Source organism: uncultured Shimia sp., assembly GCF_947498095.1.
Classification (GTDB): Bacteria; Pseudomonadota; Alphaproteobacteria; order Rhodobacterales; family Rhodobacteraceae; genus Shimia.
Genome location: NZ_CANMJE010000002.1, coordinates 1 through 54,250, shown reverse-complemented (window position 1 = coordinate 54,250; position 54,250 = coordinate 1). Strand labels below are relative to the sequence as shown.

Here is a 54,250-nt window from a genome sequence, read left to right as displayed (position 1 = left end):
GAAGAAACCGGTGGTCACATTGGCGACACCTTGCGCGATACATTCCTGGCTTGCGCCGCCACGTTTGCCGGTCATCTCACCGACAAGGTTCAGCGTTAGCAGGCTTTCAATCAAACCAATCGCTGCGAGGATCACCGCATAGGGCAGGATGATCCAGAACGTCTCAAGATTAAACGGCGCCAGAGGCGTGCCATAGATGCCAAGCCCTTCGCCAAAAGGCACGTGGAAACTTGGGAACCCACCCTGGATCGAGGCCATATCGCCGACGCGCGGCACGTCCAGACCAAAGCCGATCACCACAAAAGCCGTGATCGCGATGCCCGCGAGTGGTGCGGGAATGATCTTGGTCACTTTGGGCAGACCCCAAACGATGACCATCGTCAGCACCACAAGGCCCAGCATGGTCGCCAGCTGCATGCCCGTTAGCCATTCGCCACCGGTCATGCCATGACCATCAGAGACCATGCTGCCCGGCACTTTGAACTGACTCATCTGCGCGAGGAAAATAACGATAGCAAGGCCGTTCACAAAACCCAGCATCACCGGGTGCGGCACCAATCGGATGAACTTGCCCCAATGCATTGCACCGGCGATGACCTGCAAGACGCCCATCAACACCACGGTCGCGAACAGGTATTCGACACCGTGCTGCGCGACCAGCGCTACCATGACCACGGCCAGCGCGCCGGTTGCACCCGAGATCATACCCGGACGGCCGCCGATGATCGCTGTGATCAGACCAACGAGGAACGCCGCATATAGCCCCACCAGCGGGTGCACCCCGGCAACAAAGGCAAAGGCCACGGCCTCGGGCACCAGTGCCAGCGCCACGGTCAGGCCCGACAGAACCTCGGTCCGCAACCGCCCGATCGAGAACCCCTCGTCCTGCATGACAGAGAGGTTGGGCGGGGAAATGTTCTTGGCCAAGAGGGCCAGCGCGGCGCGTCTCATACGGAATACCTGTAAAATTAGGGAGTGTTCGCTGTCGCGTCCCTAACGGATATGCTGCAATCGCACAACAGTTGATATGCAAAGCATTGTGGGCCGGGTCTGGATTGGGGCTAAATCAGCTCTTTCAGCGCGATCAGCTTGGGCGTTGCGGCAACTTCTGCCCGATCTTTGAACAGTCGGCATTCAAATGGACCACCCGGTGCACGAGCGATCAAAGGCGCGCCCACGTCCAGTTGCCCCGATGCCGTGACATGAGCTGCAACGGCAACCGCCCCGGTGCCCCCTGCCGAATTCGCCACAAGCCCCGAGCCCGACACCCACGCGACATTGACCTCGGCAGAGGGGCCTTGCCGCTCCATCTCGCCCACGATCATGACCAGATAGGCCTCACCCACTTCGGCCAGGCCATGCTCGGCCACCGGGAAAGCCTCAAGCGCGGCAGCACTGACGGTGCACCCCGCCTGTGACAAAGCCGTATGATCCTGCATGGAAAGGCCGAGATCGCTTGCCGACACCACCACATAAACCAATCCGGAGTGTACAAGGCTGACTGGGACGCTGCGCCCATCCAGCGCCAGATCGCCATGGGCCACACAGAGGGTTGGAGCGGGCGTATGCCAAATCGTTTGTGGTGACTCGGCATCCCTATTGACGATCGACACGTGTTGCGGGCCCGCGGCGGTGTCAAACCGCACTTGTCCGGGGTTATCTGGCGTCAGCGCACCGGTTTCGATCAACGCCGTACTCGCGGCCATCAACATGGTTCCAGCCACCGGCGCATAGCCAAACTGGGCCGCGACAACCAAAGTGCTCAGAGCCACTTCGGACACAGGTGGCAAAAGCAAACAGGCATTCACGTCCCTATGCCCACGCGGCGGATCCAAGAGAAAGTGGCGAAAGTCTTCATGCTTGGCGCGCAGCTCAGCCAGCACGTTCTGCGGCGTGACAGCCTGCAACTGCGGGGCCCCTTCCAGCACGACGCGAAAGGTATCTCCGCATATCTCGATATCCGCAACTTTTGCCCGCACCCTGCCCTTTCCAGTTCTGGCACATCTATCCGTGCGACCCTTTGGTGTTTTTGTCATAGCTGGCTTGGCACTGGCCTGTCATCTCTGCAGCGCGACACTCAGCGGTCACGACACGACAAAGCGCCCACCAGAACTGGGGTCCAACAAAATTGTCGCGGCAACGTGATTTCCTTGTGTGCCAGTCTTTCGCCCACAACAGGGGAAACCGGAGGGCCACATGTCTAAGATTATTCTCATTCTCACACTTTTGGCCACGCCCCTTCTGGCGCAAGACCTTGAGGGCAATGACACGCCCGGGAACTGGCGTGTCACACATCACGAGATCCACGACATCTGGAACGTGCTGTGCGACGAACGCGAGGAACAGGGCGCGCTGAAGCAGCGTTGCTACATCCGCTACGTCGATGTCTTTTCTCCGCGCCCGAAATTCGCGGCGCAGTTTTTGTTCGTGACACCGTCGGCGGACAAAGCCAGCGCCGAAGTTGATTTTGGCATGGAAGCCGGGACGCTGTTTCTTCCGGGTGCGTTTCGGATCGAGCGCGATGGGACAAACGTCTGGCAGAGCAACTGGCCGGGGTGTTTAACCGGGCTTGACTGTACCTTTACGGGCGACAGCGGCGCGGCGTTGTTGCGGGAAATGCGCGCGGGCGGCGCGTTTCGGTTTACCTTTCGCGATCGCCACGGTCAACCGCAGGACCTGATCTGGCCGCTGGATGCGTTCGGGGCCGCATGGGACGACTTCGCAACCGTGGCAGAGGCACGTGATCTTATGAACTGACCGGCAAAGGAACTTTACAAGCCTGCCAACGCGGTGCCGATGTGGGTTTTCATGTGGTTTCGCGCATTGCAAAGCCCGGCGTCAATCGCCAAGAATAGCGCAAGCATTTCAACAGGAGCACCCCATGACCGAGACCATGATTGCCGTAATCGGCGGCTCAGGTATTTATGAGATTGACGGGCTGAAAGACGCCACTTGGGACGCGGTGGAAACCCCTTGGGGCGCACCATCAGACCAGATTCTGACGGGCACTCTGGATGGTGTGAAAATGGCCTTTCTGCCGCGTCATGGGCGCGGACATGTGCACACGCCGTCTTCGGTACCCTATCAGGCCAATATCGCGGCACTAAAGCAGATCGGGGTGACCGACGTGATCTCGGTTTCTGCTGTGGGCTCGTTTCGCGAACGCATGGCGCCGGGTGATTTTGTTGTTGTGGATCAATTCATTGACCGAACCTTTGCACGGGAAAAGTCATTCTTTGGTCCAGGCCTTGTGGCGCATGTCAGCGTGGCGCACCCAACCTGCGAACGTCTGTCGGATGCTTGTGAGACGGCGGCCAAAGATACCGGGATCACGGTGCATCGTGGCGGCACATACCTAGCGATGGAAGGGCCACAGTTCTCATCGCTTGCCGAGTCGAAAATGTACCGCGAAAGCTGGAGCTGTGACGTGATCGGCATGACCAACATGCCCGAGGCAAAGCTCGCCCGGGAAGCCGAGCTTTGTTATGCGTCGGTTGCTATGGTTACCGACTATGACAGTTGGCATCCTAAGCATGGTGAGGTTGATGTCTCTGAGATTATCAAGACCCTGATGGGCAATGCACAAAAGGGCCGAGACCTTGTTGGGCGTTTGCCGGCCCTGCTGGGCGCCGACCGTGCCCCCTGCCCGCATGGCTGTGATCGTGCGCTTGAGTTTGCCATTCTCACGGCGCCAGACGCGCGTGACCCGGACATGGTCGCGAAGCTTTCGGATGTTGCCGGTCGGGTTCTGGCATGAGCTTTGACATCTGGTTGACCTTTGCCGCTGCCTCAATGGCGCTGTTGCTGTTACCCGGTCCGACGATCCTGTTGGTGCTGTCTTATGCTCTGACCCAAGGCCGTCGAGTGGCCTTGGCTACGGTCGCAGGCGTTGCTGTCGGCGATACGATTGCGATGACTGCCACGCTGGTCGGCCTTGGAGCCTTGGTGATGGCCTCGGCCACGGCCTTTTTGATCGTAAAGTGGATCGGGGCCGCTTACCTGATCTGGATGGGATGGCGCATGTTGCGCGGTGCGAGATACGCGCAAACCGATACCTTGATCGAGACACCGGCTGAAAGCCCACGCGCCGTGTTCACCCACGCCGCCATGGTCACCGCGTTCAATCCCAAAAGCATCGGTTTTTTCATCGCCTTCGTGCCACAGTTCATCGACCCGAATGGAGCCATTGCACTTCAGATGTCGATCTTGACGGTCACATTTGTCGGTCTCGCAGCCATCAACGCGCTGGCCTATGCACTGCTGGCAGATCGGCTGCGCAGCCGCATGTCACGCCCGGCAGTGATGCGCGGATTGACCCGGCTTGGCGGTGTAACCTTGATGGGCATGGGGTTTATGACAGCGATGTTGCGGCGCGCGACCTAGTCGTCTCGGTCCGCATTCTTTTTCATGAAACGGCGAATGAAGTGACGGATTTCGCGGGCTGCGCTGGTGTCCATCTCTTGGCAGAGATCGACAAAGGCGTCGCGCTCATCCTTATCAAGGCGCAACACAAGCTGGCTGTTCTTCTTGCCAGATTTTTTGCCATCTTTCTTGGCCATTGCCGGGCGCACCTTTCATGAAAGCTGTCTTGGGAATGCATATACTTGGGCTGCATATTCGCTATACATTATAACCCGCTATATGCGGAAATTGGAATGACCTACATCAATCCGATTAAGCCGATGCGCGCATCCGCCACTTGCACCAGGCAGCTTGATCGGCGAAACCGGGCACAACACAATTTCAAAGGATCTGGCAATGCGCAAAAGCAACGACGTCAAAGACTATATCCGCACCATCGTAGACTTTCCGCATGAGGGCATTCTGTTCCGCGATGTGACCACGCTATTTGCAGATCCACGCGGGTTTCGGATGGCCATTGACCAGATGCTGCACCCCTATGCAGGCGAGCGTATCGACAAGGTTGTCGGGCTTGAGGCGCGCGGGTTTATCATCGGCGGCGCCATTGCGCACCAATTGTCCGTTGGGTTCGTGCCGATCCGCAAAAAGGGCAAGCTGCCCGGCGCCACTATCTCAGAAGAATACACGCTGGAATATGGCGAAGCGGTCATGGAAGTCCATGATGACGCCATTCAGCCTGGAGAAACCGTTCTGGTCGTGGATGACCTCTTGGCCACCGGCGGCACCGCCGAAGCGGGTATCAAACTGATTGAACGGCTGGGTGGCGAAATCCTGGCGTGCTCGTTCATTATCGACTTGCCGGAACTGGGTGGGCGGAAACGTCTGGAAGACATGGGGATGAATGTCGCGGTCCTGTGCGAGTTCGAGGGCCTGTAAAGGAATTCTCAACGATTTCACCGGTATGATCCGACATCGGTTGGGTTCCGACATTGCTTGCACGATCCCGCTTGGGATCAATCACGCCCCGTGCCTTCCCCAAAGGTGCGGGGTGTTTACGTCTCTGGCGCGTTTAGGATCACACCGGGATTCATGATGCCATTGGGATCCAGCGCCTGTTTGATCGCCCGCATCGCTGTCAGCCGCACAGGATCAGCATAGCGCTCAAGATCTGCCGTTTTCATGCGACCAACCCCATGTTCCGCGCTGAAAGACCCCTCCATCTCGTGCAACAGGTCATGCACGATCCTTTTGACCTCATCCCGCAAGTGAACCAATGAGTCGCGATGGGTTCCCTTGGGCGGGAAGACATTAAAATGCAAGTTGCCATCGCCGAGGTGACCGAAGCAATTGATCCGGAACTTGCCGAGATCCATGATTTTTTGAGAGGCAACGTCAATGAACTCGGTCAGCGCCCCAAGTGGTACCGAGATGTCATGACTGGACACCGACCCAATGCGTTTGTTGGCCACTGGGATATGTTCTCGCAAAGACCAGAACTCCTGACGTTGGCCTGCGTTCTGGGCGATCAGACCATCTTGGACCAATCCGGCCTCCAGTGCCTCGGCAAACAGAGTTTCAAGCGCGATATCCGCGTCCTGCGAAAGACCCAGTTCGACAAGCACCATCCACTGTGGCGGCGCCTCATAGGGTTGACGAATGTCCGGCAAGGTCTCGGCGACAAACTCAAGGCCCTGCCGGTGTATAAGTTCGAAGGCACTGACCGCCTCGCCCACATGACTGCGGGCCAAAGCCAAGAGTTTCAGTGCCGCGGCGGGACCTTCGACCACCATGAACGCCGTCCCGAGGGACGCCGGGCGCGGAGAGAGTTTAAGCGCAGCGGCGGTGATGACCCCCAGCGTACCTTCGGCGCCAACCATAAGGTTGCGCAGGTCATAGCCTGTGTTGTCTTTGCGCAGCCGTGTCAGACCGTGCCAAATCTCGCCCGAAGGCATGACCGCCTCGATGCCCAGACAGAGATCCCGGGTATTGCCATAACGCAGGACATTCACGCCGCCTGCGTTGGTCGACAGGTTGCCACCAATGGTGCAGGATCCCTTGGCGGCCAACGACAATGGAAACAATCGATCCGCGTCATCGGCAGCGGTTTGGACATCTGCCAAAATCGCACCTGCTTCGGCCACGATGACATTTTCCAACGGATAGACCGCGCGGATGGCTTTCATACGCTCCAGCGACAGGACTAACGGCACGGCGCCGTCAGGTTTGACCTGACCACCGACCAACCCGGTGCCGCCACCATAGGGCACAACCGGAACCCCAGCCGCATTACAGGCGGCCACGATGGTCGCCACCTCGTCAACGGTGCGTGGCAAGGCAATGGCGGTTGAGGCCAAGCCGACAAACCGGCCGCGCGGCTCTTCGAGATAGCGGGGTTCCGCCTCGCGCAGGGTTCCCTCGGGCAGGGATTGGGCAAGCGCGTCGAGAAACGGCGTCGAAACAGAAGTAAGGGTCATGTCCCTGTCCTAGCATGCTTCGCGACCACGTCTAGGAGTCTTTGAGGTAGCGCGGCGCGAGAACCCGGATGACAGGGCGGCGCGGCAGATCCCGCAGCGATAGTTCTATCTCGCTGGATCCGTCTATGACGATCTCATACTCATCCGACATGCCCGCCAGAAACGCCTCGAGCGTCCAACCTTCGAACCAATGCATCGGAATGACCACACGCGCCTTAATGTTGCGCAACACACGCATCATCGTTTCGGTGTCCAGTGACATGCCCCCATCAACAGCGGCCATCACAACATCCATCCGCCCCAGAGCAGCATATTGCGCGGGGCTGGGTTCGTGATGCAGGTGACCCAAATGTGCAATGCATAACCCCCCGACTTCAAAAACGAAAATCGAATTTCCGTTCTCTTCGACACCGTCAAAACGACGAATATCCGTGGGGACATTACGCACCAGCATTGAGCCAAGATCGAGGTGATGCACGGCGATCTCGCCAAAGTCATCCCACCCCAGCAGAACATGGGGAATGGCCGGGTCGGGGTATTCGGTCCAATGGGTGTCATGGGCGTGGTTCATGGTGACCACGGTCGGCAGGAAATCGACATTGCCGATAAAGCCGGTGAAATCGGTCACAACCGAGACACCATCATGTGCTTGGATCAGGAAGGAGGCATGCGAGATATAACTGATCCGCACATGATTGTTTTCCAGCGGGTCGCGAAATGACGCCTTTTGCAGGTACTCAGCGCCCGGGGCCTGAGCCAAGGCAATGCAATGGCTGGGCCGCCGCTCTTGCGCGTGGGCCATGCCCGTGAGGGTTAGGAAAATCAGCAAAAGTCGCAGCATTCACTCGCCTCCCTGACCAAGATCATAGCGCATCACACCGGAAAGTCGCGTCAAAGACTGTTAAAGGTGATCCATTCGGCGACGGCGCGGCCAATTTCGGGGCCACTGTCCTCTTGAATAAAGTGGCTGCCCGCGACTGTCACTTCGCTTTGGTGTGGCCAGGTTCGGCAAAATTCACGCGGGCCGCCGATCAGGATTGCGCCCGGCTCGGCGTTGACGAACAACTTGGGCAAGTCACTGTTGGACAGCCATTCCGCATAGGCTCGCACGATCTCGGTCACGTCTGCGGGATCGCCGCCAACCGGGATCTGCCGGGGCCATGTCAACGTGGGCCAACGATCTTCACGCTTCAGGTACGGGCGGCGATATTCGGCCATCTCTTCGTCACTGAGATCGCGCAGGATTGAGCCGGTCAATATCCGCTCAATGAACAGGTTCTTATCGAGGATCATCTCTTCCCCGGCGTCCGTGCGCAGGGCCTGAAACACCGGTGCAGCCTGCGGGTTGAATTGCTCCCAGCCCTCTAAGGGCTGCACAATGCCTTCCATATAAGCGATGCCTGCAACTGATCCGCGATGGCGGTTGGCCCAGTCAAACCCAAGGGCGGACCCCCAGTCATGAATCACAAGGATCACGTCCTCGCGCAAGTCCAGCGCCTCAAAGAAACCATCAAGATAGGTGCGATGGGTCTGGAAGGTATAAGTGTCGGCGCCAACATCAGGCAGCTTGGCACTGTCGCCCATGCCAATCAGATCCGGCGCGATACAGCGACCCAGGCCCGCAAGTTCCGGCATCACGTTGCGCCACAGGTAGGACGAGGTCGGATTGCCGTGCAAAAAAACAATCGGGCGCCCCTGCCCCATCTCGACATAGGCCATGTCCTGACCGTTTACGGTGACAGTGTTCTTGGTCATGGCCAAAGTATCCTTGTGTTCAATAGAGAACGTTGCTGCCGCAGAACCCGCGTGCGTGGCTTACGGATAGATTGTAGCCCACTTTTTTGATCGAAACAGAATAGTTGCCACCGTCACCGGGCCGCGAGGAAATGTCGAGCATCTCTTGTGTCGGATTGATGGTAAAGCCGGTGCCAAAAGAATTGGCCTGAGATTTGGCACGGCCATTAGGGTGCAACAGATACATGCGCGTGTTACCGCGCGCGCGCAGGGGGCCAGCAGCAAACTTCGCCGCTTCACACCAGATGCGTTGGTTACCCCCTCTAGGACCGTCGATCACCTCAAAATTTCCGTTTCCCGGCAACATGTTGACGCGCCACGCAAAATAGGCCGAGGCCGACATCGCGGAGCCGACCAAAAGGGCTGCGGACAGGGCAAGAGTCATCGGGCGCATGGGCAAAAACCTTTCGTTTGATCCTGAGACTGAGCTTAGTCTTGGCGTGCTGGCTTGTCCAACACAGCCCAATCACGAATGGTTTTGGGGGATAGGTCGCAGGTCAGGCGTTGGAGCCTTCAAACAGCTTGTCACCGCGTTCATCAATGACCTGTTTGGCCTTGTTCACCGACATGTCGTTGGCCGCTTCAACGCTGTTCACCGTGTCAGCTCGGATAAGTTTCTGGGTCTTAATCTCGCCGTCGATGTCTTTTTCGATCCGTGCGGAAATGCGGAACACAGACCCTTCGTTGATTGGTTCGGGGAAAATCGAATAGCCGTTGTAATCAACCGGCTCGATGTCCGGAGCATCTTGGGTGCTGTTGCCACCGCCTCCGAAGAGTTTCTTGAGAAAGGACATCGCGCACTCCTCGTTGCGATTAGATTTTGTCGCGTGTCGGCCTGTCGACCGAGTTCTAGCCACCAGAAATGAAAACGGCGCCCGAAGGCGCCGTTCTAATCACTGATCCAGGAAGCTGCGCAGTTTGCGCGAGCGGCTGGGGTGTTTTAGTTTGCGCAGCGCCTTCGCTTCGATCTGACGGATCCGTTCGCGGGTCACGCTGAACTGTTGACCAACCTCTTCCAGCGTGTGGTCGGTGTTCATTCCGATGCCAAAACGCATGCGCAGCACACGTTCTTCACGTGGTGTGAGCGAGGCGAGAACACGGGTTGTGGTCTCTTTCAGGTTTTCCTGAATGGCCGAGTCCAGTGGCAGAACCGCGTTCTTGTCTTCGATGAAATCGCCGAGCTGCGAGTCTTCTTCGTCGCCAATCGGGGTTTCGAGCGAAATCGGTTCCTTGGCGATCTTCATCACCTTGCGGACCTTTTCCAGCGGCATCTGAAGCTTGTCGGCCAGTTCTTCCGGGGTCGGCTCGCGTCCAATCTCGTGCAGCATCTGACGACCGGTCCGCACCAATTTGTTGATGGTCTCGATCATGTGCACAGGAATACGGATGGTGCGGGCCTGATCCGCAATCGAGCGGGTGATCGCCTGACGGATCCACCATGTCGCATAGGTCGAGAATTTGTAACCACGGCGATATTCGAACTTATCGACCGCTTTCATCAGGCCGATGTTACCTTCTTGAATCAAATCAAGGAATTGCAGGCCGCGGTTGGTGTACTTTTTGGCGATCGAGATAACCAGACGAAGGTTGGCCTCGACCATTTCTTTCTTGGCCTGACGAGCCTCTTTCTCACCTTTTTGCACCTGTTGCACGATGCGGCGGAATTCGGGGATGTCCAGACCGACATAGGTGCCGACCTGCGCCATATCCGAACGCAGTTCTTCGACCTTATCGACCGAGCGCTCCATGAACATTTGCCAGCCGCGACCGGGTTTTTGTGACATGTCTTCGAGCCAGGTCGGGTCCAGTTCGCGACCACGGTAGGCTTCGATAAACTCACGACGGTTGATACGGGCCTGATCGGCCAGTTTCACCATGGCCGAGTCGATCTGCATGATCCGGCGGTTGATGCCATAAAGCTGATCAATCAGCGCTTCGATACGGTTGTTGTGCAGGTGCAGTTCGTTGACAAGGTCGACGATTTCCTGACGCAGCTTCTGATAGGTGGTTTCCTGCTTTTTCGAGAAGGAGTCATCTTCGTTCAGCGTGGCCGAGATCCGGGCATCCTGCATATCGCTCAGGAGAGCAAAATCGCGGGCGATGATGTCGAGGGTTTCCAGCACGCGCGGTTTCAGCGCGGCTTCCATTGCGGCAAGCGACATGTTGGCCTGCTCGTCCTCGTCGTCATCGTCGTCCTTGGCAATCGGGTTGCCATCGGCGTCCAACTCAGGGCCGGTGTCTTCTTTCTTGGGGGCGGCGTTGACGTTCGAAGTGTCAACGACGGGTTCTTCTTCCTCGTCGTCATCGCCCATCTGGTTGCCAAAGGTGGTTTCCAGATCGATTACGTCGCGCAGCAGGATTTCTTCAGACAAAAGTTCGTCGCGCCAGATGGTGATCGCCTGAAAGGTCAGAGGGCTTTCACACAGGCCCGCGATCATCGTGTTGCGGCCCGCCTCAATACGCTTGGCAATCGCAATCTCGCCTTCGCGGCTCAAGAGTTCGACGCTGCCCATCTCGCGCAGATACATGCGCACAGGGTCGTCGGTGCGATCCAGCTTTTCGGTGGTGCCCGATCCCAGAGCCACTTCGCGGTTAGCCGACGAAGTGTCGACAACGGCGGTGGATTTCTGTTCTTCTTCCTCGGCCTCTTCATCTTCGATGATGTTGATGCCCATCTCCGACAGCATCGACATGACGTCTTCGATCTGTTCAGAGCTCACCTGATCGGGGGGCAGCACCTGATTCAGCTGATCATAGGTGATGTAGCCCTTTTCCCGCGCCTCTCCGATCATCTTCTTGACGGCGGTCTGGCTCATGTCGAGCGAAATTTCTGCTTCTTGATCGGTGGACTTGCGGTCGTCGGTGTCTTTGGCGGCCATGCGGTGCTCCTGCAAAAAGGGCTGGTTAGTTGATTCGCATTAAAACGAATCAATATTGCGCGTGAGTGATTCGCAACCCGTTTAACCCGATTCCTTTACCTTCTGTTTCCCGGAAAGCCCAGTCACGCTTTAGCGGCTGGTTCCCTTGGAAGAGTTAATTCTTTCCATCAGCGCATCCAGTTCTGCGCGCTCTTGTTTGTCGATTGGTGCCCCGTTGGGCCCGACATCAAACTCTCCGCTGTCTTCCTGCTTGCTGCGCAAGGCGCGGTTTCGTGCTTCCGCTGCCTGACTGAGCCTCCAAGTAACAGCTTCGTCGGCCACTCCTGCGATGTCTTCCTCGGCCTCAGCAATCTCGGCGCTCAATCCGCGCTCGGTCTTTAGTTTGGCCAGTTCTTCGCTCAAAGTGAGACGCGCCAGGTCGACATCGCCGGGGCGACGCACGGCTGGCGCGATGCTGACATGGGGGTGACGCATCAGTTTTTCAACGGCATCCGGCCCGAGGGCAGCATCAAGTTCGGCGCGGGGGTCAGGACTGTTGGCAAAGCGCAACAGCTGGTCGCGCAAACGGGCATTTTCAGGGTCCTGACACTCGAGCCGCTCAATCTCGTGCTCAAAATCGTCAAGCACTTCAGGCGTCGCAATGGCTACAGCCAGAATGACCGCCTCGCGTAGGCGGTGTTCGACCGCGCCTTGCGATGCCGCAAGCATTGAGGCGCGGGTATCTGTTTGCACCAGAGGTGTCGGCGCCCATTTGCCTTTGCCTTGAAAGCCGCCACTGCCCCGTTGCGGGCGAAACAACTGCCAGCGCATGTCTTTGATCGCATCGCCATAGTGGCGGCGGATCGAGGGGTCGCGGATCAGCAGGATCTTTTCGCGCAGTGTCTTGTCAAGCGCGGCCTTGCGTTCGGGGCTGTCGAACACTTTGCCTTCGATTTCACGCTGCCACAGCAGGTCAACCATCGGCATGGCGGCATCCAATACCTTTTGCACGCCACTGGCCCCTTTGGCGCGGATCAGGTCGTCGGGGTCTTGCCCCTCGGGCATCAAGGCAAAGCGCAGGGATTTTCCGGCTTCTAGCATTGGCAGCGCCAGATCAATCAGCCGCATGGCAGCCCGCAAGCCTGCCTTGTCGCCATCCAGCGCAATGATCGGCTCAGCAGCAACGCGCCAAAGCATCTGCAACTGGCCTTCGGTGATGGCAGTGCCGAGCGGGGCCACCGAGGCGCCAAAGCCACCTTCGGCCAGTGCAATCACGTCCATGTAGCCTTCGGCCACGATCAGGGGATGGCCCTTGCCTGCCGCTTCACGGGCCGGGCCGTGGTTAAAGAGGCTGCGGCTTTTGTCGAACAGCTCGGTCTCGGGCGAGTTCAGGTATTTGGCGTTGTCATTGGGGTCCATCGCACGACCGCCAAAGGCGATGCAGCGCCCACGCGCATCGCGAATGGGAAAGATAATGCGATTGCGGAAGGTGTCATAGGGGTTGCCGCCGCGGGTCGACGGGCGTGACAGACCGCAGGCGAGGATCATCTCAGGCGGCACGTTCTTGGCCTTGAGGTGCTCTGTCAGTGCTTCCCAACTGTCCGGTGCAAACCCGATTTCCCAGCGGTCTCGCGCGGCGTCATTCAAGCCGCGTCCATCGAGATAATCGCGGGCAGCGGCCCCTGCCCCGGTCTTAAGTTGCAGCCGGAAGAACTGTACCGCCTGATCCATGACGTCGGTAAGCTGGGTACGCTTTTCGGCCTTTTCCTGCGCGCGCGGATCCCGTTCGGGCATCTGCATACCCGCTTCATCTGCGAGAATTCGGATCGCCTCCATGAAGCCGACATTCTCGGTTTCCTGCACAAATGAAATCGCGTCCCCTTTGGCGTGACAGCCAAAACAGTAATAGTAGCCTTTACGGTCATCCACGTGAAAAGACGCGGTTTTTTCCTGATGGAAAGGGCAAGGCGCCCACATATCGCCTTTGCCCTGATTGGACTTGCGCGAGTCCCACATGACCTTGCGCCCCACCACCTGAGTCAGGCTGGTGCGGGTGCGCAATTCATCCAGAAATCCGGGTGGCAGGCTCATGTTGCGAATATCGTCTGCACCGCCCCAAGAGTCGAGAGCATTATCATCATAAGATCAGATCGGTCAGGCGTTGGCCCAAAGGTCTCAGGATCCGGATTTTTTCATTTCCTGGATCTGTTCCCAATTGTCCAAACACTGCTGTTCGGACACAGGACCAAGATCAACCTGCTTAAGATCGCGTCGTTTCTGATCGTACATAAATTCGGCGATTGCCGGGATCGCGCTGTGCAGTGTTTCCGGCCAATGCGGATTGTCCTCGGTCACCTTGTCGACAACTTGCGACTCGGGCACGCGGTCAAGTCGGGCCTGTTGCACGGCAGACATCAGTTCCGCTTGCAGTTTGCAGGTCTCTTCTTTCTCTCCGGCGGACGCAGGCGCGGTCCCCATCGTGACCACTGCGAACAGGGCGCTTGCGGTCAAACCGCGGATAAAATCAGAAACTGGCATGGTGACCCTTTCGAGTTGCGCTGGACATCCCGTGAAAATGTCAGCCCGCGGCCCGTGCTGCAACCCCCTGCATGGCGGTTTCCAGATCATGAACCAGTGTTTTGGCCATAGATCGGAACGCAAGGATCAAAAATGCGTTATCTCCGACGCGGGTGATCGACACCATTATGTGCATCAGCTGGGAACGCGCCGTGTGGCCACGTTTGAAGTTGGATTTGCGCAGATCAACCGGCACCAAACGAGCCAGCACGTCCTCGGCGCCTGCACCCTCCAGACGCACGGCGGCCCAGCCATCGGACTGATCAGTGATCGCGGCATGTTCCGCCAGCGCGGCAACTGGTTCTGGGCCGATCAGCAACGCCTGACCCTGACCGAACCAAACCGCCCGAGACCCTTCCTTGCCGGTTGCGCGATTGGCGGCAGGCAATGCCATCCCATGCGCGTCCTTCAAGGTTGCTGACACCGCTTTGTCCTGACCCTTGAAGGGCGCAATCGAGGTCATGCGGGTCATGTCCATTTCGCTTAGCGTCACATCGCCATGCGTCACCGGCAACAAGCCTGCGCAGGGAGATTTTGCAATCAGATCAGCCACGGACACGCCCTCCTTCGGGGTCAAAAAACACAGGGTCACTGACCACGCAGCGCGTGGTGATGCCACGCAGATGGTCTACCATCATGACCTCTTCACCGTGCCGCGCCCGGCCGTTTTTCAGGAACCCGAGCCCGAGATAACTCTCGAGCGTCGGTGAAAAGCCAACTGAGGTGGTATAGCCCTGTTCGTTTTCACGCTTGGGGTCTGCATCCAGCTCAAACAGATGCGCGCCGGCAGACAATTGTTTGACCACGCCAACGGGTTTCAACCCCACCAGTTGCTCGCGATCGTCTCCGGACAGGCCCGGTCTCTCGCTCTGGGTTTTGCCGATACAGTCTTTTTTGGCGCTGACCATTTTGCCAAAGCCGATGTCGAATGCATTGGTGCGCCCGTGGATTTCCGAGTGGGTGATATGCCCCTTTTCAATCCGCAGAACGTTCAGCGCCTCCATACCGTAGGCACCGCCGCCCATGGCTTCGGCGCGCGAGACCAACATGCGGTACAGGCTATCACCATAGCGCGATGGCACGGCGACCTCGTAGGCGTGCTCGCCAGAGAAGGAAATGCGGAACAAACGGCCTTTGGTGCCCTGAACCGACACCTCACCGCAGGCCATGAAGGGCCAGCTGTCATCGTCAATCTGCTCATCCAGCAAGCCATTTAGCAGCTCGCGAGACTTTGGACCGGCCACAGCGAATTGCGCCCATTGTTCCGTGACAGAAATCATCTGGACATCCAGATCGGGTCGCAGGCATTGGCGGACAAATTCCAGATGTCCCATCACCGCGCCTGCCGCTGCCGTCGTCGTGGTCATGACAAAGTGGCTTTCACCCAAGCGGGCGGTGGTGCCATCGTCCATCACGGTGCCATCTTCGCGCAGCATCAAGCCATAGCGCGTTTTGCCGACCTTCAGCGTTGAGAACATGTTGGTGTAGACGAAATCAAGGAACTCGCCGACGCCCGAACCCTGCAGGTCAATCTTGCCCAAGGTCGAGACATCACAGATCCCAACGGCGTTGCGCACCATATTGACCTCGCGGTCACAGGATTGCCGCCAAGTCGTCTCTCCGGGGGCCGGGTAATAGCTGGGTCGGTACCAGAGCCCGGCTTCGATCATCGGTGCGCCTGCGTCTACGCTGGCTTTGTGGCTGGTGACAAAGCGCTGCGGGGCAAAACCCGTGCCTTGCGCCCCGGCGCCCATCGCGGCAATCGAAACCGGCACATATGGTGGACGGAAGGTTGTGGTTCCGGTTTCGGGAATGCCCCGTCCGGTTGCATCAGCAAGCACGGCCAAGGCCGCCACGTTCGAGTTCTTGCCCTGATCCGGCGCCATGCCTTGTGTGGTGTAGCGCTTCATATGCTCAACCGAGCGGAAGTTCTCGGCGGCCGCAAGTTTCACGTCCTTGACCGTCACATCGTTCTGGAAGTCCAGCCAGGCTCGGCCTTTGCCCTCAACGGCCCAGAGCGCCTTGAGGCGATAGGGCGCGTCTTCGGCCTCGGGCAGGTCTGACTTGGTCGATTTGACGCCCAGATCGCCCAGCGCACTCTCAGCCGCGGCCATGCCTTGGGCCAGTGCCGCGTGAGTGGAGAACACGCCATTGCAGGCGCCGGCCGTGATCATGCCCGGAATGGTGCCTTCGGTTGGGACGAAGGACAGGATATCCTGATCCCACGTCGGGCGGCCATTCATGTGACAGGTCATGTGGACGCTTGGGTTCCAACCGCCCGACATCGCCAGACAGTCAGTGTGCAGCTTGTCCTCGCGGCCATCGGCAAAGCGGAAGGTCACGGCCTCGAGCGCCTTTCGGCCCTCGGTGTTGCACACTTCGGCCCCCTTGTGGACCTCGTAATCGTCACTGTCAGGCGCATCCTGACGGGTGTCGATCACCCCGGCCACATGCACGCCTGCCGCGACCAGATCACGTGCGGTGCGATGGGCATCGTCATTGTTGGCAAAAATCGTCACCTTTTGACCGGACGCTACGCCATAGCGGTTCAGATAGGTGCGCACCGCACTTGCGGTCATGATGCCGGGACGGTCGTTGTTGCGGAAGGCCACCGGGCGTTCGATGGCGCCTGCTGCCAATATCGAGCGCTTGGCGACAATGCGCCAAAAGCATTCCACCGGCTGACCACCGGGGGTGCTCAGATGTTGCGACACCCGCTCCAAAGCGCCAAATGTGCCCTGGTCATAGGCGCCGGTGACAGTGGTCCGTGTCATCAGGCGTACGTTGTCCATTGCCGCAAGTTCAGCGACGGTTGCAGCGGCCCAGCCCTGCCCGTCCACGCCGCCGATCTCATAGGTTTCGCCGTTCAGACGACCGCCCAAGATGCTGTCTTCGTCGCAGAGGATCACGTCGACCCCGGCGCGTCCCGCCGTCAGAGCTGCCATCAGGCCCGCAGGTCCGGCCCCGATCACCAGAAGATCGCAAAACGCATAGGCTTTCTCATAGGTGTCCGGGTTATGCTCACCGCTCAGCCCGCCAATGCCGGCAGCGCGTCGGATCACCGGCTCATAAAGCTTTTCCCAAAACGCCTTGGGCCACATAAACGTCTTGTAATAGAACCCGGCACTCAGGAACGGTGACGCCAGATCGTTGAGGCTGAGGATATCAAAGTTGAGCGAGGGCCAGCAATTCTGGGACCGGGTTTCCAACCCGCCATAGACCTCTTGCACGGTGGCGCGCACGTTTGGATCACTTTTTGCGCCGGAGCCAACCGTAATCAAGGCACCGGGATCTTCGCTGCCCGCGCCGATCACACCACGCGGGCGGTGATATTTGAACGAGCGCGCGACCAGCTTGACCTCTGCCGCCAATAGGGCCGAGGCCACCGTATCACCCTGAAACGCGTCTACCGCCTGACCGTCAAAGGTAAAACTCAACGGGGTTGATCGGTCGACCAGACCTTTGCCGTTTACCCTCATGACTGGGCCTCCTTCACAGCCGTCGCCAATTCCGTTTTCAACACCTCGTGGGTCACCGTGTTGCGTGTCACGACAAGCCAAGCGGAACAGCCACCGTCATGTTGCCAAAGGTCGCGGGTTACCCCGGCTGGGTTTTCGCGCAAGTAGACATAGGATTCCCACGCATCATCCCCGGCATCCGGGTCTGGTCGGTCGAGGGCCAAAGCATGGCCCTTGTAGACAAACTCGCGTCGATCCCGCTCACCGCAAATTGGACAGGTCAGTCTCATATCCGCTTCCTATTCCCCAAGCTTCCGGCAGGCACCGGGCTCCGCTTTCATCAACCGGTACTTAACCAATTGGCCCGGCACCTCAGCCAGGTCGATCTCACCGCTGCAGTCATCAGTCGGCCCCACCATCAGCCGGCTCGTCTCAATGGTCAGCGAGTCGCTGGTCTCTGAGGACACAAAGAAGTTGCCGCCGTCACACTCGACGGCACAGCCCGACCGTCCCTCGTAATCGAAGCACAACAAAAACTGATCCGTGGTTTTGCCGGCGATCCAGCTTCCGGCCACGTGGCCTTGATCGGCAAAGGTCACAAACATGTCTGCCAGAATGTTGTTGTGCCCATCATCATAAACGCGCAGCGAGATTTCATCGACGACCTGCGTTGGATGTTTGGCCAAATGCACGTCGCTATAGTCACGCTTGTAACATCCGACCGGAGGCCCTTCAGCAAAGGCCGTGGAGGCGCCGAGTACCAGCGCCAGCCCGCCCGCCAGATTTTTCCAAACTGAATAGCCCATCTCTTTACCCCTAATGCAGGTTGTGCTGAGAACCGGTGCCCTCTTCGTCCATAATGCCAACGCCGGTTCGGAACCGATCAAGGCGGTACTTCGATGCCACTTCGTGATGCGTGTCTGTCGCCATCAGATGCGCCATACACCACCCCGAGGCGGGCACCGCTTTGAAACCACCATAGTTCCAGCCGCAATCGATAAAGAGCCCGTCAATACCGTCCATTTTGTCGATGATCGGACTGCCGTCGGGTGTCATATCCATGATCCCACCCCACGATCGCAGCACCTTGGCCTTGCCGATCATGGGCATCAAAGTCATGCCGGCTTCCATGACATGCTCTTTCATCGGCAGATTGCCGCGCTGCGCGTATGAGGCATAGAAATCCAGATCGCCGCCAAAGACCAAGCCACCCTTGTCGGACTGGCTGATGTAAAAGTGGCCCATGCCAAAGCTGACAACGTGATCAATCACGGGCTTCAGCCCTTCGGTGACAAACGCCTGCAAGACATGACTTTCGATCGGCAGCTGGCGTCCGGCCATTGCCGCAACCTGCCCCGAGCGCCCGGCAACGATGATGCCGACCTTTTTGCCTTTGATCGGCCCGCGCGTGGTTTGAACGCCTTTCACCACACCGTTTTCAATATCGATGCCGGTGACTTCGCAGTTCTGGATCAGGTCCACACCGCGATCCGACGCGCCACGGGCATAGCCCCATGCCACAGCGTCATGCCGCGCGGTGCCGCCGCGCGGGTGATAGAGCCCGCCATAGATCGGAAAGCGAGTTTGTTCAAAATCGAGGTAGGGCAAATGCTTGCGCACACCTTCCCGGTCCAGCAGGATTGCGTCGTCTCCCTGATTGACCATCATGTTTCCGCGTCGGGCAAAGGCATCGCGCTGCCCGTCAGAATGGAACAGGTTTATGAGACCCCGTTGCGAGTGCATGACGTTGTAATTCAGGTCTTCTTCCATCCCTTCCCATAATTTCAGTGAATGGGAATAGAATTCCGAATTGCCCTGCAGGAAATAGTTGGCCCGCACGATGGTCGTGTTGCGCCCGATGTTGCCGCTGCCGATATATCCCTTTTCCAGCACCGCAACATTTGTGATGCCGTGGTTTTTGGCCAGGTAATAGGCGGTCGACAATCCGTGTCCGCCTCCACCGATGATGATGTAGTCATACTCTGCCTTGGGCTGGGCGTCGCGCCAATGCGCACTCCAGCCCTTGTTGCCCGAAAGCCCTTCGGTGAAAACCTTCCAACCCGAAAACCGCATCTTGCACTCCCATCAGACCGGGAACGATGAAACCCGTCTTACGAAGAAAGTGCAACTGACCATTGCGCGAAACTTGGCTGAAAGCGACAGGTTTTGTCGTAAAGGCTGGATGGCGAGTTAGATTACCCTGACGAGACGGATTGCCTCATTCGCAATCTGCACCAATAGTACTCAGGCATTTTCCATGAGGTTCGATCATGAAGCATTTTCTTTTCAGCACCGCCATCGCCAGTTTGCTCGCAACTTCTGCCATGGCTCAAGAGATCACAATCTTCACGGCGCAAAAGATCATAACCATGGAAGATACACAGCCCGAGGCAACCGCCGTGGCCGTCGACCTCGATGCCGGACGCATTGTTTCCGTGGGCTCATTGCACAGTCTTTCCGACTACGTTGACGACCAGCAGTCTAACATCGACCGCCAGTTTGACGACAAAATCCTCATGCCAGGGTTCATCGACCCGCACGTCCACCCCTCGCTGCCCGCAGTTCTCAGCCAGTTTCCCTTCCTCGCGCCAGACGACTGGTACCTGCCGACCGGAGACTTCCCGGGCGCCACGACGCACGAGGCCTATGTCGCCCGCCTGCAAGAGCTGGTCACCGACTATCAGACCAACAATACTGATCCGGCCATTCCCTTTATTGCCTGGGGCTACCACCAACTCTGGCACGGCGACGTCAAACGCCCGCTTCTGACCGAGTTGTTTCCCGACACCCCGGTCATTTTGTGGCACCGCTCATTCCACGAAGTCATCATGAATGACGCAGCCATCGAGCTTCTCGCGGTCACACAATCTGACGTCGAGAAATACGCCCATGAAACGAACTGGGAAGGCGGCCATTTCTGGGAAAACGGCGCCAAAATCCTGATTGGCAAGATGCCCTTCCTTTTTGCGCCGGAGCGGTACGCCAAGGGCATGGAGAACTTTTTGGAAATGATGCATCAGGGCGGCGTTACAACGGCCCTGGACATGGGTGTCGGCATCTTTGGCGACCCCGTGGGAGAAACCGCACTGATCCGACAGGTCGCAAACACACTGCAGCCGCCCGCGCGCATCATCCTTACGCCCATCATCACCGACTTCCTGGCGCGGGGCAAAACACCGGAAGAGGCGCTTGAGGAAATCCAGCAGTGGACCGCACTCAGCACCTCGCGCGTCCTGTTCGACAACCATTTCAAGCTGATGATGGACGGCGCAATCTTTTCCGGCCTCTCGCAATATGGCTTCCCCGGCTACAAGGACGGCCACGAAGGGCTCTGGATGGCCCCGCTTGAGGTCACCGAAGAATGGGGCCGGTTCTTCTGGAACGCAGGCTTCCAGCTGCACGCTCATACTAATGGCGACCTTTCTGCCAAAGAGCTGATCCGCATGGTGCGCAGCTATCAGGCAGAAACGCCCCGCTCGGACCACCGCACAGTGCTCGAACACTTTGCCTTTGCCCACGAGGATCAATTGCGCCAGATGGCCGCCCTAGGCATCGCCGTCTCGGCCAATCCCTATTACCAGTACATCCTCGCCGACATCTACGCCGAGCGCTGGCTGGGTGCCGACATTGCCCGCAACATGGTGCCTTTGGGGTCCGCCAAAGGGCAGGGTGTGGTCAGCGCCCTGCACTCCGATGCCCCGATGGCCCCTTTGCAACCTCTGGTGTTGGCAGAGACCGCAGTGATGCGCACTTCCATCAATGGCAACCAGAACAACCCGGCTGAGGCTCTCGACCGCCACGATGCTCTGCGCGGCATCACTATCGACGCGGCCTGGATCATCAATCGCGAAGATGACGTCGGATCGATCCGGGCGGGAAAAAAGGCTGATTTCGTGGTACTCGAAGCCGATCCCTACACAGTCGCCGCAGACCAGCTGGGCGAAATCGAAATCTGGGGTACAGTCTTCGAAGGACAGGTCTATCCGGTCAAGTGATCCAGCGTTGCCGCCTTACGTTCCTCCAAGCTCAGCACGCGAGGCGTCACGACCGGGCCGCCTGTGTCATCAAAAAACGGTGTCTTGCAGTCCCCGCGCAGCTTTGCGGCAAGGTTGCGTTTCATGATGTTCCAACCGGCCCTCAGGTAACCGTAGTTCTTGATCTCAGCGCCCGGCGTCGCACACTCACCTTTGTTAACGGCAATGACGGGCCCAAGATCATTCAGATCGCCACGTAGATTGGCTGTCGCAACGCCTGAAAATACCAGTTTTGGCGTCGCAAGCGTGTTGAACATGGGCGTATCGCAACACGCAGCATACCAGCGCATCAACCCATTCGGCGAAAGCCGCAGACACGCGAGGTGATCTTGGCCTTGTGTGATGTCGATATGTGACGGCACGGTTTGAAAAATCTCCGTACCGCCGCGATCATTCAGGGCAAAGTCAGCACCGAGGGCACGCGCGCCCGCCTGGCAATCCTTACAATAACACATGACGCGTGATCCCACCTTGGGCGAGACATCACGCAGCACCCCCGAAAGGGTGCCGCATTTACATGCAAAGGAAAGTGTTGTCACGAGTCAGAGACCCTTGGCGCGATAGCTTGCGGCAACCTTGTCTATCGCCACGAGGTAGGCCGCCATGCGCAGATCGGGGACATCGCCGCGCTCATGCCAGACATCGCGCATCGACTGATAGGCAATCCGCATGGTGTCATCGAGACCAGAACGCACCAGCTCTAGTTCATCTGCACCGCGCAGATACTTTTGCTTGAAGCTTTCGGTGATGGTGTACTTGTTGCCCATCGAGTCCGAAATTCTCTGCAACTCGTCCACCACCAATTGGTGACGCGACTCTTCCTGACGACGCTGCATGCGGCCAAATCGGATATGGCTGAGGTTTTTGACCCATTCAAAGTAGGACACCGTCACACCACCGGCGTTGGCATACATGTCCGGAATAATGACAGTCCCCTTCTCGCGCAGGATATCGTCCGCGCCTGCCGTGATCGGACCGTTCGCAGCTTCGATAATCAGAGGCGCTTTGACCTTTGCGGCATTGGTCAGGTTAATCACCCCTTCCAGCGCGGCCGGGATTAGAATGTCACAGTCTTGCTCGAGCAGAACCGAGCCATCTTTAGAATAGGTTGCATCCGGGAAGCCGGTGACCCCACCGTTTTTGCCAATCCATGCGCGCACGGCGTCAACGTCCAGCCCGTTTTCGTTAAACAAGCCGCCATCCCATTCGATGATACCGGTGATCCGCGCGCCATCTTCCTGGCTGAGGAACTTGGCAGCATGGTACCCCACGTTGCCCAAGCCCTGCACAATCACGCGTTTGCCATCCAGCGAGCCGGTGAGGCCCGCTTTTTCCATGTCGCGTGGATCGCGGAAGAACTCGCGCAGAGCATATTGTACCCCGCGCCCGGTCGCCTCAACACGGCCCGAGATTCCACCCGCGTTCAGCGGTTTGCCGGTGACGCAAGCCACGGCGTTGATATCGGTTGTGTTCATGCGTGCATATTGATCGGCAATCCAGGCCATCTCACGCTCGCCTGTGCCCATATCGGGTGCGGGTACGTTCTGTGAGGGGTGGATCAAGTCTCGTTTGGCCAGCTCATAGGCAAAGCGGCGTGTGATCCGTTCAAGTTCATGATCTTCGTACTGGCGAGGATCGATGCGCAGGCCGCCCTTGGAGCCACCAAACGGCGCCTCGACTAGGGCGCACTTATACGTCATCAGCGCCGCAAGGGCTTCGACCTCGTCCTGGTTCACGCCCATTGCAAAGCGAATTCCCCCCTTAACCGGCTCTTTGTGCTCTGAGTGCACCGACCGGTATCCCGTAAAGGTCTGGATCTGACCCCGCAGCCGCACACCAAAGCGCACCGTATAGGTCGCATTACACACGCGGATCTTCTCTTCGAGCCCGGGTGGCAGATCCATCAGCGCCACGGCGCGGTTGAACATCAGGTCAACACTTTCTCTGAAACTCGGCTCATTGGGGACGTTCATGCCATTCCTCCCGACACGTTATTTGCGACTCAAGGCCGCAGGTCTGAATTCTCGCAGCCTATGCCGGAATACTTGCGTCTGGCGAGAGGAATCATGACGCCATCGCCTGTATTTTGGGCAGTTAACAAATTGGAAACAATTCTGGCATCTTTATGATAATGTCTCTTTAAGCCACTGAAATGAAGCAATTTTTCCATTTTTTTTGCGAAGTTCGCCCAAGTTTTGCCGCATTCCGGTGGCACAAAGACTGCGGTGCATTGGGTATCGCGATCGGTGATTCTCGGCTTGGCGCCAGGTAATAAGGTGAAAAATCATGCCTCTGTTTGACAGGTCTCTGACAGAAAAAACGAACCCGTTTTCCCGGATGCGTGGCAAGAAATGGCTTCGGCAGTTTGCGAACGACGAAGACGGCGCAATTGTCGGCTTTGCGATTTTTCTTTTTCTGATTATTCTTATGGTGGGTGGCATTGGCATCGACATAATGCAATCTGAGATGAAGCGCACTCGGCTTCAGCACACGATTGACAGATCGATACTTGCAGCTGCAGACTTGGATCAGGAACGACAGCCAAGTGATGTTGTTCAGGATTACTTCTCAAAGTCTGGCGTATCCGACTACCTTTCTTCTGTTACTGTGACGGAGAGTCAGCATTCCCGGCTCGTTGAGGCGAGAGCGGATTACACCATGAAGACTGATTTCATGAAGCTTGTTGGCATAGACAAATTGGAACTTGCGGCCTCCGGCGCAGCCGAGGAAAGTATTGGTGCCGTCGAGATATCCTTGGTGTTAGACGTCTCCGGTTCCATGCGCAACAATCAACGTCTGGATAACTTGAAAATCGCCGCAAAAGACTTCGTTAGTGAACTTTTGCAAGGGAGTGATCCGGGTACAATTTCGATTTCCATAATTCCCTACGCCACCCAAGTGAATGCAGGGGAAGACCTGTTGAAATATTACAATGTGTCCAGCGAACATAATTACTCGCATTGCGTGAACTTCGTCGCCGACGAGTTCAGCAAACCGAATCTCTCCACAACTTGGCCACTGGAAAGAACAGCGCATTTTGACCCTTTTAGCTATAGCGAGGGAGAAATCACAATCCCTGTGTGCCCCGTGCGCGCATCAACTGCCATTTTGCCGTTCCAGGACGATATCTCAGCTTTACACGCATATATTGAAGGAATGACTGCCCAAGGTAACACCTCAATTGATCTTGGAGTGAAATGGGGGGCTGTGATGCTCGACCCTGGCACACGCACAGTGATCACCGAGTTGATTGGGGAAAACTTGGTAAGCTCGAGTTTCGCTGACCGCCCTGTCGACTACTCCAATGATCGTGTCCTCAAGATCGCCATCGTGATGTCTGACGGATACAATACGGATCAATACATGCTGAACCCATCACTCCGCGAAGGGTATTCGGACGTCTGGTATAATGCCGAACGAGGAAATTACTCCGTTTTTCACTCTAATGGAACACCGATGTACTATTGGACTCATGATGACACATGGAATGACCATCCATATGGAAACGGAACTGAAAAGGTTTGCTCCACGGATTCCAACGGTATTGAAAACTGCAATACCGAAGACGAACCTGGAGAGGCTATTCGGCTTACCTACCAAGAATTGTTTGACAGAGCCTCGTTAGCTTGGATTGCCGAATACATTTACGAGTTTTCATCCAGCGCTTGGGCAGATTGGTACACGTCTGCCTTCGCAAAAAAAGAAACTGCGGCCAAAAACCAACAAACCAAGCACATCTGTGACGCAATCAAGGACGAAGGCGTCTTCGTTTACACAATTGGTTTTGAGGCACCTAGAAAAGGGCAGGCCGTTCTAGAAGATTGTGCGAGCACTCCGAACCATTTTTTTGAAGCTGACGGCGCCGAGATTGGTGATGCGTTCAGCGCCATCGCGGTTTCAATTCGCCAACTGAAACTGATCCAATGAAAAAGCAAACTCCAAATTTAATAAAGCGCTTCAAGCGTTCTGAAAGTGGTAATGCTTCAATCGAGTTTGTAATCATTTTCCCAGTGTTTTTCTTTATAATGCTGTCGGCTGTGGAGCTCGGAATGTACACGGTAAAGTCCGCCTTGCTGGAGCGAGCGCTGGACGTCGTGGTTCGTGACCTGCGACTAACAACGGGTACCCCGCCGACACACTCGGGGCTTAAGACACAAATCTGCGCCGAAACTAAAGTTGTGCCTGATTGTGTAAACAACCTAGCTATTGAACTATACAATATTGATCCAAGAGCTTGGTATGATCTGCCCGAGGGTGTTATCTGCACCAACCGATCTGAAGAAGTCGACCCCGTCACGACTTTTCACAATGGAATGGACAATGATCTGATGATTATTCAGGTATGCGTCAAGTACACTCCTATTTTCGACAATTTTGGACTCAGTGCGTTTTTGGAGCACGACACGGCTGGGGACACTGCGATTGTTGCCCGCTCCGCTTTTGTTCAGGAGCCGACATAACATGATACAGATCATACGTTCAGTTTTGAAAACTGCTCGCAGATTTTCCAAGGAAACGGACGGAACCGTTTCAGTTGAGGCAGTCATTGTATTGCCGATGCTCCTTTGGGCTTTCATCGCAATGTGGGTATTCTTTGACGCCTATAAGACACGTTCAGAAACAGAGAAAGCCGCCTTTGTCGTTTCAGACATGCTTGCACGTGAAACTGGGGCCATCAACGAAACCTTCATGGTAAGCGCAAAGAATCTCTTTGATATTTTGGCAGACTCCGACTCGGAATCCGGCCTGCGTACTTCGGTTATTTCCTATCGAGGAAAACGCGACATATACGTGCTGGAATGGAGCAACGCCCAAGGAAATATCAGTGCACTTTCATCTTCTTCAATCGCAGAAATCGCAACTGACCTTCCTGAAATGGTTGATGGGGAAACTCTAATTCTGGTTGAGACGATATCAACCTATGAACCCAGCTTGAACGTCGGACTAGGTGACTTGACGATGAAAACATTCATTTTTGCGCGTCCCCGTTTTGCCCCCCAACTAGTCTGGGAGCGAGGCTTAGGCAACATCTAGAAATTTCGCTCTGCGATCATTGCCTCAAGGATCTGGGCCATGAACTTGGTCTGAGACCCGGGTGTGACCCCACCAATACCAACGCGTTTACCAAACGCCCACCAGAGGCCGGGCTGCCATGCTCGGCTTCTGTTTTCGTTAAGGACCATGACAAAGCCATTTGAAGGCTTCATGGCGAACATGCCGCGGCTGATGTGATCAATTTTGTCTATCGTGGTCAACACCTGCCCATCGTCAAGCCGCACGCATTCCGAAGTGAGTTCGACAACACGCTCGGTCGCGCGGCGGGTTTTCTCGGCCATATAGAGCGCCGCCAACCCGATGATGATCAAGAACGCCTGCCAAGCCAGATTGTCCGGGGGAATGGACAGCGCAATATAGAGCAGCAACGCACCCAAAAGCCCCATCATGCCCACGCCCAGCCATCGGCGCGGCACCGAGGCGCTTACGGTTGCCAGAACCTCTTGTGTCATGTCGTTTCCCCTCTTTGCGCCCTGCCCTACCCCAGCCCGGACAAGGAGGGCAAGGCTTGATCTGACGCAGCGATGGGACATGTTCTTGACCAAAGGCAAAGACAGCCCTTGGAAATCCGAATAGTTAGTATGGCGTCAAAACCAGTGAGGCCTACCATGAACGTCTTTCGTCAAGCTTTGATCCTGCTTGGAGTTCTTTTGATCGCGACCTTGTTTGTCGTCATGACGCCCTTGGGTGAAAAAGCTCCCCAAGCCGATACCACAGTCGCGGTTGAGACCAATAACTAACTGAACTCAAACGACTCAATACGGCATAGGGTGCGCGCGATGCGCATCATCAATCTCGGCCAAAACCTCGTCACTCAGGCGCACATCCACACCTTTTAGGATGTGTTCCAACTGATCCTGTCGTGTGGCGCCAAAGATGGAGGCGCAGATGAACGGGCGTTGGAGGGTAAAGGCCATCGCCATTTGCACCGGGTCCAAGCCGTGCCGTTGGGCAATCGCCAAGTAGGCGTCAACCGCATCAAAAACGCGGGGCGTCTTGCGCCCTCCCAAATTGTCGACAATCGACATGCGTGACCCGTCGGGAACCCGGCCATGTTGATACTTGCCACTTAATAGGCCCGTGGCCAGCGGTGAGAAGGCCAACAGCCGGACATCTTCATTGATGCTGAGTTCGGCAAGGTCGGTGTCATACATCCGGCATAACAGGGAATACTCGTTCTGGATTGTCGCCATGCGCGGCAGACCCAATTCATCCGAGATCCGCAACCATTGCGCGGTGCCCCAAGCGCTTTCGTTCGACAATCCAATCGCCCGAATACGGCCCTTTTCCACCTCGCGCTGCAGCGCGCCCAGCGCATCCTCGATATGGGACAGCGTGTCGGCGCGGTTCTGTCCCGAGGGATCAAAACGCCAGTTTTGGCGGAACATGTAAGAGCCACGATTGGGCCAATGCAGCTGATAGAGGTCGATATAGTCGGTTTGCAGCCGCCGCAGAGAGCCTTCTACCGCTTCTGGAATGGTCGCGGAGGAAATCGGCGCGCCGTTACGGGCGCCCATAAAGCCTTCGCCGGAATGTTTGGTGGCCATGACCACCTCGGCCCGCCGGCCGGACTTGGCAAACCAATTGCCGATAATTTCCTCGGTCCGCCCAACGTTTTCGTGTTTCAGCGGGTTCACCGGATACATTTCTGCGGCATCAACGAAATTGATTCCGCCGTCCAGTGCGGTGTCGATCTGGACATGGGCATCAGCCTCGGGGGTTTGGGTGCCAAAGGTCATGGTGCCAAGACAAAACTCGGAGACCTCAATACCAGTGCAGCCAAGGGGGTTCATTTTCATCTGCGCGTTCCTGTTTCTGCGGGCCATTACCCTGAGTGGTTTTGCCCGCCGGAACAAGAGAAAAACAGGCGCTCAGGCCGAGATTTGAGATTGAGAACAAAAAGAGAACATGCCAATATGTCCCGATGACACATCACCTCTTGGATCGCGCACCGTGGCGGGACCGGCCGCAACATCAGCTCGCCCCCGGCCTGACCCTGCCCCGCGCCCGCCTGCACGAAGCTTGCGGGCAGGCGCGGACCACCTTTGCCATGTGGCTGGCGGCACAAACCGAAGGGCCGATCTTTTGGATCGCGCCATCTTGGGCACCACACCGATTACACCCGGACGGCATAGTTGGGTTCACCAACCCGGCGCGGTTTATCTTTGTGTCCCCCCTACGCCCCGAGGATGTGCTGTGGAGCATGGAAGAGGTGCTGCGTGCCGGATTGGTGTCGCTGGTGGTGGCCGATATTCCCGGCCCTCCGGGATTGACCGCTGTGCGGCGCATGCATCTGGCTGCGGAAACCGGCGCCACCGAGGGCAAGGTCACGCCGACGGGCCTGTTGCTCACCCCCGGTCAAGGGGGCGCGCCGGGCATTGAGACCCGCTGGCGGATGGAGCCGGATCACGGAAAAGACCGCACCCGCTGGCACCTGACCCGCCTGCGCGCCCGCACGGCACCAATGCAAGACTGGTATGTGACGGGGTTGCCCGGCAAGGCACAGGTGACCTCGGAAACCGCCGCAAAGGTACCGGCCTGACCCAATCCGTTTGCAAGCGGCTTCCAAGCGGTTTGCAAACCGCTTGCCCAAGGCGTTTTGAAACGCCTTGGGGCACACAGAAATCGGGACAAACCCCCAAAAACGACATGGGTCTGTCGAATACCCGCTTGCCGTTACCTGTTCCGCGGGGGAAGGTCGGCGATTATGCGTATGCTGATTTCCTTCTCTGCCCTGTTCCTGTCGGTCGCCCTGATGCAGCTTGCCACCGGAGGCGTGGGGCCGCTGGATGTCTTGTCCGGGATCACCCTTGGGTTCAGCACCGCGCAGATCGGTCTTTTGGGATCGGCGCATTTCCTGGGTTTCTTTATCGGTTGCTGGTGGGCGCCGCGTCTGATGGGCAGCGTTGGCCATTCGCGGGCCTTTGCGGCCTTTACCGCCACAGGTGCGATCAGCCTGATCGCACACTTCCTGTGGATTGATCCTTGGGGCTGGGCAATCATGCGGATTGCCTCCGGTCTTTGCGTGGCGGGCTGCTACACAGTGGTCGAAGCCTGGTTACAGGCCAAGGTCACCAACGAGACTCGCGGACGCGCCATGGGCACCTACCGGATCGTGGATATGGGCGGATCGCTCTGCGCGCAGATGGTGATCAGCGTGCTCGAGCCTGCCTCATACGTCTCATACAACCTGTTGGCCATCATCTGTTGTGCCGCGCTTCTGCCACTGACGCTGTCAAAATCCGCGCAGCCCGAAACCCCGGACGCCCCAAGACTGCGGCCTATGCTGGCTGTGGCAAGCTCTCCGCTTGCCGCCGCCGGGGTTGTTGTCGCCGCGCTGAGCTCTGCCAGTTTCCGCATGGTTGGCCCTGTTTATGGCGCCGAAGTCGGGCTGGCGGTCGAGCAGATCGCCTGGTTCCTCGCGGCCTTTGTCTTGGGCGGCGCGCTGGCGCAATATCCGGTGGGCTGGCTGGCGGACAAGTTTGACCGCCGCTGGGTGCTGATCTGGTTGTCTGCAGCGGCTGTTCTGTCCTGTTTCGTGACGATCTTTCTGGGCCCGTCGAGTACAACGATTATCATGTTGAATGCCGGTCTGTTCGGTCTTACCGCCTTTCCGATCTATTCGGTGGCCGCCGCCCATGCCAACGACTTTGCCACCTCAGAGGAACGGGTCGAACTGGCCGCCGCCTTGATGTTCTTTTATGCCCTCGGCGCGATTGCGGCGCCCCTTGTGGCGTCGAGCCTGATTGACTGGTTTGGACCAGCCGCCCTGTTCATGATGATCGCAGTGGGGCATGCGATCCTGATCGCATTTGGTCTTAGCCGGATGCGGGTGCGGGATTCAGGCGGCAACCGTACGCGCTATGTCTATGCGCCGCGCACCTCGTTCACCATTGGCCGCCTGATGGGACGCCAGCGCGAAAAGCGCGCTCCCGAGGGGGAAGACGGCGCTTAACCCACTGGCACTGCGCGCAGCTTTGGGCTAGACGAAGCGCAACACGAGACCAGAGGACGTTTTCATGGCGCGCCACCTAATCACTTCGGCCATTCCCTATATCAATGGCATCAAGCATTTGGGCAATCTTGTGGGCAGCCAGTTGCCCGCCGATCTGTTCGCCCGCTACCAGCGCGCCCGCGGCAACGAGGTGCTGTTCCTGTGCTCGACAGATGAACATGGCACCCCGGCCGAACTCGCCGCTGCCAAGGCGGACAAACCGGTGGCAGACTATTGCGCCGAGATGTGGGCTGTGCAGGCAAAGATCGCCGAGGGGTTCCGGTTGTCGTTTGACCACTTTGGCCGCTCCTCGAGCCCGGAAAACCACAAGCTGACACAGCATTTCGCAGGCCGTCTGGATGACGCCGGACTGATCCGCGAAGTCAGCGAAAAGCAGATGTTTTCTAACGCCGATGGGCGTTTTTTGCCGGATCGCTATATCGAGGGCACCTGCCCCAACTGCGGCTTTGAAGATGCGCGCGGCGACCAATGTGACAACTGCACCAAACAGCTGGATCCAACGGACCTGATCAATCCACGTTCCACGATCTCCGGCTCGACCGATCTGGAAGAGCGTGAAACCAAACACCTGTTTCTGTGTCAAAGCCAGATGCGCGAGAAGCTGCAGGCGTGGATTGATAGCAAGACGGATTGGCCCATCCTGACGACCTCGATCGCCAACAAATGGTTGAACGATGGCGATGGGCTTCAAGACCGTGGCATCACCCGTGACCTCGACTGGGGCGTGCCGGTCATGAAGGGCGACGATGTCTGGCCCGGCATGGAAGGCAAAGTGTTCTACGTCTGGTTCGATGCGCCTATCGAATACATCGCGTGCAGTCAGGAATGGGTCGGCGCGGGAAAAGGCACCGATTGGGAGCGCTGGTGGCGCACCGACAAAGGCGCCGACGACGTGACCTATACCCAGTTCATGGGCAAGGATAATGTGCCGTTCCACACGCTGTCTTTCCCGTCGACCATTCTGGGCTCGGGAGAGCCGTGGAAGCTGGTGGACTACATCAAGTCGTTTAATTACCTGAACTATGACGGCGGCCAGTTCTCGACCTCGCGCGGACGCGGTGTATTCATGGATCAGGCGCTGGAAATCCTGCCAGCGGACTATTGGCGTTGGTGGCTTCTTTCCCATGCGCCGGAGAGCAGCGACAGCGAGTTCACATGGGAAAACTTCCAACAATCGGTGAACAAAGACCTTGCCGACGTGTTGGGCAATTTTGTGAGCCGCGTGACCAAGTTCTGCCGCTCGAAGTTCGGTGAAGAAGTGCCCTCAGGCGGGGTTTGCGGCGAAAACGAAAACGCCCTGATTGCAGAACTCACCACCCGTATCCGCGCCTATGAAGACCATATGGCCGCAATGGAGGTCCGCAAGTCGGCGCAAGAGCTGCGGGCGATCTGGGTGGCGGGCAATGAATACCTGCAAAACGCTGCCCCTTGGTCGACCTTCAAGGAAGATCCAGAAACAGCGGCCATGCAAATCCGTCTCGCGCTGAACCTGATCCGGCTTTATGCAGTTTTATCCTCGCCGTTCATTCCAGACGCCAAAGACGCGCTGATGGCAGCCATGCAAACGACGGATGAGAGCTGGCCAGACGATGTGCCTGCCGCATTGGAAGCGCTGGCGCCGGGCCATGCCTTTACAGTACCGGATGTGACCTTCCGCAAAATCACGGATGAGGAACGCGAAGACTGGCAGGCGCGTTTCGCCGGAACGCGAGACTGATCCACCAATCCAATTGCAAAAAGAAAAGGGGCCTCTCTCGAAGGCCCCTTTTCCGTTCCCGCACGTTAAATGCAGCCTATGCGTCCCCAGCACGCCGCCACCTGATCTGATCAGACCCGGGCCGACTGCATCGACGTTTGGGATCAACTGTTGATCCTCAAATGAGGGCGCAGGCCGGCCAGCACATGTGCGCAGTGGCCAATGGTTTGGGATTTTGGGTCAACCGCTCACGGTTGTCGCGTCAGGCTTTCAGATGCCAAGCACAGGCTGCAACAGTCGAGGAACAAAAGCGTTGAACTTCAACTGAGCATCCGTGGCCGCTAGACAGATACAGGCATCGCCCTCGGCTGCAACGGGCGTGTGCTCCAGTTCATCATCCGCAACCTCGACATCTCCGACCCCAAAGGTTCCGGTTTCATCTGAAAACGCACCCTGAAGCACCAGTGTCAGCTCAAGCCCGTTGTGACCGTGATCTGGCACGGCCTGCCCTGCCGGGATGTACAAAAGCCGAACAGACTCTTCGTCCGAGCGCTTCAGCACGGTCTGTCGGACACCTGCGCCCAAACGACGCCATTTCGGTTCACCATAGGACAGCGCCTCGGCCACGGGACCGGGGAATACTCCCATGCGGCGCGGCGCGGGGCGTACGGGTTGCGGTGTGTCCAACATATCGAGCACACGAGATCGCAACCCAGAGGTCACAGTCGAATGGTGCTCTTCATCCAAAAGCACGCCACCCACGGTTTCATGTGTGACCAGACGTGCACGGCACTCTGCACACATAGAGACATGGGCGGCCACAACCATCGAAAAGGCATATGACAACTCACCCGATGCATAAGAGGCCAACAGGCTCTCGGGGATATGATGACGAATACTACTCATAAACTTTGCTCGTTTCCCAATTCCCGGCGCAGGCGCTCTAGCCCTAACCGGATACGCGATTTTATTGTCCCTAATGGCAGGCCCGTCTGGGCGTGCAGTTCCGAATGACTCATGTCACCCAAATACGCTTGCTCTACGAGCGTACGTTGTTCGGGTGACAAACATTGCAACGCCTTGCGAAGACGCGCCGTATCCTGTTCCAGGGCCACAATCTGCAGGCTGTCATCTTCCTGCACGTCATCCCCCCGCATTTCCTCAGGGATCGGGCGCCGTTCTTTTCTCAGCACGTCGATCTGGCGATTGCGCGCAATCTGATAGACCCAGCCCGAGACTTGCGCCCGGTGCGGGTCAAACAGATGAGCTTTTCGCCAAACTGCAAGCATCGTGTCCTGTACCACTTCTTCGGCAAGACTGGCCTGAAGGCCACCCCGCATAAGCATTCCTTTCAAACGCGGTGCGAAATAATCAAACAGCGCCGCAAAGGCTGACTTGTTGCGGTCATCCCGCACGGCCAGCATCCAAACCGTCTGTTCACTCATTTCGCCCGACTTTTGAGACATGTCCTCTCCTGCGGCAGACCGGAAACCCGTCACAGCCGCTGAGGGGCCCTTTAACTCAGTCGTTGCGTTCAACATGGGAGGATTACGGAGCAGGTCCGCGTTTGGATCACTCCAAAAACAATTTTTTCTTTTTTTGATCCGGCTTTGAACCGGCCTCGTAACTTTTGAAAACCAAACGGAGAAACAATGTCTTTTGATATCCCAAATACAGGTCGCCCCCGCGTTGCAATTGTTGGCGGCGGAATTTCCGGATTGGCATCTGCCTACCTGCTGACGGCCAACGCCGACGTTACTTTGTTCGAGGCAGCACCGCGGCTTGGTGGGCATGCCCGCACCATCGTAGCGGGGCGCAATGCGGATCAACCGGTCGATACCGGGTTCATCGTCTTTAACTATGTGAACTATCCGCATTTGACGGGAATGTTTCGCGATCTCGACGTGCCCGTTGAAAAGAGCGACATGACCTTTGGGGCAACAATCGATGATGGTGCCGTGGAATATGCGCTGTATTCGATCAACGCGTTGTTCGCCCAACGCCGCAACATTGCGCGCCCTGCCTTTGCGCGGATGGTGCGGGATATCGTGACATTTAATGCCCGCGCTGAAGACGTGGCCAAGACCGACGATGTCACCATCGCCGATCTGGTCAAGGAACTGAACCTCGGCGACTGGTTCCAGCGCTACTATCTGATGCCGATCTGCGGCGCGATCTGGTCCACCCCAACCGAGGGCATTCGGGATTTTCCAGCCCGCACGTTGGTGACGTTTTTCCGCAACCACTCGCTCTTGGAGCGTAAGCAGCACCAGTGGTGGACCGTAAACGGAGGCAGCATTGAATATGTGAAACGCCTGACCGCCCACCTTGAAGCGCAAGGTGCTGATTTGCGCCCCAACACGCCCGTCCGCAAGATTGACCGCGATAGTGCCGGTGTGACGGTACATTCCGAGCGTGGGGCCGAGCGGTTTGACCAGATCATCATGGCCTGCCACCCAGACCAGTCACTGAACCTCTTGTCCGCACCCAGTGCTGCCGAAAAGGCTGCTCTTTCGGATGTTCGCTTTCAGGACAACACGATCATTCTGCACCGTGACGAGGCACAGATGCCCCGTCGCCGCGCCTGCTGGTCGAGCTGGGTCTACAAGGCCAAAGCCCTCGATACACGACCCGAGATCGGTGTGACCTATTGGATGAACCGTTTGCAGAACATTCCTGAAAACGATCCGATGTTCATCTCGCTAAACCCTTATTCCGAAATTCGGGACGAGCTGATCTACGATCACAACGTCTTTCGCCACCCGGTGTTTGATGGGCCAGCATTGTCAGCCCAAAAACGGCTCGCAGACATGCAGGGCAGCAACGCAACATGGTTCGCGGGTGCCTGGATGCGTCACGGGTTCCATGAAGATGGGTTTGCAAGCGCTGTTCGTGCGACGCGTGAGATCAACGCCCAAATCGCCCGGGTCAAGGTCGCCGCATGAGCCGGTGGCCGGACCATATCGCAGCGCATACCACGCACGCGCGGCGCGGGTCGGTGAAGAATGCCTTCACCTACAGCATGGATTATGTGCTGATTGATCCCGCCGCGATCCGCGGCCCTATGCTGTTCTCGCGCAATGGCTTTAACCTGACTTCGGTGCTGGACCGCAATCATGGCGGCAAGCGTGGATCAGGTCGGGGTGTATCCTGGGCCGAAGACATGTTGGACCGCGCCGGTGCACCGTTTGACCGCGGCCGGATTTTGTTGCTCACACAGCCCACGCTGTTGGGTAAAGTCTTCAACCCGGTCAGTTTTTGGCTGGCATATCAGGGTGACAGTCTCACGGCCGTGATTGCCGAGGTGAACAACACCTTTGGCGAGCGCCATTCGTACTTGTGTCACCTGCCAGAGTTTGCCCCGATTGGTCCATCTGACACGCTGACAGCATCAAAACTGTTCCATGTCTCGCCCTTTCAAGAGGTCAACGGTCGCTACAGCTTTCGATTTGATATTCGTGAAGACCGGATTGCGATCCGAATTGACCATGAAAACAACGGCAAAGGCGTGATCGCCACCCTGTCCGGCCCCCGGCGCCCCCTGACCAACCGCGCGTTGATCTGGGGTGCCCTGCGCCGCCCAACAGGTGCGGTTCGTACCATTGCCCTCATCTATTGGCAGGCCCTGCGCCTGAAACTCAAAGGCGCGCCGTTTCGCCGTCGCCCTGCCCCCCCTCAACAGGAGATCAGCTAATGCGTTTTATCACCAAACGGGTCAAACACGACTTTCTCAACACCTGCGCTTCGCTGGACACTGGACGCCTGCGCCTGAAGACACCCGAAGGTGAGGTGCACGACTTTGGCGGCTCTGGCCCCGAGGCGGACCTGACCATCCGCGACTGGTCAGCGATCACCTCTATTGCCGCACGCGGTGACATTGGGCTGGGCGAAACCTATGTGGCGGGCCTCTGGGAAACCTCGTCGGTCGCTGGCCTGATCGGGTTTGCCCTGAAGAACCGTGATGCGCTTGGCACCTTTGGCCGCCCCAGCCCACTTCAAACTCTAAAGATGCGCGCCGTTGATCGCATCCTGCGCGCCAATTCCGAACGCGGGGCCTCGCGCAATATCAAGGCGCATTATGACGTTGGCAACGAATTCTATCGTTTGTGGCTGGACGACGGCATGACCTATTCCTCGGCGATCTTTGAGCATGGCGACAATGATCTGGAGCGCGCTCAGAACCGCAAGTATGACCGCGTTCTCAATCGCTTGACCGATGGAGAGCAGGTTCTCGAAGTCGGGTGCGGCTGGGGTGGATTTGCTGAACGTGCTGCCGATCAAGGGCGCAATGTGACCGGCATCACCATCTCGCCTAGCCAGCGCGGCTATGCCGACGCGCGGCTGGACGGGCGTGCGGACATCCTTTTGCAGGACTACCGCAAGACCCACGGGCGGTTCGACAACATCGTGTCTATTGAGATGATTGAAGCCGTCGGCGAACGCTATTGGCCAAGCTACTTCCAGACCCTGCAACGCAATCTGGCGGTTGACGGCCGGGCGGTCATTCAGGCGATCACGGTGCGTGACGACTATTTTGACACCTATCGCAACAACTCGGATTACATCCGTCAATACACCTTTCCTGGTGGCATGCTTTTGTCAGAACAGACGATCCGCCAACAGGCCCGCGCCGCGGGACTTGAAGTGCGCGATGTCTTTGCCTTTGGTCAGGACTATGCCCAGACCTGCCGCATTTGGGCGGACCGGTTGATGGCACAAGCTCCCAAAATTCGGGCCTTGGGGTATGACACGCCCTTCTTGCGCAACTGGCAATACTATCTGGAACTCTGTGCCGGCACCTTTGCTGTCGGTCAAACCAACGTCCTGCAAGTGGAGATGGCTCATGCGCACTAAACTCGCCGACACTGCCCGTATCACGGCCCTGTCCGGCCTGCTGTTGCTGTCCCTTCTTCTGACAGGCGCCCGCGCTGATGTGGCGCGCACCGGCCTTAGCAACCCCGAGCGTTTGGGCAGCGTAACTGTGCGCTATCTCGGGATCGCGATTTATGATGCTGAGCTGTTTACTTCTGGTGGCACGGACTTTCGCTGGCAGGCGCCAATGGCCCTGCGGTTGACCTATCGCCGGGGCTTTTCTGCGGATCAGTTGACCGACGCCACCATGACCGAGATCACGCGCATGAATGGAGAAAGCGCGAGCGACGCCAAACTGCGCGCAGACCTCGCCACTTGTTATCGAGACGTGAAGAAGGGTGACGAGATCACCGCAACTTCGCAGGGGTCGAACGCGGTCTCACTTTGGCTGAACAATCGCAAGGTTTGCACGCTGAACTCTGCGGGAATTCAGAAACGTTTCTTCGGTATCTGGCTGGCTCCAGAAAGCCGCATGGCACGTCTAAGCCCGCAGCTAAAGGGCAAGTAATGTACTGGAATGTAAGCCTTTTCTCGCTAATGCTCGCTGCCGCGAGCCTGCCGCTCTACATCCACCTGCCGCGCTATGCAACGGCAGAGCTGGGGTTGAGCCTGAGCACAGTCGGCGCGGTTCTGATCGGCATCCGGGTGATGGATTTTGCCCAAGACCCTGCGCTTGGCTGGATGGTGGATCGCAACCCGCGTCAGATCGGTCGGTTTGCGGCACTCGGCGCGGCGGGCATGGGTCTGGGCTTTGTGATGTTGTTCTCGATACCCCCACTGCTGACCCCGGTCGTATGGCTGACATTTTCGCTGATCGTTCTGTTCACTTGCTACAGCCTCGCGGCGATCCTGTTTTATGGCCAAAGCACCGCGCTGGCGTCAAACTCTGGCGCCTTACTGAAACTCGCGGGGTTCCGAGAGGCAGGCGCGTTGACTGGCGTTATTCTGGCGGCATTGGCCCCGGTCGCTCTAATCGCGATTTTTGGCTCGGAGGGTGGGTTCACGGCTTATGGTCTGATGCTCGCTGTGATTTGCACCCTTGTCTACCTGCGGACCCGACCGCTCTGGACTGTTGCGCCCAAATCCACAGGCAAACTGACGCTGACAGACCTGCGGGCCTCGGGAGGCCTGCGCCTTTTGGGGCTGGCACTGGTCAATGCGCTACCGGTTGCCATGACCTCCACGCTATTTTTGTTCTTTGTTGAAGATCGCCTTGAATTGACCGGCATGGCCGGTGGATTTCTGGTGTTGTTTTTCCTCGCGGCCGGTTTGTCCGTGCCGGTCTGGACCCGTCTCAGCAATCGCTATGGCATACGTCCGGTATTGCTGGGCGCCATGACGCTGGCTGTTCTCAGTTTTGTCTGGGCCGCCCTGTTGTTGCCCGGCGCGGCATTGGCCTTTGCCCTTGTCTGTATCGGCTCAGGTGCCGCGTTGGGGGCCGATATGGTGCTCTTGCCTGTGATGTTCTCTTCCGCACTTGAGCGCGCTGACTTGCGCGCGGGTCAGGCCTTTGGTCTGTGGTTTCTTGCCGGGAAACTGGCCCTCGCCCTTGCTGCAGCCCTTTTGCTGCCTGCGCTTGATGCAGCGGGTTTCAAACCCGGTGCGGTCAACAGCGCCTCGGCCCTGCAAACACTCACCTTGGCCTATGCGATCATTCCTTGTGTGATCAAATTGGCCGCCATCACTCTGGTTTTTCGTCTTCCTCAAAAGGTTCTGTCCGCATGAAACTTGTCCTTTTCCTGATTATCGCTGTGCTTGTTCTCGCACTTTGGCGGCCCGGCCTGTCCTTTCGCCATCAGCGCGCGGCGCACTACGATGACACAGGCCCTGTGTTTGACATCAAACAGCACCTGAGCGGCCCGATCATTTCCGAAGGCATGATCCACGGTCCGAACGGGCGGCTCGCCTCGCGTTTTGTGGCGGACATGACAGGCGAATGGGATGGCAACACCGGCACTTTGGCCGAGAGTTTTCGGTATGACAACGGCAGCACACAGGAACGCAAATGGTTCCTGACCTTGGGCGAAAACGGCAGCTTCACCGCCACGGCTGATGACATCATCGGCACCGCGCAGGGGCAGGTTTCCGGCGCCACGTTGTCGATGACCTATCGCATCCGCCTGACCGAAGCCGCCGGGGGGCATGTACTGAATGTCACAGACTGGCTGTACCTGATGGAAAACGGCACCATTCTGAACCGCTCGGAATTGCGCAAGTTCGGTATTAAGGTTGCAGAGCTGACCGCCACAATGAGGCCTGCCGATGACTGACCTATTTCAAAACAAAACCTGGTGGATCATTGGTGCCAGCGAAGGTCTGGGCCGTGCCTTGGCCGAGGCACTCGATGAACGCGGAGCGCATTTGGTTTTGTCTGCGCGCGGGGCCAACCGATTGCAGGACCTCGCGGCATCGCTGAAACACGCGCGTGCAGTGCCGTTCGACGTCACGGACAGCGAGGCGGTTGAAACCGCATCGCGCGAAGCTGGCGCCGTTGACGGAATGATCTATTGCGTGGGCCAATACGACCCGATGCACGCGCAAGAGTGGAACGCGGCTCAGGTCACCCTGATGACCAAAGCCAATTTTACGGGCGCATTGGATGTGTTGGCGCACGCCCTACCCCCAATGTTGGCAAGAGATCGGGGGCATATCGTTCTGATTGGTTCCCTCGCTGGGTACTCCGGGCTGCCCGGTGCCATCGGATACGGCGCCTCAAAGGCAGCGCTGATGCATTTGGCTGAGAACCTTCAGGCGGATTTGCGAAACACAGGCCTGAGCATAAAACAGATCAATCCGGGGTTTATCCGTACGCGTCTCACCGCCAAGAACACGTTCGAGATGCCATTTATCCTGTCGCCGGAAGAGGCCGCACGCCGGACCCTACGCGCGATTGAAAGTCGTCGCTTTGCAACCGCATTTCCTGCGGTATTCTCGTGGCTGTTTCGTGCTGGTCGCTTCTTGCCGCGTGGACTGTTTTTGCGACTATTTCCAAGCCCCAAGCCGAATTGATCAACCTGTAGGTATTTCTACAAAATTGACGCGTGGGCGCCGGATGCGCAATCTTGGCGCCCATGAAACGTAAAGTCGTCTCCCCCGCCGAAGCTGCCGCCCTTGTTCAGGACGGTGACACGATCACCACGTCGGGCTTTGTTGGCATCGGGGTGCCTGATGGGCTTTTGGCGGCCATTGAAGCCCGATTTCTTGAGACTGGTCATCCACGCGATTTGTCACTGGTCTTTGCCGCAGGCCAAGGCGATGGCAAGACCCGTGGCCTGAACCGTTTGGGCCATGATGGGCTGCTGTCATCAGTTGTCGGTGGCCACTGGGGCCTGATCCCCAAGGTCGCGAAACTGGCCATCGAGGGGAAGATCAAAGGCTGGAACCTGCCTCAGGGCTGCATCAGTCAGCTTTATCGCGACAGTGCTGCAGGCAAGCCGGGCATGTTGTCCAAGGTCGGGCTGGAAACCTTTGTTGACCCGCGCAATGGCGGTGGCGCGATCAACGACATCAGCACCGAGCCGCAAATTGAACTGACCGAGATTCGCGGTGAAGAGATGCTGTTTTACCCGGCTCCACGCCTGACTGTCGCCCTGCTGCGCGGCACCACAGCAGATGAGGCTGGCAATATCACCATGGAGCGCGAGGCCCTGCTGATCGACAATCTGGCACAGGCCATGGCCGTCAAAAACGCGGGTGGCGTGGTTATCGTGCAGGTCGAACGCATTGCCCGCGCGCACACCATGCCTGCCCGAGACGTGCACATCCCCGGCATCCTTGTCGACGCAGTGGTCGTGGCCGAACCTGAACACCACATGCAAACCTATGCCACCGCGTTCAGCCATGGGTTTACCAACCGCATCCGCTCGCCCGAGGGGGAGATTCCGCCCATGCCGCTGGATGCCCGCAAGGTCATCGCGCGGCGGTGCGCGTTTGAGTTGCCGGTGAACGGAGTTGTGAACCTTGGCATCGGCATGCCCGAAGGTGTTGCTGCGGTCGCCGCCGAAGAGGGTTTGCTGGAACATGTCACGCTCACAGCGGAACCCGGCGTGATCGGTGGCCAACCTGCCTCGGGTCTGGATTTTGGCGCGGCGATCAACACCGATGCTGTCATCCCGCAAAACAACCAGTTTGATTTCTATGATGGCGGCGGGCTGGATATGGCGTGCCTTGGACTGGCGCAGGCGGATGGGGCTGGCAACGTCAATGTTTCGCGGTTTGGGTCACGGCTGGCAGGCGCTGGAGGGTTTATCAACATCTCGCAAAATGCCCGCAGACTTGTGTTTGCGGGCACGTTCACAGCCAAAGGTCTGAACCTCGATATCACTGACGGACAGCTTTCCATCAAAACCGAAGGAACCGCGCGCAAGCTTTTGAAATCCGTCGAGCAAATTTCATTCTCAGGTACCCGTGCCGCTCGGTTGGGGCAACCTGTTCTCTACGTCACAGAACGCTGCGTGTTCGAACTCACGGCCAAGGGTCTGGCGCTGGTTGAGATCGCCCCCGGAGTGGATCTTGATCGCGATATCCTTGCGCATATGGACGCAGAGCCGATCATCGACGAACTGCATGAAATGGACGCACGTATCTTCCGCCCGGATGAGATGGACCTGCGCACCGACCTGTTGCATCTCGACCTGCCCGACCGCATTGCAGTCGATCCCCAAGCCGGGCGGCTGTACCTGAACTTTGAAAAGATGCGCGTGCGAAAAGCCGATGAAGTGGCCCGCGTCGGAAAACTTGTTGCGGACATCTGCGCGCCGCTCGCGGACAAGGTTGACGTGGTGGTGAACTATGATGGGTTCAGCATAGACGAAACGCTGGAGAACGACTGGGCGCGCATGGTTGCTGATCTGGACGCGCGGTATTACCGCACCGTGTCACGTTACTCCGGCTCAGCCTTTATGCGGATGAAACTGCGCGAGGTTTTCCCCGATGCCCGCCCGCATATCTTTGAAACCAGCGAACAGGCCCGTGGGTTTCTGGATGATAAAAGCTGACTAGAACGCCTTGAACGTGAGCGTGGTCAGTGTGCGTTCGATCCCATCGATATCCAGCAGTTTTTCGTTGATGTATTTGCCGACATCCGCGTCTTTGGGGATGTAGAGCTTCATCAGCAGGTCATATTCCCCGCTGGTCGAGAACAGCTCGGAATGGATTTCCTTGAGCGCAATTTCCTCGGCCACGCGGTAGGTTGTTCCCGGACGGCAGCGGATCTGGATAAAGACACAGGTGGACATGGGTCGCCTCGCATTGGTTTCCCCCAAGCTGGCACAATTGGCGCACCTTTCACAATCCCGAAACGTGCATCTTGGCCTTGGCCGATCCCCCTCCTATAAGACCTGCGAACCAGCCAGAGGATTACCCCATGCGCAGCGCAACCGTCGCCCGCAGCACCGCGGAAACCGAGATTACCGTCGAGATCGATCTTGATGGCGTTGGCACTTATGACAACAACACCGGCGTTGGCTTTTTTGACCATATGCTGGACCAGCTGTCGCGCCACTCGCTGATCGACATGACCATTCGCGCCAAGGGGGATTATCACATCGACGACCACCACACGGTCGAAGACGTGGGCATCGCTCTGGGCCAAGCACTGACCAAAGCGCTGGGTGACAAAAAGGGTATTCGCCGTTATGCCGCGTGCCATCTGCCAATGGATGACGCGCAAGTGCGTGCGGCGCTTGACCTGTCGGCCCGGCCCTACCTGATTTGGAATGTCGACATGCCAACCGACAAAATTGGCACGTTCGATACAGAACTGGTGCGCGAGTTTTTCCAGGCACTCAGCACGCATGGTGGCATCACGCTGCACATCGACCAGATCCACGGGTTTAACAGCCACCACATAGCCGAAGCGACCTTTAAGGCCGTGGCGCGGGCGTTGCGCGAAGCGGTTGAGACCGATCCACGAAAAGCCGATGCCATTCCCTCGACCAAAGGGGCGCTGTAACCAGCATGCTGACGGCCATTATTGACTATGAATCGGGCAATCTGCACTCGGCAGAAAAGGCCTTTCAACGTATGGCGCGTGAGGTTGACGGTGGCGAAGTTATCGTTACCTCGGATGCGGATGTCGTAACGCGGGCGGACCGGCTGGTTCTGCCCGGCGATGGCGCTTTTCCGGCCTGCGCGGCAGAGCTGCGCGGTCATAAAGGCATCTATGACGCGATGGTTGAAGCGGTTGAGGACAAGGGGCGCCCTTTCCTCGGCATCTGCGTCGGCATGCAACTGATGGCGACCACCGGGCACGAGTACGAAGAAACCGCGGGACTGGGTTGGGTGTCCGGCGATGTTGTGCGCATCACCCCCGAGGACAAAGCCCTAAAGGTTCCGCACATGGGATGGAACGATCTGGTGATCGAACGGCCCCATGCGGTTCTTGAAGGCGTTGAGACCGGCGATCACACCTATTTCGTGCATTCCTATCAGTTTCACGTTGATGCCGCGGAAGAGCGCATTGCCTACGTGAACTATGGCGGTGATGTCACGGCCATCATTGGTAAAGATACCATGCTGGGCATGCAATTCCACCCGGAGAAAAGTCAGCATGTCGGGCTGCGAATGATCGGGAATTTCCTGCGCTGGACGCCCTAAGAGACGCTACTGCCATTGGAAAGGCCCGCGGCCTGCTGTCCAAAAACAACACGGAACGTCGGCTGTTGTTTATGCGGACACCATCCCGCTGCCAAGAAAGTTTGAAATCTTTCCAGACAAAACTAGTTTCTCGTAACACTAGGTTTATTTGCGCCTGTTCAGATTTGGACAAGAGAGACGAGGAAACGAATGAATCGATTTTCACAAGCCACGCTGCTTGGGCTGCTTACATTTTCGCCTTTGTGGGCACAGGCGAACTCCACTGATCCGGTGGACCTCATGAACAACTGTGAACGGATTGCCTCGGGACGGCTTGGGGTGGCAATAGACGACGTCAGGGTTGAACTGCAAACCGCTCGGGTTGACGGTTCCATTCCCGTGAATGGTTTTGTCCTGGGGTTTGAGGGTCAAGATTTCACGTTTCAGTGTAACTTCGACTCAAAAGGTATGCCCGGAGAGTTCTGGAATTCGAAAGATATCGTAGGTTGTCCCGGTGATCTGTCGGAAGCCGACCGCTGGCTTTTCCCAGGGTGCTAGGTCCATTGCTGGATACCGGTTTTTGGCAAATGGAAAGCAAGGACTAAACAGAGATGCATTTTGATCTTGCGCACGCGGCACTCATTGTCATCGCCCTGTTGGCGACTAACGCTGTATTGGCCAAAAGTGGAATTCTTGGTCAAGAAGACAAGCATCAATGGAACTGGAAACGCTTTCTTGCCTACTTTCTGGTAACCTTTCTCGTGAACTTGGCGTGGCCAGTTTAGGGAACGACCTCATTAATCTTTCAAGCACCCAATGCCGCGTGTATGAGGCCAGCCAAAGAGGTGAACCTGACACCCGCTAAATCTAGAACCCTCGGGTCATACACACGGTTTTTGTAAAGCCATTGGCGCAGGCAAAGCCTCCAACATACGCATTTGGCACTTGTGATACTCTGGTGGACTGCGAAACCAACCGAGCATTTCAGTGGTCTTGGCTTGACCCACAGAGAGCTTGTGACGGGCCTTTGCAGTCAATGCCTTAAATTCGTTGGCGCTAGACCGTAAGCGCGCCGAAAGGCCCTTGTGAAGCTTTCCGCGGATCCATAGCCGTAGCGGCGCGCTACTGCATCGACGCGGTCACCGCGTTCGACATCCTGCCGTGCAAGGATCAGGCGCCACCGTCTGAGATATCCCATCGGCGTTTCCCCGACAATCTGCGTGAAAAGCTCACTAAAGCGCGACAGGGAAAGACCCGCGACGTCGGCGAGGTCGGCGTTTGACCATTGGCGGTCGGGGTGGTCGTGAATGGCGACGATGGCGCGGCTGACGCGCGGATCGGCCATACCCGCTAAGAGTCCCACTTCGGTGGAGCCACGTTCGATCTGCAGGCGCAGCAAGCGCACAATCAACGCCTCGCCCAGTCGGTTCACCACCGATTGCGCCCCGCAACGCCGCCCTTCGACCTCTTGCTGCATCAAGGTAACCAGCGCCAGTGTGTCGGCATGATCGGCTAGATCCATTTCAACGCAATCGGGGAGTGCTGCCATCAGCGGGTTGGTTGATCCGCTCCAGGCAACTCGTGCCGAAAACAGCACTTCTCCCGCACAGCTTTGGGGACAGGAGCTGCGCGCATAAAACAGCACCTGCCCGGACGCATCCCGCGTTCCGGATTTGGCGATCAGGTTAGCCTCGGACAATGGTGCAGCCGTCACCGAAAGATGAAAGCGTTCAACAAGTGTGGTCAGTCGGTCCATTACGTATTCCGGTGTTTCGGTATGGTTTTTCGGATTTATCGAACCTGATCATCTGACATGATGCCACAGAACACAAGACCTATACAAAGGAAGACCCATGTTGATCCCCCGCCAAAAAACACCAAATTTGACGCTGCCCTTGCTCGGCGGAGGCACGTTTGACCTCGCCTCTGAAGGGTCCGAACGCGGCACAGTGATCTGTTTTTTTCGTGGCCTGCATTGCCCGATCTGCGCCAACTATCTGAAAGAGCTGGAAAAGCGCGTGGCTGACTTTGCCGAGCGCGGCGTGACATGCATCGCAGTCAGCTCAGACGGCGAAGACCGCACTCAGGCCATGGCCGAGAAAATCGAAGCCAAAGGGCTGCGCTTTGCTTACGACCTGCCGCTGTCTGTCGCCAAGGAATGGGGCCTTTACATTTCGACCTCACGCGGCACGACTTCGATCGGCATCGAAGAGCCGGCTCTGTTCTCGGAACCAGGCCTGTTCATGGTGTCGCCGGATCAATCGCTTTACTATGGCTCGGTGCAGACCATGCCATTTGTGCGTCCGCATTTCTCGGAGTTGGTTGGCGCGCTGGATTTTGCCATTGCCAACAACTACCCGGCACGCGGCGAGTACACGGGCGCCGTCTGAGGCCGTTGTTTTCGCAACACAATTGAACATAAGAGCGCATGCATCCGCTGGACGGCGGGTGCATGACCATGCATAGCTGAGCGTCCGAAACCAAAACGAGACCAAGCGTGCATATCCGTCTGGAGAAATTCAACCACGTCAAACGCGAAAAGCGGTATCACGTCTTGCGCGTGACCCAGACGCTGTTTGGTGATTGGTGTCTGGAACGTGAATGGGGCCGGATGGATGAGGCGCCGCAGAAAGAGCGCACCTATTTGCCTGCTCTGACCGAGGCCCGTAACGAAGTCGAGCGCCTGAAGGCGCTCGATCTGAAAAAGGGTTTTGCAGTGATCCCCGTGCAGATGGGTCTGCTTTAGTTTACGCGCTTCCAATCCTGGCTGCGGCCAAACGCAGAGACCCCAACATAGCCGCGGACACTCAATGTCGAGCCACTGAGCGACATCTTGGATTTATAGGTTTTGTCCGTATCAGGTGCCCAGATCTGGCCGCCGCTGTACTTGCCCCCACCATCCGCGTTCATGTCCCACAATAGCTTTTTGCCCATGTGTTCATAGTCGGGCGACTTTGCGCCGGTTTCGTCATAGGCCGCAGCAATTGTCCCGCACAGTGCGGCGCCGCATGGTGCAATCTGCACATGCAGGTAACCACCGGTTTCACCTGGTTCGGTTTTCCAAAGCCCTGCCGCCGGATCCGCCATCACACTGGTGCCCAATACGGCAAAGGCTGTCGCCATCACTAGCTTTTTCATGGTCTTCCTCCCAATCTGTTAGGCCGAGTGTGATCCACCACTACATTTCGATCAACCCTGACTTGAGGTCACATTGCAATTCGGGCGAACCCATGCCAAACCGCGCGCAAATTCCAGCTAATCAAGGTGCTGCCATGATCCTATACCCAGCCATCGACCTTAAAGACGGAAACGCAGTGCGCCTGGTGCATGGGGATATGGACAAAGAAACCGTGTTCAACGAAAACCCGGCCGCGCAAGCGTTGGAATTCGTCAATGCGGGCTGTGAGTGGCTGCATCTGGTCGACCTGAACGGCGCTTTTGCAGGTGAACCTGTTAACGCCGCCCCAGTTGAAGCGATCCTGAAACAAACCAAAGTACCGGCACAACTGGGTGGTGGTATTCGCGACATGGCGACCATTGAACGCTGGATCGACAAAGGGCTGGCGCGTGTCATCCTTGGCACCGTGGCCGTGGAAAATCCCGATCTGGTTCGTGACGCTGCCAAAGAGTTTCCCGGCAAGGTCGCCGTGGGCATCGACGCCCGCAATGGCAAGGTTGCCACCAAGGGTTGGGCCGAAGAAACCGATGTGATGGTCACCGACCTCGCCAAATCTTTCGAAGACGCTGGTGTGGCCGCGATCATCTACACCGACATCAACCGAGATGGCGCGATGCAGGGCCCGAATATCGAGGCCACGGCCGCATTGGCCAATGCGGTGTCGATCCCCGTGATTGCTTCGGGTGGCGTATCGTCCTTGGATGACCTGCGCAATCTCAAGAGTTGCGGCGCACCACTGAACGGCGCAATCTCAGGTCGTGCGCTTTATGATGGGGCGATTGATCTGGGCGAAGCTCTGGACCTCATGAAAGGCTGATCTCTGCCATGCGGTCCGTAAACCGCATCTTTGCCACTCTGATGGCCCTGCCCGTCGCGCTCTGGCTGATGTGCCTGATCGCGGTATTTTTCATTAGGTTCGTGTTCAGCTGTGAGACCAACGACGGGTTGGTGCAGGCCTGTATCGTCCTTGGTCACGATATAGGCCAAGGCGCAGTTTCACTGATGATTTTCGCGGCATGGGGACAGTTGATGATCGTCCCTTGGTTATTGGCGGTCGGACTTTGTTGGGGGCTCTTCGCGCTCATCTCACGCCAAAGAACCCCAAAGGCCTAAACCATTTTCTACATTGCTGCTTTGCCAGTCAGCTTACCCAGCGCCCCAGCCATTTTCTTGAGGTATTCGGCATCCCCTGGCACGTTGAGATCGCCAAGCATTTCTGACGGGTCTTCATAGGCCAGCCACACGTCCCCATCGTCATCGGCATAGACCAGCACCTTGAGAGGCAGGTAGAGCCCGGCCAAAGCGTCAGCTTGCATGGCGGGCGTGCCCAGCTTGGGGTTGCCAAAGATCAAAAGCTGCGACTCGGCCAGTTCAAGCCCGACTTTGGCCGCCCCACCGGCGTGATCCACGCGGGCAAAGACCGTTGCACCCGCGCCGTTGACCGCTGCTTCAAGCGCCTCCATCGTGCTCGCAACATCCCCTGAGGCCTTAATTCTAACGATCTCAGCCATTGCCATTGTCCCCGACATCACCATCATTGCGCCTGCGATTATCCACTGTTTCACGATCCTACTCCTGTTAGCGGTGAAAACTTCTCTGGCATCCTCTGGCATGTGAAGGCGATTGCGAATAAACAACTGCGTGACAATCGCGAGAGTGGCAAACCTATGCTCAAAACCCGTCTCATCCCCTGTCTTGATGTTGCCGATGGCCGCGTGGTCAAGGGCGTGAACTTTGTCGGACTGCGTGATGCGGGCGACCCGGTTGAAGCCGCGCGTGCCTATGATGCAGCGGGGGCGGATGAAATCTGTTTTCTGGATATCCACGCAACCCATGACAATCGCGGCGTGATGATCGACATGGTGCAGCGCTGTGCTGAACAGTGCTTTGTTCCGCTCACGGTTGGTGGTGGGGTGCGCACCGTCCAGGATGTGCGCAAGCTGTTGTTGGCAGGGGCGGACAAAGTGTCGTTCAACTCGGCCGCCGTGGCCAATCCAGACGTGGTCGCCGAGGCCGCAGCGCAGTTTGGCAGCCAATGCATCGTCGTGGCGATTGACGCAAAAACCGTCAGCCCCGGCAAGTGGGAGATTTTCACCCACGGTGGTCGTAAATCCACAGGCATCGACGCGGTCGAGTTCGCGAAACTGGTGGTCGAGAAAGGCGCCGGAGAAATCCTGCTGACCTCGATGGACCGTGACGGCACCAAGGTTGGGTTCAACCTGCCCCTGACAAAGGCCATCTCAGACGCGGTTGATGTACCGGTGATTGCCTCGGGCGGGGTCGGCACACTGGATCACCTGGTCGATGGCGTGACCAAAGGCGGCGCGAGCGCAGTGCTTGCGGCCTCGATCTTTCACTTCGGCGAGTTTTCCATTCAAGAGGCCAAACAGCACATGGTCGACGCCGGTATCCCGATGAGGCTGACATGACCACTTTGAACGATCTGGCAAACACCATTGCCGCACGCGCCAAGGCAGATCCAGACTCCAGCTGGACTGCAAAGCTGCTGGCCAAAGGACCTGAGAAATGCGCGGAGAAATTCGGCGAAGAAGCGGTGGAAGCCATCATCGAAGCGGTGAAAGACAATCGCGAGGGTTTGATCTCGGAAAGCGCGGATGTACTGTTTCATCTGCTCGTGATGCTGCAATCGCGCGGCGTCTCCCTCGACGAGGTTCTGGAAGAGCTGGAGCGTCGCCAAGGCACTAGCGGGATTGCCGAGAAAGCCGCCCGCCCGAAGCCCTGACCCCGGCTTCTATTGGCCCAAATATCCTGGGGTGAATTGGCCCTTAGGGCCAAGAGGGGCAAAGCCCTTGACCGCCTAAAGCTTTGACGAAATCACACCCGTCGCGAACCCGCCCATGCGCAATTCGCCAAACAGGCGCTGGTATTCGATCTTGGGGCAGCGATCCATCACCACATCGACGCCACTTGCCGCGGCCTTGGCCGCGGCCGCCTCGTTCACCACGCCGATTTGCATCCAGATCGTTTTAAGATTCGGAAAAGCCTCAAGCGCTTCGTCGACGATGGGTGGCACCGCTTCGGACCGACGGAAGATATCGACCATATCAACGGGTGCCTCGATCTCTGACAAGCTCGCGCGCACCGTTTCACCAAACAGCATCTTGCCCGCATGCCCCGGATTGACCGGGATCACGCGATACCCCTTGAGCCCCAGGTACCGCGCCACATAATAACTGGGCCGCACCGAGTTCATGGAAACGCCAACCACAGCCACCGTTTTTGTGCGCCGCAGCACGCGAGTTAAGAATTCGTCTGAGTAATCCATGCCGCACGCTAACCTGAGCCGCAGAAAGAAAAAAGCGCCCAAGTGACCTTGGGCGCTAAAGTTACGGAACGAGGGACAGTGAAGTAAGAAACAGAAGTTCCGGTTCTGCCTCTTATGAAACTCTAGATAGGGATCATTTTGGTTGAGGAAAGGGGTACTCAACAACCTGTGAACACCGGGTTAAATCTGGGCAGTTTTTTGCCGATTCAGTCGAAAATATCTTCAATCGCATCGAAAAGCTCTTCTTTGAACTTCTTCGACCAGCTTTTGCGTTTCTTATGCTTTTTCTTGTTTTTCGGCCGTTCGCGAGACACCGCCACCTCGATCACGCGGATCTTTTCACGCGGTGCGTCTCGCCTTGAGGACGGCATCTGCTTTAACTCGTGTAGCGGCGCGCCGCAGGTAGAGCATGCCAGTTCATGCCGCGCCTTCCCCTTAAGCACCAATGCGGCACGCGTGCCGCAGTAACAGCATGTGGCAATCTTGGTGGCGTGTGGAATGGGTCTGCTCCGGTCTGGTTGCGCTTCATCCCATATCTAGGGTTTTGTTGCGCGATTTGGAGCCTCCGACGGGGGTATTTTGAGCAATACGAAGACTTAACGAGGCAAAGAGGCGTATAGCGCAACTGCAGCGGCATTTGATACGTTGAGCGAACCAAAGTCGCTCGCAAAGTCGATCCGCACCAGGGCATCACAGGTTTCTTTGGTTTTTTGGCGTAGCCCCGGCCCCTCGGCCCCCAGAACAAGGGCGACAGGAAGGTCTCGTTTGCCGTCCAGAGCCTGATCAATGCTTTGCTCTGCCTCGCCATCCAGCCCTAACACAAGATATCCCATCGCCTGTAATTCCGTGATCGCGTCAGACAGGTTACGCAGGCGCAGATAGGGTTGGCGCTCTAACGCGCCACTTGCGGTTTTTGCCAGAGCGCCGGTTTCTGGCGCCGAGTGATGGCGTGTGCCGACCACCGCAAGCGCGCCAAACACCTCGGCAGAGCGCAGAATGGCACCCACATTGTGAGGATCGGTCACCCGGTCCAGAAGGATCAACCGCTGTGGCCGGTCGTCATCAGCGATGGCACGCTGCGACAGCGCCCCCCATTGCAACGGTTTCACCTCAAGCGCGGCCCCCTGATGCACGGATTGCGCATCAATTGGGACGTTGAACCGGCGCGGGTCGGTCATTTCCGGCGTCATGCCCGAAGTGTCAATCGCTTCGGCCAGCTTGTCGGCCGCGTTCTTTGTCACCACGAGGCGCAGCTTTTCTCGGTCGGGATTCACAAGCGCATCACGCACCGCATGCAGTCCGAACAACCACACCGTTTCGGCCCCGCTCTTACGCTTGGCCTGTTCCTTTTCCACGACCCATTTGGGCTTTTTCATTGCTTCAATTTCCGCATTTTGTCAGCGATCTACCAATGCGCTGCTTCGCGGTTGCCTGCAAGAGATTTTCTTGTTGACGCCCCCGATCAGGCACAGTAATCAGCCCCTCACACCAAGGCCGCAAGGTCAAGAAAGTGGGCGACAGGCCGCAAGGTGTGGCAGGGGACTGTAACTCCCTCGCGGAGACGCACGCCTGGTTCGATTCCAGGGTCGCCCACCACTTTCCCCCCATCGAACTTGAGTTTTCGCAAACGCAGCGAATAGCAACTTGATTTCAATAGGTTGCAGGCAATTGAGACGCAAGAGAACTCAAGTTGGAGCTCTAATCAGAGCATTTTGCGGGTGTTTTCGGAGAAAGTCTCAGCGCGTCAGTTTCGCGTGAGGTCTTGAGACCTATCGGTGGCTTCAGGTCTGTTGGAACCCAAGAATCTCACGCTGTTTTCTCCAATCCAGCGGCAGTTCTGGAAAGTCACGAAGACGCTTCGCCGTTAGATGCCAGGTTGGCGACCTTCCAGAATGGAAGTCGAAAGATCCGGTGCCAACCAGGCAAGAGGCAAGATGCGACTGACCACACCACTTCGCAAACCTTCCCGGTCCGTGATTTGCTTAACGGAATAAGCTGCTCCATCCATTAGCTCACTTGCCCATCGCCGTGCATCGACAATCAGTGCAATGAGTTCCGGGTCCGGATTCGCTGTATTGTGCGGTGCGATCACGATTGGCTTCGCGCGACCATTCTGGCATCGTTTGAAGGGAATGCCGAAGTTGGCGGGTATAGGTTCAACGGTGGTGTCTGCCCTCAACATCGCTGCCAGGTTCATCGTAACCTGTAACTTTTCCGCCCTTACTGTGATACGGATGATCAGCGATAGCAGATTTTGTTTTGCATCAGCTTCGCCGTTTCCATATTCAGTTTGGCTCAACGCAGCGGCCACACGAAGGGCGTCCGCAATGAGAGCAGCATCCTGGATGTGCGCCCTTGCTTGATCAGCAACCCAAACATGGTCAGAGAGCTTGTCGGCAAGAGCCGAAAGAACAACGTGCTCGATTTCCTGTGCCGGCAAGCTTTCGACCGGAACTTCGTCATCTGGCTGTGACTTGGTTGAAGCGTAGTAACAGTAGCGTTTTGTCTGTTGCACGCCATCCCGGCACACCAATTTGCTGGCATAGGAGGCGCGCATTTTCCGATCAGCGGAATCAAACAAAAGTCCATTCAAAATCCGACCGGTGCGGAGGCGCTTGGTTCTGGTTTCACGACCGCCATTGTTTTCCAATTGGGTTTGCACAGATTGCCATGTCGCGTCATCGATGATCGCCTTATAACGCCCTTCATGAACCTCGTCTTTGTGCCGGGTCTTTCCAACGTAGATCGGATTGCGCAGACCTGCTTGGCAAGAAGCGGGCGTTTCCGACCGATCAGGCGCCCTTTATTCCACGGTGTGCGTTTCGGTCTGATGGCGGGAAGTTGAATATTGGACATTGATCGTCCTCCATCCGTCCCTCCCACTCCAAACATCGACACCGCGTCAACCGAACGACTTTACCAATTGATCGAACGGCTGGTTCCATCGGTACATCAGACCTTTGTGAAACCCGCAGCAAACTGCCGCTACGAGCCCATAGGAGTAAATTGCTGCACGGTGCGACAATAACGGCAATGCGCTAAAAGCAAACCTTCAACACTTGGACAAAACAGATTTCAACTCCAAGGCCCTTGAGTCTTTGGTTTGAGATTGAGATTGAAATTCAGTTTGTAATAGCGCTTTATGTGGGAATAGGCCTCAAACCCTATTTTGAATATCGAAGTAACAAGGGGTGAAAAGTATGTTCAAGTTTGTAGCCGCTGCCTTGGCAACATTGGTTCTCACTATCGGTGCCAGTGATGCTTTTGCCAAAGACAACAAGGGAAAGAAGCCCAAGAAAGGCGGTAAGGACGCTGGCGCTAGCATTCAGATCGAAGACAAACCCGGTAAAGGCAACAAGCTGGACAAAGGCGGCAAAGCGGTGCCTCCGGGACAGATCAAGCGTTACACGCGTGGAGCCAAGCTTCCAGGTGATCTAAAATTCGACGACATAGGTGACCTTTCCAAGTGGAAGCTCGGCGAACCGGGCAAAGGCAATCGCTACATCAAAGTCGACAATGAGATTCTGGAGGTAACGGAAGATCTTTCGACTGTGGTTGACGCCGTCGGGATTGTTGACGATCTTTTGAAATGAACCGAATTGTGAACGTTTCAGAGCAAAAACAACCTCGGTTGCTCTGAGACGGCTGGGGTGATCCTATGCATTACCCCAGCCAAACTCTAAACTTCGCTTCAATTCTTGTCCGTGTAAATCCAGCCAATTGCTCATAGTCTATCGCAGTTGCCTGATGTTTTAGGTCAGCTAAATGCGGAGACTGGCCTTTTTGTTCTCAGCTCGCGACCGTCTACTTTGGGCCGATTGCTATGAATGATCTCATCGGCTCGAAGAGGAGCATTGTCCGCATAACTGACACGCGAGCGAGGCGCAGCGAACTTCCGGTATCCGCCCATTGCGAAGAATCCTGCGCCAAGATGCAAAGTCTGGCTTAGGCTCAACCTGATGTTCGCCGCGATGTACTCCAAGGGCAGCTTTGGGCCAGCTGCTGCCATTTAAGA

Annotated in this window: 60 protein-coding genes, 1 tRNA gene and 2 pseudogenes (1 of these 63 cut by a window edge); 31 read left to right on the top strand and 32 right to left on the bottom strand. The window is 57.2% G+C overall.

Going from position 1 to position 54,250, the window contains the following annotated elements; translation table 11 throughout:
- On the bottom strand, positions 1–951 hold the 5' portion of the coding sequence (locus tag Q0932_RS03465) for a SulP family inorganic anion transporter (protein WP_299349754.1). Its footprint begins 720 nt before the window's first position; 951 of the gene's 1,671 nt are visible here — the first part of the coding sequence; its start codon is at positions 949–951; the stop codon falls past the left edge of the window.
- A gap of 110 nt (positions 952–1,061) precedes the next feature.
- Positions 1,062–1,979, bottom strand: coding sequence for a proline racemase family protein (locus tag Q0932_RS03460; RefSeq protein ID WP_299349753.1), 918 nt, complete (start codon positions 1,977–1,979; stop codon positions 1,062–1,064).
- A gap of 217 nt (positions 1,980–2,196) precedes the next feature.
- Between Q0932_RS03460 and Q0932_RS03455 the strand changes: the two genes are divergently transcribed.
- From Q0932_RS03455 to Q0932_RS03445, 3 genes are all read left to right on the top strand, one after another.
- Entirely contained in the window at positions 2,197–2,757 is a 561-nt protein-coding gene (locus Q0932_RS03455; RefSeq protein ID WP_299349752.1) for a hypothetical protein, read from the top strand.
- A gap of 124 nt (positions 2,758–2,881) precedes the next feature.
- Positions 2,882–3,757 carry an S-methyl-5'-thioadenosine phosphorylase gene (locus tag Q0932_RS03450; protein WP_299349750.1) on the top strand — a complete coding sequence of 292 codons (876 nt, stop codon included), beginning with the start codon at positions 2,882–2,884 and terminating at the stop codon, positions 3,755–3,757.
- A complete protein-coding gene (locus Q0932_RS03445; protein WP_299349748.1) occupies positions 3,754–4,383 on the top strand; it encodes a LysE family translocator in 630 nt (209 codons plus the stop codon). Before Q0932_RS03450 ends, Q0932_RS03445 begins: the two co-directional genes overlap by 4 nt.
- Here Q0932_RS03445 and Q0932_RS03440 read toward each other — a convergent pair.
- The gene (locus Q0932_RS03440; protein WP_299349746.1) at positions 4,380–4,559 is read right to left on the bottom strand and encodes a hypothetical protein; all 180 of its coding nucleotides are present in this window, start codon (positions 4,557–4,559) and stop codon (positions 4,380–4,382) included. The genes Q0932_RS03445 and Q0932_RS03440 overlap by 4 nt on opposite strands.
- Positions 4,560–4,758: 199 nt before the next feature.
- Here Q0932_RS03440 and Q0932_RS03435 point away from each other — a divergent pair, with 199 nt between their 5' ends.
- Entirely contained in the window at positions 4,759–5,298 is a 540-nt protein-coding gene (locus Q0932_RS03435) for an adenine phosphoribosyltransferase (RefSeq protein ID WP_299349745.1), read from the top strand.
- Between the two features lie 116 nt (positions 5,299–5,414).
- On the opposite strand, the gene Q0932_RS03430 is transcribed toward Q0932_RS03435, so the two are convergent.
- From Q0932_RS03430 to Q0932_RS03370, 13 genes are all read right to left on the bottom strand, one after another.
- Complete coding sequence (locus Q0932_RS03430) at positions 5,415–6,836, bottom strand: FAD-binding oxidoreductase (RefSeq protein WP_299349744.1); 1,422 nt, start codon at positions 6,834–6,836, stop codon at positions 5,415–5,417.
- A 31-nt stretch (positions 6,837–6,867) separates the two neighbouring features.
- A complete protein-coding gene (locus Q0932_RS03425; protein ID WP_299349742.1) occupies positions 6,868–7,677 on the bottom strand; it encodes an MBL fold metallo-hydrolase in 810 nt (269 codons plus the stop codon).
- 50 nt (positions 7,678–7,727) lie between these two features.
- On the bottom strand, positions 7,728–8,591 hold the full coding sequence (locus tag Q0932_RS03420; protein ID WP_299349741.1) for a haloalkane dehalogenase: 864 nt from the start codon (positions 8,589–8,591) through the stop codon (positions 7,728–7,730).
- A gap of 19 nt (positions 8,592–8,610) precedes the next feature.
- Complete coding sequence (locus tag Q0932_RS03415) at positions 8,611–9,024, bottom strand: hypothetical protein (RefSeq protein ID WP_299349739.1); 414 nt, start codon at positions 9,022–9,024, stop codon at positions 8,611–8,613.
- 103 nt (positions 9,025–9,127) lie between these two features.
- Positions 9,128–9,424, bottom strand: coding sequence for an HlyU family transcriptional regulator (locus tag Q0932_RS03410; RefSeq protein ID WP_299349738.1), 297 nt, complete (start codon positions 9,422–9,424; stop codon positions 9,128–9,130).
- A 99-nt stretch (positions 9,425–9,523) separates the two neighbouring features.
- Positions 9,524–11,509: an RNA polymerase sigma factor RpoD gene (gene rpoD / locus Q0932_RS03405; RefSeq protein ID WP_299349736.1), complete on the bottom strand. Its 1,986-nt coding sequence runs from the start codon at positions 11,507–11,509 to the stop codon at positions 9,524–9,526.
- 129 nt (positions 11,510–11,638) lie between these two features.
- Positions 11,639–13,579, bottom strand: coding sequence for a DNA primase (gene dnaG, locus Q0932_RS03400; RefSeq protein WP_299349735.1), 1,941 nt, complete (start codon positions 13,577–13,579; stop codon positions 11,639–11,641).
- Positions 13,580–13,663: 84 nt separating this feature from the next.
- Positions 13,664–14,026 (bottom strand): hypothetical protein, encoded by a 363-nt coding sequence (locus Q0932_RS03395; RefSeq protein WP_299349734.1) that lies wholly within the window; start codon positions 14,024–14,026, stop codon positions 13,664–13,666.
- Positions 14,027–14,066: 40 nt separating this feature from the next.
- Entirely contained in the window at positions 14,067–14,618 is a 552-nt protein-coding gene (locus tag Q0932_RS03390; RefSeq protein WP_299349733.1) for a sarcosine oxidase subunit gamma, read from the bottom strand.
- Entirely contained in the window at positions 14,611–17,544 is a 2,934-nt protein-coding gene (locus tag Q0932_RS03385) for a sarcosine oxidase subunit alpha family protein (protein ID WP_299349732.1), read from the bottom strand. The genes Q0932_RS03390 and Q0932_RS03385 overlap by 8 nt, the downstream gene beginning before the upstream one ends.
- Positions 17,541–17,813: a sarcosine oxidase subunit delta gene (locus tag Q0932_RS03380; RefSeq protein WP_299349731.1), complete on the bottom strand. Its 273-nt coding sequence runs from the start codon at positions 17,811–17,813 to the stop codon at positions 17,541–17,543. Before Q0932_RS03380 ends, Q0932_RS03385 begins: the two co-directional genes overlap by 4 nt.
- Positions 17,814–17,822: 9 nt before the next feature.
- Complete coding sequence (locus Q0932_RS03375; RefSeq protein ID WP_299349730.1) at positions 17,823–18,329, bottom strand: hypothetical protein; 507 nt, start codon at positions 18,327–18,329, stop codon at positions 17,823–17,825.
- Positions 18,330–18,339: 10 nt separating this feature from the next.
- A complete protein-coding gene (locus tag Q0932_RS03370; RefSeq protein WP_299349728.1) occupies positions 18,340–19,596 on the bottom strand; it encodes a sarcosine oxidase subunit beta family protein in 1,257 nt (418 codons plus the stop codon).
- 197 nt (positions 19,597–19,793) lie between these two features.
- Between Q0932_RS03370 and Q0932_RS03365 the strand changes: the two genes are divergently transcribed.
- Positions 19,794–21,518, top strand: coding sequence for an amidohydrolase family protein (locus tag Q0932_RS03365; protein ID WP_299349726.1), 1,725 nt, complete (start codon positions 19,794–19,796; stop codon positions 21,516–21,518).
- On the opposite strand, the gene Q0932_RS03360 is transcribed toward Q0932_RS03365, so the two are convergent.
- Positions 21,503–22,096, bottom strand: a complete 594-nt coding sequence (locus tag Q0932_RS03360) for a DUF6151 family protein (RefSeq protein WP_299349724.1) — start codon at positions 22,094–22,096, stop codon at positions 21,503–21,505. The genes Q0932_RS03365 and Q0932_RS03360 overlap by 16 nt on opposite strands.
- Positions 22,097–22,099: 3 nt before the next feature.
- Entirely contained in the window at positions 22,100–23,530 is a 1,431-nt protein-coding gene (locus Q0932_RS03355; RefSeq protein ID WP_299349723.1) for a Glu/Leu/Phe/Val dehydrogenase, read from the bottom strand.
- 313 nt (positions 23,531–23,843) lie between these two features.
- On the opposite strand from Q0932_RS03355, the gene Q0932_RS03350 reads away from it, so the two are divergent.
- The 3 genes from Q0932_RS03350 to Q0932_RS03340 are packed head-to-tail and all read left to right on the top strand — an operon-like array spanning position 23,844 to position 26,591.
- Positions 23,844–25,484 (top strand): pilus assembly protein TadG-related protein, encoded by a 1,641-nt coding sequence (locus Q0932_RS03350; RefSeq protein ID WP_299349721.1) that lies wholly within the window; start codon positions 23,844–23,846, stop codon positions 25,482–25,484.
- Entirely contained in the window at positions 25,481–26,017 is a 537-nt protein-coding gene (locus Q0932_RS03345) for a TadE/TadG family type IV pilus assembly protein (protein WP_299349719.1), read from the top strand. Before Q0932_RS03350 ends, Q0932_RS03345 begins: the two co-directional genes overlap by 4 nt.
- 1 nt (position 26,018) lies before the next feature.
- Positions 26,019–26,591 carry a pilus assembly protein gene (locus tag Q0932_RS03340; protein WP_299349718.1) on the top strand — a complete coding sequence of 191 codons (573 nt, stop codon included), beginning with the start codon at positions 26,019–26,021 and terminating at the stop codon, positions 26,589–26,591.
- On the opposite strand, the gene Q0932_RS03335 is transcribed toward Q0932_RS03340, so the two are convergent.
- Complete coding sequence (locus Q0932_RS03335; protein ID WP_299349716.1) at positions 26,588–27,064, bottom strand: hypothetical protein; 477 nt, start codon at positions 27,062–27,064, stop codon at positions 26,588–26,590. The two genes, Q0932_RS03340 and Q0932_RS03335, sit on opposite strands and share 4 nt — an antisense overlap.
- Before the next feature lie 156 nt (positions 27,065–27,220).
- Here Q0932_RS03335 and Q0932_RS03330 point away from each other — a divergent pair, with 156 nt between their 5' ends.
- Entirely contained in the window at positions 27,221–27,352 is a 132-nt protein-coding gene (locus Q0932_RS03330; RefSeq protein WP_299349714.1) for a hypothetical protein, read from the top strand.
- Positions 27,353–27,367: 15 nt separating this feature from the next.
- Here the strand turns inward: Q0932_RS03330 and Q0932_RS03325 are convergent, their stop codons facing one another.
- A complete protein-coding gene (locus Q0932_RS03325; protein WP_299349713.1) occupies positions 27,368–28,411 on the bottom strand; it encodes an aldo/keto reductase in 1,044 nt (347 codons plus the stop codon).
- Between the two features lie 125 nt (positions 28,412–28,536).
- On the opposite strand from Q0932_RS03325, the gene Q0932_RS03320 reads away from it, so the two are divergent.
- The 3 genes from Q0932_RS03320 (at position 28,537) to metG (ending at position 32,344) form a co-directional block, all read left to right on the top strand.
- The gene (locus Q0932_RS03320) at positions 28,537–29,154 is read left to right on the top strand and encodes a hypothetical protein (RefSeq protein ID WP_299349711.1); all 618 of its coding nucleotides are present in this window, start codon (positions 28,537–28,539) and stop codon (positions 29,152–29,154) included.
- 165 nt (positions 29,155–29,319) lie between these two features.
- Positions 29,320–30,567, top strand: a complete 1,248-nt coding sequence (locus tag Q0932_RS03315; RefSeq protein WP_299349709.1) for an MFS transporter — start codon at positions 29,320–29,322, stop codon at positions 30,565–30,567.
- A gap of 64 nt (positions 30,568–30,631) precedes the next feature.
- The gene (gene metG, locus Q0932_RS03310) at positions 30,632–32,344 is read left to right on the top strand and encodes a methionine--tRNA ligase (protein WP_299349707.1); all 1,713 of its coding nucleotides are present in this window, start codon (positions 30,632–30,634) and stop codon (positions 32,342–32,344) included.
- A 249-nt stretch (positions 32,345–32,593) separates the two neighbouring features.
- On the opposite strand, the gene Q0932_RS03305 is transcribed toward metG, so the two are convergent.
- Both Q0932_RS03305 and Q0932_RS03300 read right to left on the bottom strand, forming a co-directional pair.
- Positions 32,594–33,229 (bottom strand): ChrR family anti-sigma-E factor, encoded by a 636-nt coding sequence (locus Q0932_RS03305; RefSeq protein ID WP_299349706.1) that lies wholly within the window; start codon positions 33,227–33,229, stop codon positions 32,594–32,596.
- Complete coding sequence (locus tag Q0932_RS03300; RefSeq protein ID WP_299349705.1) at positions 33,226–33,789, bottom strand: sigma-70 family RNA polymerase sigma factor; 564 nt, start codon at positions 33,787–33,789, stop codon at positions 33,226–33,228. Before Q0932_RS03300 ends, Q0932_RS03305 begins: the two co-directional genes overlap by 4 nt.
- A gap of 186 nt (positions 33,790–33,975) precedes the next feature.
- Between Q0932_RS03300 and Q0932_RS03295 the strand changes: the two genes are divergently transcribed.
- From Q0932_RS03295 to Q0932_RS03260, 8 genes are all read left to right on the top strand, one after another.
- Positions 33,976–35,268, top strand: coding sequence for an FAD-dependent oxidoreductase (locus Q0932_RS03295; RefSeq protein ID WP_299349703.1), 1,293 nt, complete (start codon positions 33,976–33,978; stop codon positions 35,266–35,268).
- Positions 35,265–36,017 (top strand): DUF1365 domain-containing protein, encoded by a 753-nt coding sequence (locus Q0932_RS03290; protein ID WP_299349702.1) that lies wholly within the window; start codon positions 35,265–35,267, stop codon positions 36,015–36,017. The genes Q0932_RS03295 and Q0932_RS03290 overlap by 4 nt, the downstream gene beginning before the upstream one ends.
- Positions 36,017–37,177 (top strand): class I SAM-dependent methyltransferase, encoded by a 1,161-nt coding sequence (locus tag Q0932_RS03285; protein ID WP_299349701.1) that lies wholly within the window; start codon positions 36,017–36,019, stop codon positions 37,175–37,177. The genes Q0932_RS03290 and Q0932_RS03285 overlap by 1 nt, the downstream gene beginning before the upstream one ends.
- The gene (locus Q0932_RS03280) at positions 37,167–37,703 is read left to right on the top strand and encodes a chalcone isomerase family protein (protein ID WP_299349700.1); all 537 of its coding nucleotides are present in this window, start codon (positions 37,167–37,169) and stop codon (positions 37,701–37,703) included. Before Q0932_RS03285 ends, Q0932_RS03280 begins: the two co-directional genes overlap by 11 nt.
- On the top strand, positions 37,703–38,920 hold the full coding sequence (locus tag Q0932_RS03275) for an MFS transporter (protein ID WP_299349699.1): 1,218 nt from the start codon (positions 37,703–37,705) through the stop codon (positions 38,918–38,920). Before Q0932_RS03280 ends, Q0932_RS03275 begins: the two co-directional genes overlap by 1 nt.
- Complete coding sequence (locus Q0932_RS03270) at positions 38,917–39,465, top strand: DUF3833 domain-containing protein (RefSeq protein WP_299349697.1); 549 nt, start codon at positions 38,917–38,919, stop codon at positions 39,463–39,465. The genes Q0932_RS03275 and Q0932_RS03270 overlap by 4 nt, the downstream gene beginning before the upstream one ends.
- Positions 39,458–40,204, top strand: a complete 747-nt coding sequence (locus tag Q0932_RS03265) for an SDR family NAD(P)-dependent oxidoreductase (protein WP_299349696.1) — start codon at positions 39,458–39,460, stop codon at positions 40,202–40,204. The genes Q0932_RS03270 and Q0932_RS03265 overlap by 8 nt, the downstream gene beginning before the upstream one ends.
- 62 nt (positions 40,205–40,266) lie before the next feature.
- Positions 40,267–42,192: a CoA-transferase gene (locus tag Q0932_RS03260; protein WP_299349694.1), complete on the top strand. Its 1,926-nt coding sequence runs from the start codon at positions 40,267–40,269 to the stop codon at positions 42,190–42,192.
- On the opposite strand, the gene Q0932_RS03255 is transcribed toward Q0932_RS03260, so the two are convergent.
- Entirely contained in the window at positions 42,193–42,432 is a 240-nt protein-coding gene (locus tag Q0932_RS03255; RefSeq protein WP_299349693.1) for an Lrp/AsnC ligand binding domain-containing protein, read from the bottom strand.
- 128 nt (positions 42,433–42,560) lie between these two features.
- Here Q0932_RS03255 and hisB point away from each other — a divergent pair, with 128 nt between their 5' ends.
- The 3 genes from hisB (at position 42,561) to Q0932_RS03240 (ending at position 44,329) form a co-directional block, all read left to right on the top strand.
- Positions 42,561–43,148, top strand: coding sequence for an imidazoleglycerol-phosphate dehydratase HisB (gene hisB / locus Q0932_RS03250; RefSeq protein ID WP_299349691.1), 588 nt, complete (start codon positions 42,561–42,563; stop codon positions 43,146–43,148).
- A gap of 5 nt (positions 43,149–43,153) precedes the next feature.
- Positions 43,154–43,792 (top strand): imidazole glycerol phosphate synthase subunit HisH, encoded by a 639-nt coding sequence (gene hisH / locus Q0932_RS03245; protein ID WP_299349689.1) that lies wholly within the window; start codon positions 43,154–43,156, stop codon positions 43,790–43,792.
- 189 nt (positions 43,793–43,981) lie between these two features.
- Entirely contained in the window at positions 43,982–44,329 is a 348-nt protein-coding gene (locus Q0932_RS03240) for a hypothetical protein (RefSeq protein WP_299349688.1), read from the top strand.
- Between the two features lie 475 nt (positions 44,330–44,804).
- Here the strand turns inward: Q0932_RS03240 and Q0932_RS03235 are convergent, their stop codons facing one another.
- Positions 44,805–45,527, bottom strand: coding sequence for an AraC family transcriptional regulator (locus Q0932_RS03235; RefSeq protein WP_299349686.1), 723 nt, complete (start codon positions 45,525–45,527; stop codon positions 44,805–44,807).
- A 97-nt stretch (positions 45,528–45,624) separates the two neighbouring features.
- Between Q0932_RS03235 and Q0932_RS03230 the strand changes: the two genes are divergently transcribed.
- On the top strand, positions 45,625–46,161 hold the full coding sequence (locus Q0932_RS03230; RefSeq protein ID WP_299349684.1) for a peroxiredoxin-like family protein: 537 nt from the start codon (positions 45,625–45,627) through the stop codon (positions 46,159–46,161).
- A gap of 107 nt (positions 46,162–46,268) precedes the next feature.
- Positions 46,269–46,517: a WGR domain-containing protein gene (locus tag Q0932_RS03225; RefSeq protein WP_299349682.1), complete on the top strand. Its 249-nt coding sequence runs from the start codon at positions 46,269–46,271 to the stop codon at positions 46,515–46,517.
- Here Q0932_RS03225 and Q0932_RS03220 read toward each other — a convergent pair.
- A complete protein-coding gene (locus tag Q0932_RS03220; RefSeq protein ID WP_299349680.1) occupies positions 46,514–46,909 on the bottom strand; it encodes a DUF2147 domain-containing protein in 396 nt (131 codons plus the stop codon). The genes Q0932_RS03225 and Q0932_RS03220 overlap by 4 nt on opposite strands.
- 134 nt (positions 46,910–47,043) lie before the next feature.
- Here Q0932_RS03220 and hisA point away from each other — a divergent pair, with 134 nt between their 5' ends.
- Together hisA and Q0932_RS03210 are read left to right on the top strand one after the other, a co-directional pair.
- Complete coding sequence (hisA, locus tag Q0932_RS03215; RefSeq protein ID WP_299349678.1) at positions 47,044–47,766, top strand: 1-(5-phosphoribosyl)-5-[(5-phosphoribosylamino)methylideneamino]imidazole-4-carboxamide isomerase; 723 nt, start codon at positions 47,044–47,046, stop codon at positions 47,764–47,766.
- 8 nt (positions 47,767–47,774) lie between these two features.
- Positions 47,775–48,062, top strand: coding sequence for a hypothetical protein (locus Q0932_RS03210; protein ID WP_299349676.1), 288 nt, complete (start codon positions 47,775–47,777; stop codon positions 48,060–48,062).
- Between the two features lie 8 nt (positions 48,063–48,070).
- Here Q0932_RS03210 and Q0932_RS03205 read toward each other — a convergent pair whose 3' ends face one another.
- Positions 48,071–48,517, bottom strand: a complete 447-nt coding sequence (locus Q0932_RS03205) for a DUF302 domain-containing protein (RefSeq protein ID WP_299350613.1) — start codon at positions 48,515–48,517, stop codon at positions 48,071–48,073.
- A 99-nt stretch (positions 48,518–48,616) separates the two neighbouring features.
- Between Q0932_RS03205 and hisF the strand changes: the two genes are divergently transcribed.
- Together hisF and Q0932_RS03195 are read left to right on the top strand one after the other, a co-directional pair.
- Complete coding sequence (gene hisF / locus Q0932_RS03200; RefSeq protein WP_299349674.1) at positions 48,617–49,378, top strand: imidazole glycerol phosphate synthase subunit HisF; 762 nt, start codon at positions 48,617–48,619, stop codon at positions 49,376–49,378.
- Positions 49,375–49,692, top strand: coding sequence for a phosphoribosyl-ATP diphosphatase (locus Q0932_RS03195; protein WP_299349672.1), 318 nt, complete (start codon positions 49,375–49,377; stop codon positions 49,690–49,692). Before hisF ends, Q0932_RS03195 begins: the two co-directional genes overlap by 4 nt.
- 75 nt (positions 49,693–49,767) lie before the next feature.
- Here Q0932_RS03195 and Q0932_RS03190 read toward each other — a convergent pair whose 3' ends face one another.
- From Q0932_RS03190 to rlmB, 3 genes are all read right to left on the bottom strand, one after another.
- Entirely contained in the window at positions 49,768–50,235 is a 468-nt protein-coding gene (locus tag Q0932_RS03190) for a CoA-binding protein (RefSeq protein WP_299349670.1), read from the bottom strand.
- Positions 50,236–50,441: 206 nt separating this feature from the next.
- On the bottom strand, positions 50,442–50,678 hold the full coding sequence (locus Q0932_RS03185) for a hypothetical protein (RefSeq protein ID WP_299349669.1): 237 nt from the start codon (positions 50,676–50,678) through the stop codon (positions 50,442–50,444).
- Positions 50,679–50,831: 153 nt separating this feature from the next.
- The gene (rlmB, locus tag Q0932_RS03180; protein WP_299349667.1) at positions 50,832–51,611 is read right to left on the bottom strand and encodes a 23S rRNA (guanosine(2251)-2'-O)-methyltransferase RlmB; all 780 of its coding nucleotides are present in this window, start codon (positions 51,609–51,611) and stop codon (positions 50,832–50,834) included.
- Between the two features lie 136 nt (positions 51,612–51,747).
- Here rlmB and Q0932_RS03175 point away from each other — a divergent pair.
- Positions 51,748–51,831, top strand: a tRNA-Tyr gene (locus Q0932_RS03175).
- A gap of 268 nt (positions 51,832–52,099) precedes the next feature.
- On the opposite strand, the gene Q0932_RS03170 is transcribed toward Q0932_RS03175, so the two are convergent.
- The 3 genes and pseudogenes from Q0932_RS03170 to Q0932_RS03165 all read right to left on the bottom strand — a co-directional run.
- A complete protein-coding gene (locus tag Q0932_RS03170) occupies positions 52,100–52,885 on the bottom strand; it encodes a hypothetical protein (protein ID WP_299350651.1) in 786 nt (261 codons plus the stop codon).
- A gap of 48 nt (positions 52,886–52,933) precedes the next feature.
- Positions 52,934–52,981, bottom strand: a pseudogene (locus tag Q0932_RS20530) (hypothetical protein); the annotation flags it as partial.
- Positions 52,969–53,091 (bottom strand): annotated as a pseudogene (locus Q0932_RS03165) (integrase); the annotation flags it as partial. The pseudogenes Q0932_RS20530 and Q0932_RS03165, both read right to left, overlap by 13 nt.
- A 344-nt stretch (positions 53,092–53,435) precedes the next feature.
- On the opposite strand from Q0932_RS03165, the gene Q0932_RS03160 reads away from it, so the two are divergent.
- Complete coding sequence (locus Q0932_RS03160; RefSeq protein WP_299349665.1) at positions 53,436–53,828, top strand: hypothetical protein; 393 nt, start codon at positions 53,436–53,438, stop codon at positions 53,826–53,828.
- Positions 53,829–54,250: the final 422 nt, after the last annotated feature.

Excerpts from the sequence above, each read along its gene's own strand:
- Q0932_RS03455 (WP_299349752.1), top strand. The coding sequence starts at position 2,197 with ATGTCTAAGATTATTCTCATTCTCACACTTTTGGCCACGCCCCTTCTG.
- Q0932_RS03450 (WP_299349750.1), top strand. The coding sequence starts at position 2,882 with ATGACCGAGACCATGATTGCCGTAATCGGCGGCTCAGGTATTTATGAG.
- Q0932_RS03445 (WP_299349748.1), top strand. The coding sequence starts at position 3,754 with ATGAGCTTTGACATCTGGTTGACCTTTGCCGCTGCCTCAATGGCGCTG.
- Q0932_RS03440 (WP_299349746.1), bottom strand. The coding sequence starts at position 4,559 with ATGGCCAAGAAAGATGGCAAAAAATCTGGCAAGAAGAACAGCCAGCTT.
- Q0932_RS03435 (WP_299349745.1), top strand. The coding sequence starts at position 4,759 with ATGCGCAAAAGCAACGACGTCAAAGACTATATCCGCACCATCGTAGAC.
- Q0932_RS03430 (WP_299349744.1), bottom strand. The coding sequence starts at position 6,836 with ATGACCCTTACTTCTGTTTCGACGCCGTTTCTCGACGCGCTTGCCCAA.
- Q0932_RS03425 (WP_299349742.1), bottom strand. The coding sequence starts at position 7,677 with ATGCTGCGACTTTTGCTGATTTTCCTAACCCTCACGGGCATGGCCCAC.
- Q0932_RS03420 (WP_299349741.1), bottom strand. The coding sequence starts at position 8,591 with ATGACCAAGAACACTGTCACCGTAAACGGTCAGGACATGGCCTATGTC.
- Q0932_RS03415 (WP_299349739.1), bottom strand. The coding sequence starts at position 9,024 with ATGCGCCCGATGACTCTTGCCCTGTCCGCAGCCCTTTTGGTCGGCTCC.
- Q0932_RS03410 (WP_299349738.1), bottom strand. The coding sequence starts at position 9,424 with ATGTCCTTTCTCAAGAAACTCTTCGGAGGCGGTGGCAACAGCACCCAA.
- rpoD (WP_299349736.1), bottom strand. The coding sequence starts at position 11,509 with ATGGCCGCCAAAGACACCGACGACCGCAAGTCCACCGATCAAGAAGCA.
- dnaG (WP_299349735.1), bottom strand. The coding sequence starts at position 13,579 with ATGAGCCTGCCACCCGGATTTCTGGATGAATTGCGCACCCGCACCAGC.
- Q0932_RS03395 (WP_299349734.1), bottom strand. The coding sequence starts at position 14,026 with ATGCCAGTTTCTGATTTTATCCGCGGTTTGACCGCAAGCGCCCTGTTC.
- Q0932_RS03385 (WP_299349732.1), bottom strand. The coding sequence starts at position 17,544 with ATGAGGGTAAACGGCAAAGGTCTGGTCGACCGATCAACCCCGTTGAGT.
- Q0932_RS03380 (WP_299349731.1), bottom strand. The coding sequence starts at position 17,813 with ATGAGACTGACCTGTCCAATTTGCGGTGAGCGGGATCGACGCGAGTTT.
- Q0932_RS03375 (WP_299349730.1), bottom strand. The coding sequence starts at position 18,329 with ATGGGCTATTCAGTTTGGAAAAATCTGGCGGGCGGGCTGGCGCTGGTA.
- Q0932_RS03370 (WP_299349728.1), bottom strand. The coding sequence starts at position 19,596 with ATGCGGTTTTCGGGTTGGAAGGTTTTCACCGAAGGGCTTTCGGGCAAC.
- Q0932_RS03365 (WP_299349726.1), top strand. The coding sequence starts at position 19,794 with ATGAAGCATTTTCTTTTCAGCACCGCCATCGCCAGTTTGCTCGCAACT.
- Q0932_RS03355 (WP_299349723.1), bottom strand. The coding sequence starts at position 23,530 with ATGAACGTCCCCAATGAGCCGAGTTTCAGAGAAAGTGTTGACCTGATG.
- Q0932_RS03350 (WP_299349721.1), top strand. The coding sequence starts at position 23,844 with ATGCCTCTGTTTGACAGGTCTCTGACAGAAAAAACGAACCCGTTTTCC.
- Q0932_RS03345 (WP_299349719.1), top strand. The coding sequence starts at position 25,481 with ATGAAAAAGCAAACTCCAAATTTAATAAAGCGCTTCAAGCGTTCTGAA.
- Q0932_RS03340 (WP_299349718.1), top strand. The coding sequence starts at position 26,019 with ATGATACAGATCATACGTTCAGTTTTGAAAACTGCTCGCAGATTTTCC.
- Q0932_RS03335 (WP_299349716.1), bottom strand. The coding sequence starts at position 27,064 with ATGACACAAGAGGTTCTGGCAACCGTAAGCGCCTCGGTGCCGCGCCGA.
- Q0932_RS03330 (WP_299349714.1), top strand. The coding sequence starts at position 27,221 with ATGAACGTCTTTCGTCAAGCTTTGATCCTGCTTGGAGTTCTTTTGATC.
- Q0932_RS03325 (WP_299349713.1), bottom strand. The coding sequence starts at position 28,411 with ATGAAAATGAACCCCCTTGGCTGCACTGGTATTGAGGTCTCCGAGTTT.
- Q0932_RS03320 (WP_299349711.1), top strand. The coding sequence starts at position 28,537 with ATGACACATCACCTCTTGGATCGCGCACCGTGGCGGGACCGGCCGCAA.
- Q0932_RS03315 (WP_299349709.1), top strand. The coding sequence starts at position 29,320 with ATGCGTATGCTGATTTCCTTCTCTGCCCTGTTCCTGTCGGTCGCCCTG.
- metG (WP_299349707.1), top strand. The coding sequence starts at position 30,632 with ATGGCGCGCCACCTAATCACTTCGGCCATTCCCTATATCAATGGCATC.
- Q0932_RS03305 (WP_299349706.1), bottom strand. The coding sequence starts at position 33,229 with ATGAGTAGTATTCGTCATCATATCCCCGAGAGCCTGTTGGCCTCTTAT.
- Q0932_RS03300 (WP_299349705.1), bottom strand. The coding sequence starts at position 33,789 with ATGTCTCAAAAGTCGGGCGAAATGAGTGAACAGACGGTTTGGATGCTG.
- Q0932_RS03295 (WP_299349703.1), top strand. The coding sequence starts at position 33,976 with ATGTCTTTTGATATCCCAAATACAGGTCGCCCCCGCGTTGCAATTGTT.
- Q0932_RS03290 (WP_299349702.1), top strand. The coding sequence starts at position 35,265 with ATGAGCCGGTGGCCGGACCATATCGCAGCGCATACCACGCACGCGCGG.
- Q0932_RS03285 (WP_299349701.1), top strand. The coding sequence starts at position 36,017 with ATGCGTTTTATCACCAAACGGGTCAAACACGACTTTCTCAACACCTGC.
- Q0932_RS03280 (WP_299349700.1), top strand. The coding sequence starts at position 37,167 with ATGCGCACTAAACTCGCCGACACTGCCCGTATCACGGCCCTGTCCGGC.
- Q0932_RS03275 (WP_299349699.1), top strand. The coding sequence starts at position 37,703 with ATGTACTGGAATGTAAGCCTTTTCTCGCTAATGCTCGCTGCCGCGAGC.
- Q0932_RS03270 (WP_299349697.1), top strand. The coding sequence starts at position 38,917 with ATGAAACTTGTCCTTTTCCTGATTATCGCTGTGCTTGTTCTCGCACTT.
- Q0932_RS03265 (WP_299349696.1), top strand. The coding sequence starts at position 39,458 with ATGACTGACCTATTTCAAAACAAAACCTGGTGGATCATTGGTGCCAGC.
- Q0932_RS03260 (WP_299349694.1), top strand. The coding sequence starts at position 40,267 with ATGAAACGTAAAGTCGTCTCCCCCGCCGAAGCTGCCGCCCTTGTTCAG.
- Q0932_RS03255 (WP_299349693.1), bottom strand. The coding sequence starts at position 42,432 with ATGTCCACCTGTGTCTTTATCCAGATCCGCTGCCGTCCGGGAACAACC.
- hisB (WP_299349691.1), top strand. The coding sequence starts at position 42,561 with ATGCGCAGCGCAACCGTCGCCCGCAGCACCGCGGAAACCGAGATTACC.
- hisH (WP_299349689.1), top strand. The coding sequence starts at position 43,154 with ATGCTGACGGCCATTATTGACTATGAATCGGGCAATCTGCACTCGGCA.
- Q0932_RS03240 (WP_299349688.1), top strand. The coding sequence starts at position 43,982 with ATGAATCGATTTTCACAAGCCACGCTGCTTGGGCTGCTTACATTTTCG.
- Q0932_RS03235 (WP_299349686.1), bottom strand. The coding sequence starts at position 45,527 with ATGGACCGACTGACCACACTTGTTGAACGCTTTCATCTTTCGGTGACG.
- Q0932_RS03230 (WP_299349684.1), top strand. The coding sequence starts at position 45,625 with ATGTTGATCCCCCGCCAAAAAACACCAAATTTGACGCTGCCCTTGCTC.
- Q0932_RS03220 (WP_299349680.1), bottom strand. The coding sequence starts at position 46,909 with ATGAAAAAGCTAGTGATGGCGACAGCCTTTGCCGTATTGGGCACCAGT.
- hisA (WP_299349678.1), top strand. The coding sequence starts at position 47,044 with ATGATCCTATACCCAGCCATCGACCTTAAAGACGGAAACGCAGTGCGC.
- Q0932_RS03210 (WP_299349676.1), top strand. The coding sequence starts at position 47,775 with ATGCGGTCCGTAAACCGCATCTTTGCCACTCTGATGGCCCTGCCCGTC.
- hisF (WP_299349674.1), top strand. The coding sequence starts at position 48,617 with ATGCTCAAAACCCGTCTCATCCCCTGTCTTGATGTTGCCGATGGCCGC.
- Q0932_RS03195 (WP_299349672.1), top strand. The coding sequence starts at position 49,375 with ATGACCACTTTGAACGATCTGGCAAACACCATTGCCGCACGCGCCAAG.
- Q0932_RS03190 (WP_299349670.1), bottom strand. The coding sequence starts at position 50,235 with ATGGATTACTCAGACGAATTCTTAACTCGCGTGCTGCGGCGCACAAAA.
- rlmB (WP_299349667.1), bottom strand. The coding sequence starts at position 51,611 with ATGAAAAAGCCCAAATGGGTCGTGGAAAAGGAACAGGCCAAGCGTAAG.
- Q0932_RS03160 (WP_299349665.1), top strand. The coding sequence starts at position 53,436 with ATGTTCAAGTTTGTAGCCGCTGCCTTGGCAACATTGGTTCTCACTATC.